General features: G+C 74.4%; 53 protein-coding genes (1 of these 53 cut by a window edge). 22 read left to right on the top strand and 31 right to left on the bottom strand.

The genetic code is table 11. The features are described 5' to 3' along the window. Positions 1-1,087: the 5' portion of a mannosyltransferase family protein gene (locus tag ACF053_RS11955; RefSeq protein ID WP_391953756.1), read on the bottom strand. The gene continues 50 nt to the left of window position 1, outside the view; only the first 1,087 of its 1,137 coding nucleotides appear in the window; it begins with the start codon at positions 1,085-1,087; the stop codon falls past the left edge of the window. A 344-nt stretch (positions 1,088-1,431) separates the two neighbouring features. On the opposite strand from ACF053_RS11955, the gene ACF053_RS11950 reads away from it, so the two are divergent. Beyond that, the gene (locus ACF053_RS11950) at positions 1,432-1,992 is read left to right on the top strand and encodes a hypothetical protein (protein WP_391953755.1); all 561 of its coding nucleotides are present in this window, start codon (positions 1,432-1,434) and stop codon (positions 1,990-1,992) included. Between the two features lie 32 nt (positions 1,993-2,024). Here ACF053_RS11950 and ACF053_RS11945 read toward each other — a convergent pair whose 3' ends face one another. From ACF053_RS11945 to ACF053_RS11890, 12 genes are all read right to left on the bottom strand, one after another. Continuing rightward, positions 2,025-2,660: an OmpA family protein gene (locus tag ACF053_RS11945; protein WP_391953754.1), complete on the bottom strand. Its 636-nt coding sequence runs from the start codon at positions 2,658-2,660 to the stop codon at positions 2,025-2,027. Beyond that, positions 2,660-3,211, bottom strand: coding sequence for a hypothetical protein (locus tag ACF053_RS11940; protein ID WP_391953753.1), 552 nt, complete (start codon positions 3,209-3,211; stop codon positions 2,660-2,662). The genes ACF053_RS11945 and ACF053_RS11940 overlap by 1 nt, the downstream gene beginning before the upstream one ends. 84 nt (positions 3,212-3,295) lie before the next feature. After that, positions 3,296-3,976, bottom strand: coding sequence for a pilus assembly protein TadG-related protein (locus ACF053_RS11935; protein ID WP_391954092.1), 681 nt, complete (start codon positions 3,974-3,976; stop codon positions 3,296-3,298). After that, positions 3,973-4,206 (bottom strand): hypothetical protein, encoded by a 234-nt coding sequence (locus ACF053_RS11930; RefSeq protein WP_391953752.1) that lies wholly within the window; start codon positions 4,204-4,206, stop codon positions 3,973-3,975. The genes ACF053_RS11935 and ACF053_RS11930 overlap by 4 nt, the downstream gene beginning before the upstream one ends. A 443-nt stretch (positions 4,207-4,649) precedes the next feature. Beyond that, on the bottom strand, positions 4,650-5,537 hold the full coding sequence (locus ACF053_RS11925; RefSeq protein WP_391953751.1) for a DUF5936 domain-containing protein: 888 nt from the start codon (positions 5,535-5,537) through the stop codon (positions 4,650-4,652). A gap of 27 nt (positions 5,538-5,564) precedes the next feature. Then, positions 5,565-6,503, bottom strand: coding sequence for a type II secretion system F family protein (locus tag ACF053_RS11920; protein WP_391953750.1), 939 nt, complete (start codon positions 6,501-6,503; stop codon positions 5,565-5,567). 192 nt (positions 6,504-6,695) lie between these two features. Then, a complete protein-coding gene (locus ACF053_RS11915; protein ID WP_391953749.1) occupies positions 6,696-8,039 on the bottom strand; it encodes a CpaF family protein in 1,344 nt (447 codons plus the stop codon). Continuing rightward, on the bottom strand, positions 8,036-8,368 hold the full coding sequence (locus ACF053_RS11910; protein WP_391953748.1) for a TadE/TadG family type IV pilus assembly protein: 333 nt from the start codon (positions 8,366-8,368) through the stop codon (positions 8,036-8,038). Before ACF053_RS11910 ends, ACF053_RS11915 begins: the two co-directional genes overlap by 4 nt. Positions 8,369-8,592: 224 nt before the next feature. Next, entirely contained in the window at positions 8,593-8,910 is a 318-nt protein-coding gene (locus tag ACF053_RS11905; protein WP_391953747.1) for a TadE/TadG family type IV pilus assembly protein, read from the bottom strand. 351 nt (positions 8,911-9,261) lie between these two features. Further along, positions 9,262-10,518, bottom strand: coding sequence for an AAA family ATPase (locus ACF053_RS11900; protein ID WP_391953746.1), 1,257 nt, complete (start codon positions 10,516-10,518; stop codon positions 9,262-9,264). A 16-nt stretch (positions 10,519-10,534) separates the two neighbouring features. Further along, on the bottom strand, positions 10,535-11,257 hold the full coding sequence (gene cpaB, locus ACF053_RS11895; RefSeq protein WP_391953745.1) for a Flp pilus assembly protein CpaB: 723 nt from the start codon (positions 11,255-11,257) through the stop codon (positions 10,535-10,537). Positions 11,258-11,327: 70 nt separating this feature from the next. Next, positions 11,328-12,227: a hypothetical protein gene (locus tag ACF053_RS11890; protein WP_391953744.1), complete on the bottom strand. Its 900-nt coding sequence runs from the start codon at positions 12,225-12,227 to the stop codon at positions 11,328-11,330. 443 nt (positions 12,228-12,670) lie between these two features. On the opposite strand from ACF053_RS11890, the gene ACF053_RS11885 reads away from it, so the two are divergent. Further along, entirely contained in the window at positions 12,671-14,359 is a 1,689-nt protein-coding gene (locus ACF053_RS11885) for a chitinase (protein ID WP_391953743.1), read from the top strand. A gap of 55 nt (positions 14,360-14,414) precedes the next feature. On the opposite strand, the gene ACF053_RS11880 is transcribed toward ACF053_RS11885, so the two are convergent. Beyond that, complete coding sequence (locus tag ACF053_RS11880) at positions 14,415-15,779, bottom strand: Nramp family divalent metal transporter (RefSeq protein ID WP_391953742.1); 1,365 nt, start codon at positions 15,777-15,779, stop codon at positions 14,415-14,417. Positions 15,780-15,979: 200 nt separating this feature from the next. On the opposite strand from ACF053_RS11880, the gene ACF053_RS11875 reads away from it, so the two are divergent. Further along, positions 15,980-17,329, top strand: coding sequence for a M14 family metallopeptidase (locus tag ACF053_RS11875; RefSeq protein WP_391953741.1), 1,350 nt, complete (start codon positions 15,980-15,982; stop codon positions 17,327-17,329). A gap of 164 nt (positions 17,330-17,493) precedes the next feature. Next, complete coding sequence (locus ACF053_RS11870) at positions 17,494-19,491, top strand: serine/threonine-protein kinase (RefSeq protein WP_391953740.1); 1,998 nt, start codon at positions 17,494-17,496, stop codon at positions 19,489-19,491. A 10-nt stretch (positions 19,492-19,501) separates the two neighbouring features. On the opposite strand, the gene ACF053_RS11865 is transcribed toward ACF053_RS11870, so the two are convergent. Genes ACF053_RS11865 through ACF053_RS11855 form a run of 3 tightly spaced genes read right to left on the bottom strand, consistent with a single transcriptional unit; the run spans position 19,502 to position 21,896 of the window. Beyond that, entirely contained in the window at positions 19,502-19,903 is a 402-nt protein-coding gene (locus ACF053_RS11865) for a RidA family protein (RefSeq protein ID WP_391953739.1), read from the bottom strand. Further along, entirely contained in the window at positions 19,900-20,661 is a 762-nt protein-coding gene (locus tag ACF053_RS11860; protein ID WP_391953738.1) for an IclR family transcriptional regulator, read from the bottom strand. Before ACF053_RS11860 ends, ACF053_RS11865 begins: the two co-directional genes overlap by 4 nt. After that, positions 20,658-21,896 (bottom strand): sugar kinase, encoded by a 1,239-nt coding sequence (locus ACF053_RS11855; RefSeq protein WP_391953737.1) that lies wholly within the window; start codon positions 21,894-21,896, stop codon positions 20,658-20,660. The genes ACF053_RS11860 and ACF053_RS11855 overlap by 4 nt, the downstream gene beginning before the upstream one ends. Positions 21,897-22,008: 112 nt before the next feature. Here ACF053_RS11855 and ACF053_RS11850 point away from each other — a divergent pair, with 112 nt between their 5' ends. Further along, positions 22,009-23,301, top strand: a complete 1,293-nt coding sequence (locus ACF053_RS11850; protein WP_391953736.1) for an alanine racemase — start codon at positions 22,009-22,011, stop codon at positions 23,299-23,301. Positions 23,302-23,433: 132 nt separating this feature from the next. Then, positions 23,434-25,014 (top strand): N-acyl-D-amino-acid deacylase family protein, encoded by a 1,581-nt coding sequence (locus ACF053_RS11845; RefSeq protein WP_391953735.1) that lies wholly within the window; start codon positions 23,434-23,436, stop codon positions 25,012-25,014. A 53-nt stretch (positions 25,015-25,067) separates the two neighbouring features. Here the strand turns inward: ACF053_RS11845 and mptB are convergent, their stop codons facing one another. Both mptB and ACF053_RS11835 read right to left on the bottom strand, forming a co-directional pair. Further along, complete coding sequence (gene mptB / locus ACF053_RS11840; protein WP_391953734.1) at positions 25,068-26,540, bottom strand: polyprenol phosphomannose-dependent alpha 1,6 mannosyltransferase MptB; 1,473 nt, start codon at positions 26,538-26,540, stop codon at positions 25,068-25,070. Positions 26,541-26,610: 70 nt separating this feature from the next. Beyond that, entirely contained in the window at positions 26,611-27,513 is a 903-nt protein-coding gene (locus tag ACF053_RS11835; protein ID WP_391953733.1) for a S1 family peptidase, read from the bottom strand. Positions 27,514-27,802: 289 nt separating this feature from the next. On the opposite strand from ACF053_RS11835, the gene ACF053_RS11830 reads away from it, so the two are divergent. Together ACF053_RS11830 and ACF053_RS11825 are read left to right on the top strand one after the other, a co-directional pair. Then, positions 27,803-29,014 (top strand): pyridoxal phosphate-dependent aminotransferase, encoded by a 1,212-nt coding sequence (locus ACF053_RS11830; RefSeq protein WP_058941505.1) that lies wholly within the window; start codon positions 27,803-27,805, stop codon positions 29,012-29,014. A 91-nt stretch (positions 29,015-29,105) separates the two neighbouring features. Beyond that, entirely contained in the window at positions 29,106-29,495 is a 390-nt protein-coding gene (locus ACF053_RS11825) for an SCO4983 family protein (RefSeq protein WP_391953732.1), read from the top strand. Between the two features lie 314 nt (positions 29,496-29,809). Here the strand turns inward: ACF053_RS11825 and ACF053_RS11820 are convergent, their stop codons facing one another. Further along, entirely contained in the window at positions 29,810-31,636 is a 1,827-nt protein-coding gene (locus ACF053_RS11820; RefSeq protein ID WP_391953731.1) for a phosphoenolpyruvate carboxykinase (GTP), read from the bottom strand. Between the two features lie 221 nt (positions 31,637-31,857). Between ACF053_RS11820 and trhA the strand changes: the two genes are divergently transcribed. Further along, positions 31,858-32,550, top strand: coding sequence for a PAQR family membrane homeostasis protein TrhA (gene trhA, locus ACF053_RS11815; RefSeq protein ID WP_391953730.1), 693 nt, complete (start codon positions 31,858-31,860; stop codon positions 32,548-32,550). 139 nt (positions 32,551-32,689) lie between these two features. On the opposite strand, the gene ACF053_RS11810 is transcribed toward trhA, so the two are convergent. After that, positions 32,690-34,714, bottom strand: coding sequence for a thioredoxin domain-containing protein (locus tag ACF053_RS11810; RefSeq protein WP_391953729.1), 2,025 nt, complete (start codon positions 34,712-34,714; stop codon positions 32,690-32,692). A gap of 200 nt (positions 34,715-34,914) precedes the next feature. On the opposite strand from ACF053_RS11810, the gene ACF053_RS11805 reads away from it, so the two are divergent. After that, a complete protein-coding gene (locus ACF053_RS11805; protein WP_391953728.1) occupies positions 34,915-35,481 on the top strand; it encodes a Uma2 family endonuclease in 567 nt (188 codons plus the stop codon). An 18-nt stretch (positions 35,482-35,499) separates the two neighbouring features. On the opposite strand, the gene ACF053_RS11800 is transcribed toward ACF053_RS11805, so the two are convergent. From ACF053_RS11800 to mca, 3 genes are all read right to left on the bottom strand, one after another. Further along, positions 35,500-35,622 carry a hypothetical protein gene (locus tag ACF053_RS11800; RefSeq protein WP_391953727.1) on the bottom strand — a complete coding sequence of 41 codons (123 nt, stop codon included), beginning with the start codon at positions 35,620-35,622 and terminating at the stop codon, positions 35,500-35,502. A gap of 195 nt (positions 35,623-35,817) precedes the next feature. Then, entirely contained in the window at positions 35,818-36,051 is a 234-nt protein-coding gene (locus ACF053_RS11795; RefSeq protein ID WP_228980464.1) for a hypothetical protein, read from the bottom strand. Further along, positions 36,044-36,925, bottom strand: coding sequence for a mycothiol conjugate amidase Mca (gene mca / locus ACF053_RS11790; RefSeq protein ID WP_391953726.1), 882 nt, complete (start codon positions 36,923-36,925; stop codon positions 36,044-36,046). The genes ACF053_RS11795 and mca overlap by 8 nt, the downstream gene beginning before the upstream one ends. Positions 36,926-37,008: 83 nt before the next feature. Here mca and ACF053_RS11785 point away from each other — a divergent pair, with 83 nt between their 5' ends. Both ACF053_RS11785 and greA read left to right on the top strand, forming a co-directional pair. Beyond that, positions 37,009-37,425, top strand: a complete 417-nt coding sequence (locus tag ACF053_RS11785; protein ID WP_391953725.1) for a DUF4307 domain-containing protein — start codon at positions 37,009-37,011, stop codon at positions 37,423-37,425. Between the two features lie 227 nt (positions 37,426-37,652). Next, the gene (gene greA, locus ACF053_RS11780) at positions 37,653-38,150 is read left to right on the top strand and encodes a transcription elongation factor GreA (protein WP_058941496.1); all 498 of its coding nucleotides are present in this window, start codon (positions 37,653-37,655) and stop codon (positions 38,148-38,150) included. A gap of 84 nt (positions 38,151-38,234) precedes the next feature. Here the strand turns inward: greA and ACF053_RS11775 are convergent, their stop codons facing one another. From ACF053_RS11775 to ilvA, 3 genes are all read right to left on the bottom strand, one after another. Continuing rightward, entirely contained in the window at positions 38,235-39,086 is an 852-nt protein-coding gene (locus ACF053_RS11775; RefSeq protein ID WP_391953724.1) for an ABC transporter permease, read from the bottom strand. After that, positions 39,083-40,159 (bottom strand): ATP-binding cassette domain-containing protein, encoded by a 1,077-nt coding sequence (locus ACF053_RS11770; protein ID WP_391953723.1) that lies wholly within the window; start codon positions 40,157-40,159, stop codon positions 39,083-39,085. Before ACF053_RS11770 ends, ACF053_RS11775 begins: the two co-directional genes overlap by 4 nt. A gap of 130 nt (positions 40,160-40,289) precedes the next feature. Beyond that, the gene (gene ilvA / locus ACF053_RS11765; protein ID WP_391953722.1) at positions 40,290-41,519 is read right to left on the bottom strand and encodes a threonine ammonia-lyase; all 1,230 of its coding nucleotides are present in this window, start codon (positions 41,517-41,519) and stop codon (positions 40,290-40,292) included. A 125-nt stretch (positions 41,520-41,644) separates the two neighbouring features. On the opposite strand from ilvA, the gene ACF053_RS11760 reads away from it, so the two are divergent. The 3 genes from ACF053_RS11760 to ACF053_RS11750 all read left to right on the top strand — a co-directional run bounded on the left by ACF053_RS11760 (position 41,645) and on the right by ACF053_RS11750 (position 43,215). Beyond that, the gene (locus ACF053_RS11760; RefSeq protein ID WP_198549302.1) at positions 41,645-42,157 is read left to right on the top strand and encodes a MarR family winged helix-turn-helix transcriptional regulator; all 513 of its coding nucleotides are present in this window, start codon (positions 41,645-41,647) and stop codon (positions 42,155-42,157) included. A 252-nt stretch (positions 42,158-42,409) separates the two neighbouring features. Continuing rightward, positions 42,410-42,850, top strand: coding sequence for a sigma factor-like helix-turn-helix DNA-binding protein (locus ACF053_RS11755; RefSeq protein ID WP_391953721.1), 441 nt, complete (start codon positions 42,410-42,412; stop codon positions 42,848-42,850). After that, positions 42,847-43,215 carry a hypothetical protein gene (locus tag ACF053_RS11750; protein ID WP_391953720.1) on the top strand — a complete coding sequence of 123 codons (369 nt, stop codon included), beginning with the start codon at positions 42,847-42,849 and terminating at the stop codon, positions 43,213-43,215. The genes ACF053_RS11755 and ACF053_RS11750 overlap by 4 nt, the downstream gene beginning before the upstream one ends. Before the next feature lie 184 nt (positions 43,216-43,399). Here ACF053_RS11750 and ACF053_RS11745 read toward each other — a convergent pair whose 3' ends face one another. Next, entirely contained in the window at positions 43,400-44,554 is a 1,155-nt protein-coding gene (locus ACF053_RS11745; protein WP_391953719.1) for a cystathionine gamma-synthase, read from the bottom strand. A gap of 67 nt (positions 44,555-44,621) precedes the next feature. On the opposite strand from ACF053_RS11745, the gene ACF053_RS11740 reads away from it, so the two are divergent. The 5 genes from ACF053_RS11740 (at position 44,622) to msrA (ending at position 50,742) form a co-directional block, all read left to right on the top strand. After that, positions 44,622-45,728, top strand: a complete 1,107-nt coding sequence (locus ACF053_RS11740; RefSeq protein ID WP_391954091.1) for a hypothetical protein — start codon at positions 44,622-44,624, stop codon at positions 45,726-45,728. A gap of 322 nt (positions 45,729-46,050) precedes the next feature. After that, positions 46,051-47,646 (top strand): M48 family metalloprotease, encoded by a 1,596-nt coding sequence (locus ACF053_RS11735; protein ID WP_391953718.1) that lies wholly within the window; start codon positions 46,051-46,053, stop codon positions 47,644-47,646. A 173-nt stretch (positions 47,647-47,819) separates the two neighbouring features. Next, positions 47,820-48,947 carry a hypothetical protein gene (locus tag ACF053_RS11730; RefSeq protein ID WP_391953717.1) on the top strand — a complete coding sequence of 376 codons (1,128 nt, stop codon included), beginning with the start codon at positions 47,820-47,822 and terminating at the stop codon, positions 48,945-48,947. After that, positions 48,944-50,020: a hypothetical protein gene (locus tag ACF053_RS11725; protein WP_391953716.1), complete on the top strand. Its 1,077-nt coding sequence runs from the start codon at positions 48,944-48,946 to the stop codon at positions 50,018-50,020. Before ACF053_RS11730 ends, ACF053_RS11725 begins: the two co-directional genes overlap by 4 nt. A 56-nt stretch (positions 50,021-50,076) precedes the next feature. After that, a complete protein-coding gene (msrA, locus tag ACF053_RS11720; RefSeq protein WP_391953715.1) occupies positions 50,077-50,742 on the top strand; it encodes a peptide-methionine (S)-S-oxide reductase MsrA in 666 nt (221 codons plus the stop codon). Positions 50,743-51,132: 390 nt separating this feature from the next. Here msrA and ACF053_RS11715 read toward each other — a convergent pair whose 3' ends face one another. Further along, on the bottom strand, positions 51,133-51,453 hold the full coding sequence (locus ACF053_RS11715; protein WP_391953714.1) for a hypothetical protein: 321 nt from the start codon (positions 51,451-51,453) through the stop codon (positions 51,133-51,135). Between the two features lie 584 nt (positions 51,454-52,037). Between ACF053_RS11715 and ACF053_RS11710 the strand changes: the two genes are divergently transcribed. Further along, positions 52,038-52,568, top strand: a complete 531-nt coding sequence (locus ACF053_RS11710) for a hypothetical protein (RefSeq protein WP_391953713.1) — start codon at positions 52,038-52,040, stop codon at positions 52,566-52,568. A 108-nt stretch (positions 52,569-52,676) separates the two neighbouring features. Here the strand turns inward: ACF053_RS11710 and ACF053_RS11705 are convergent, their stop codons facing one another. Further along, complete coding sequence (locus tag ACF053_RS11705) at positions 52,677-53,027, bottom strand: DUF1330 domain-containing protein (protein ID WP_391953712.1); 351 nt, start codon at positions 53,025-53,027, stop codon at positions 52,677-52,679. A gap of 358 nt (positions 53,028-53,385) precedes the next feature. Beyond that, the gene (locus ACF053_RS11700) at positions 53,386-54,429 is read right to left on the bottom strand and encodes an NAD(P)-dependent alcohol dehydrogenase (protein WP_391953711.1); all 1,044 of its coding nucleotides are present in this window, start codon (positions 54,427-54,429) and stop codon (positions 53,386-53,388) included. Between the two features lie 127 nt (positions 54,430-54,556). Here ACF053_RS11700 and ACF053_RS11695 point away from each other — a divergent pair, with 127 nt between their 5' ends. After that, positions 54,557-55,480, top strand: a complete 924-nt coding sequence (locus tag ACF053_RS11695; RefSeq protein ID WP_391953710.1) for a helix-turn-helix domain-containing protein — start codon at positions 54,557-54,559, stop codon at positions 55,478-55,480. Positions 55,481-55,849: the final 369 nt, after the last annotated feature.

Below are 55,849 nucleotides of genomic sequence, written 5' to 3'. Positions count from 1 at the left end.
CCGCCGCGAGGACGGCGAGGACGGCCGCCGCGTACCGGTCGCGGAGCCGGGCGAGCGCGACGGCGGCGGGGAGCAGCAGCGGGAACGCCGGCATGATCAGGCGGGGCCGGGAGCCGAAGTAGGCGGCGCCGACGAGCGACACCGCGACGACGGCCAGGGTGTAGACGAGGACGGGCAGCGGCTGCCGCTGCCGCACGCACCACCACACGGCCCAACCCAGGACCGCGAACGCCGCCAGGAGGCCCACGCCCGCGAGCGGCTGGGGACCGGTCAGCTGCGCCCACGTGAACCGGGCGAGGGCCGCGCCGCCGTCGATGCTGTTGCCCCAGGCGGCCTGGACGTCGAAGTACGCGGTGGGGCTGCCGACCCGCACGGCGACGTACACGACGTACGCCAGCCAGCCCAGCGGTGCGAGCAGCACGCCCGCGACGATCCCGGGGGTGACGCGCCGCTCGCGGACCACGGTGGCCAGCGCGGTCACGCCGACCGCGGCGACGACCGCGACGGCGGACGGCCGGGTAAGACCGGCCAGCGCGGCGAGGGCCCCGGCCGCGACCCAGCGGCCGCGCAGCACGGCGTACAGGGCCCAAGCGGCGAACGCCGTGAACAGCGTCTCCGTGTACGCCATGGACTGGACGAACGCGGTCGGGTACACGCCCCACAGCACGGCCAGCACGATCCCGGCGCGCCGCCCCGCGAGGTGGGAGCCCACCGCGTGGATGCCCCAGGCGGCGGCGAGCGACGCCACCCAGGCGACGACGAGCCCGGCGCCCGCGGCGGTCAGCGGCAGCACCTCGGACAGGGCCCGCTCCAGGGCGGGGAGGAGCGGGAAGAACGCCAGGTCGGAGTGGACGCTGCCGTCGGGGAGGACGGTCTCGTACCCGTATCCGTGCTCGGCGACGCGGACGTACCAGACGGCGTCCCAACGGCCCGACAGGCGGTGCCAGGGGTCCTCTCCGGCCGCTGCTGCGGCGACGAGGAGGACGGCGACGCCGGCCAGGCGCGCCGCCGCGTAGCCCAGCAGGGCGGGGGCGGCGGAGGCGAGGCGGTGCGGTCTTGCCGGCCGTTCGGGGGGGTCCAGGAGCACTGGCCGATTATGCCGCCGGGGGTGCGGGGGCGGGCGGGGTCGGCGGTGTGAGGTACGTCCCGGCGAGGCGGGGAGGGGGCCGCGGTGGGGTGGGGGCGAGGCGGGGCGGGGTGGGGTCGATGGGCCCGGGGCGAGGCGGGGCGGGGAGGCGGGGCCGGGTGGAGTCGCGGGCGGGGACGCCGGCCGGGGTGGGGCGGAGGGGCCCGCGGGCGGGGACGCGGGTGCGGGCGGGAGTGGGTGGCGAGCGGGAGGGTGGGGCGGAGGGCTGTCGTCCGGTGGGGGCGGCTGGTTGGGTCGGGGACGGGGCGCGCCGACGACCGGTCGGCGCCAGGAAGGGGGGACCGATGCGTACGCGGGCGATGACCGTGGTGGTGGCGATGGTGGTGACGGGGGCGGGCCTGTCGGCCGCCGGGTGCACGGCGGGCGGGGACGCGGGTGCGGGCGGGGGCGGGGTGTCCGCGGGGACGCGACCCTCGCCGGTGACGGAGTCGCCGCGCGGGCGGTCGGAGCCGCCCCGGCCAGAGGCGTCCCGGTCCGGGAAGCCCCTGCAGCAGGTGCCCCGGCCGGAGGTGCGGGAGGGGTACCGGCAGCTCGCGGCGGGCGGTCCGCGGCGGGGCCACGGTCACCTGGGGACGGTCCGGTTGCCCGCGGGCGTGACCTGGGTGGACGTGAACTGCCTGACGGATCCGGGTACACCCCCGTCGCCCCGGGTCCGGGTCACCGTCGGCACCGGCACGTCCTGGTCCTTCGCCTGCGACGGGAAGGGCGACGGGGACGGCGACGCGGTACACCGGGAGACCACACAGATGGAGGTCTCCACCACCGGTGGGGGCGCCGTGGAGGTCGAGGCGCCGGCGACCGTCCAGTGGAGCGCGAGCGTCCAGGTGGCGGTGCCGGGCGCCTGACGGGCTGACGGGCTGCTGCAGGGCTGAAGGGGTCAGCCGCCGGTCGGGAAGGAGACCTCCACGCGGCGGTTCTTCCTGCGCCCCTCCTCGGTGCTGTTGTCGGCGATGGCGTACTGCTCGCCGTAGCCGCGGATCTCGTACGTGACGTTCGAGGAGGCCAGCATCGGGGAGAGCACGCCGTGGACGGCGTCCGCGCGCTGCTTCGACAGGACGTCGCCGTGGGCGGACGAGCCGAGGTTGTCGGTGAAGCCGAAGATGCGGATCTTGGAGGCGTTCCGCTTCTTGATCTCCTCGGCGATGGCGGCGATGCGGGAGTTCGCCTCGGGCGTCAGCTTGGCGCTGTCCTTGCCGAAGAGGACCTCCGCCTGCAGCGCGAACTTGAGGTTGGTGCTCGTCTCCTCGCGCCGCTCCTCACCCCCCTGGGACTCCACGATGGAGACGATGGGCAGCACCTTGGCGCCGGCGAGCGTGGCGCCGTCGCGCATCTTGAGGCCGGGCGCGGTCGGGTCCACCTCGGGCGGCGGCACCGTCGACTCCGTACCGGGCGGCACGCTCGGCGTCTCGTCGGCGCGCGCGGCCGCGGGGACGGTGAGCTGGACGGCGGTGGCGAGGACGAGCGCGGCGAGGAGCGTCGCGACGGGGCGACGGGCTGGGCTCGGCGTACCCATCACGAGAGCTCGATCGTGGCGGGGGACATCTTCGGCAGTTGGAACTCCACCTGGGCGACGGTCGCCGGGGGGGCGGGGAACTGGGCGAAGATGACGATCGACTCGCCCGCCTTCATGGTGGTCACGCCCGTCGTCGTCAGAGGGAAGCCCTCGGTGTCCCGCAGCACGTAGTACCGCTTCTTCTCCGACTTGTCGATGAGCGTCGCGCCGGCGAAGGACGGTCCTGTCTTCTTGACGTGCAACTCCTCCCCGTTCCATTCGAGGGGAGCGTCCAGGGTGCCGGAAGTGGTGTTCTTCAGCGTGCCCGTGACGGTGAGGAAGCCGCCTTGCTCCCTGGCGGCGCTGTGGATGACGAGCTCGAAGCCACCGGCACCGTTGATTGTGGCCAAGGTCTTGTCGGTGATCGAGTCCTCGGCCTCGCTCCCACTCTTCGGTCCGTCGGGGGCGGCGGGTGCGGACGAGACGCTGCCCGACTTCCCCTGCTGCCCCTCTCCCCCGTCGCCACCCCCGGCGTCTCCACCGCAGGCCGTGAGCAGGAGGGACAGCGTCACCGCCGCCACGCCTGTCACGGCAGCACGCGTGGTCGCTCTGCATCGCTTACCCATGAGTGCCATTCCTTCTGCGTTCCTTCACGGTCAGTTCCCGGCCAGCCGGATCTCGAAGAGGTCCGCCATGTCCGGAAGGTCGTCGGGGTCCAGTTCCAGCTCTGTGCCGTCACAGTCCAACGAGCCGAGAGCCGGAGCGTCCGTGTCTTCGGTGCCCTCCGCCGGGTCGGCGGACTCGTCCGGATCGGCCGGATCGGGTTCGGAGGACTCGGCTGGCTCTGCTGGCTCTGGTGGCTCTGGCGGCTCGGCGGGTTCGAAGGCGCACAGGGGCGTGACGACTGCGGTAGCCGTAGCGACCGCATGCTGTCCTTCCGTACCCGGCAGGATGGTGTCCCCCACCGGCTTCGCCGACCGCACCGTCACCGTGAAGCCCCAGCGGCCGTCGCCGAGTGGTGCGCAGCCCTCCACCGTGGCACCGTTGCGGGCCGCATAGGCGTGGCTCGCCCCGCAGCCGTCCTCCCCGACCAGTACGCCGTCGAAGAGGTCGCCGAGGGCGTCACCGTCGAGACCACCCAGCCGGTACCGGTCCCTCGACTCCTTGGCCGCGGCCAGCGCGGCGGCGTCCGCCGCCGACTGCGCGCCGTTGCGCGTCGCGCCGGCCTGCCCCACCGCGAAGAACGCCAGCGCAAGGAAGAGCAGGCTCGCCACCATGAAGACGTACAGCGGCGAGGCCTGTCCGGTGTCCCGACGGAAAGGGTCCTCGGCGGTCAGCTGCCGATGATCTTGCTGACCTGGGTGCGCAGTCCGGTCGCGATGGTGTTGCCGATACCCGACCCCACTACCGCGGCGATGATCACCCCGACCAGGATGATGATGCCCACGTACTCCACGGCGCCCTGGCCTCGGTCCGCGCGGTGTTTCAGGTGGTCCGTCGTGGTCTTCGCCCAGGTGCCCACGTACACCTTGGCCTGAGTCAGGGCCTTCAGTGCGATGTTCGACATGGCGGTCCCCTCCGGGATCGGGATCGTGCGGGTCTTCTGTGACGGGTGTGCGTGGTGCGGGGGGCGTCCCGGTGGTCACGCGGGTGGTGGCGTGGCCGTACTCAGGGTGAGCCCCCTTCATCATGGGCCCCAACGCCCCTGCGTGGGACCGAATCGGGAACCGGGATGTGATTCGGTGGTCGGTCACGTTCCGTCCTGCCCCCCTTCGTCCCGACTGTGCCGGATCGCCCGGCGGGGTCGGGGTGCCCACGTCCGCCTGCCGTTGACTCGGCAACGAATGTCCCACATCCGCTTGCGTAAGCGAAGGGTCTTCGGGACATTCCGCTCGGTGATTTTCCGGCCGGATGGCAGTGCGCGGACGGGCTGTTGGCGTCGCGCGCTCCCGGGCGGGGCGGGGAGTGTGTGCGGTCGCAGACGGCGACCACGTGCCGGTGTGCGCCATGTCAGCCGCCCAGGAGGTCGCCGAGGTCGACGCCTGAGCCGTAGTAGAAGCTCAGCGCGATGAGGATCATCGTGGCCGGCAGCATCACCAGCGTCACCACGAGCGTGGTCTTCGGCACGGCCTTGGCGGCGGCGCGGCGGGCGTTCTGCGCGTCGGTCCTGCGCATGTCGTTGGCGATCTGTATCAACGTGTCGACGATCGGCGCGCCCAGTTCCTCGCCCTGCTGCAGGGCGGTCACGAACATCGACACCTGTTCGGAGGCGTTGCGCCGGCGCAGCTGGTCGAACGCCTCGCGGCGGCTGACGCCCATGTCCATCTGCCGCAGGGTGATGCGCAGTTCGTCGGCCCAGGGGCCGGAGTACTTCTCGGCGACCCGCTCCAGTGCCTGGCGGAAGCCGAGGCCGGCGGAGACGACGACGGCGAGGACGTCGAGGAAGTCCGGCAGGGTGCGTTCGATGTCGTCCCTGCGGCGGCGGATGGCGATGCGCAGCAGGACGTCGGTCCACGTGAGGCCGTACGCGAGGACGACGGCGGCGACGACCACCTGGCCGCGCAGCAGCATCGCCAGGGCGGCGGCCACGCCGAGGGAGCCGTAGACGGCGCGGCGGGCCGCGTACCGGTCGACGGTGAGGCCGCCCGGGTTGCCGGCCATGTCGAGGCGGCGGCGCAGGGCGTCGACCCGCCGGGGGCCCATCAGGCGCAGTACCGCCGGTGCGTGGCGCATGCCCAGCCGGTCGACGCCCGAGGCGACGGCGGTGGTGCGGGTGGCGCCCACCTCCAGGGCGACGGCGAGGTCGCCGGGGAGCCGGGCCTCGGCCCGGTAGAGGCGTACGCCGTGGAAGGCGCCGTACACCGCGAGGGCCGCCAGGGCGGCGAGCAGGAGGACCATGTCGGGTTCCGTTCCTTCCCCGGCGCCTCAGACCCGCACCCGGGAGAGGCGGCGGATCATCACGAAGCCGGCCGTGTACAGCGCGAAGGCGACGACCGAGCCGACCTGTCCGGCGACGGAGCCCGTCATCTTGTCGAGTGCGCCCGGGTTCATGCCGTTGATCATGAGGAGGAAGCCGAGGCCCAGCAGCGGCAGGGCGAAGGCGGTCACCTTGACCTGGGAGAGCAGGGTGGTCACCTCGCGCCGGGTCTCCTTGCGCTCGTCGAGCGTGCCGGTGAGGTTGCGCAGGGAGCCGACGACCTGGCCGCCGGCCCGGTTGGACAGGACGAGGGTGGTGACGAGGACGACCAGTTCGCGGGAGGGGAGCCGGTCGGCGAGGTCACCGAGCGCGTCGTCGAGGCTGTGGCCGACGGCGAGCTGGTCGGCGACCCTGCGGAGCTCCTCGCCCGCCGGGTCGTCGAGCTCGTCGGCGGCCATGGCGATGGCGGTGCGGAGCGCGAGCCCGGCCTGCGTGGCGTTGGCCAGGACGCGGGTCAGTTCGGGCAGCTGGTTGATGAACGCCTCGGTGCGGCGCTGGCGCTGCCAGCCGAGGAAGGCGTCGGCGCCCCACAGGCCGGCGAGGACGGCGAGGACGCCGAAGAACGGGGCGAAGACGGCCGACACGACGAGGTACGCGGCGAGGAGGACCGCGGCGGCGTAGACGGTGTACTCGCCGGGCGTGACGTCGAGACCGGTGACGGCGAGCTTCCGTTCGAGGCGGCGGCCCGCCCTGGTCGCGCGCAGCCGGCGGTCCAGGCGGGGGAACCGGCGGCCGCGGCCGGCGATCGGTACCGGGCCCGTGTGGGTCATCCGGTCCACGAGCGCCTTCTGCTGCGCCCGGCCCGCGGCGTGGCTGTGGACGCCCACGACGGCCAGGACGCCGGCGAGCAGCGTCACGCCGAGGGTGAGGAGCGGGAGGTTGTCCATCGTGTCGTCGTCTCGTCCGTCGTCTTGTCCGTCGTCGTTCGTCGTCGTTCGTCGTCGTCGCTCGTCGTCGTCTGCCGTCGTCCGTCGGACGGTCGGCCGCTCGTCGTCCGGTCGTCGGTCCTTCGCCGGTCGGTGGTCCGTCGGGGCGTGACGGGGCGGCGGGCGGCGGGGGACGGCCCCGGTCAGCCCCGGTCACGCGGCCGTGCCGCGCATCGCCAGTTGGGCGTCGTCCAGGGCGACGCCGAAGGCCGCCGGGGTGGGCTCGTTGTACATGTACAGCCGTTCGGCGACCCGACGGGGCAGCGGGTGGTGGGTGAACCTCCCGTACACGCGGCCGTCCGGGGCCATCGGCTGCGCCTCGAACCGGCAGACGGTCACGATGCGGTACTCCTCGCGGCCGTGGGAGTCGAGCACCGCGACCTCCGTGATCCGCCGGGAGCCGTCGGCGTGCCGGGTGAGCTGCACGAGGACGTCCACGGCGCTGTTGATCTGGTCCTTGATGGCGACGAACGGCACCTCGACCTCCGACATGGACGCCAGGGTCTGGAGCCGCATCAGCGCGTCCTCCGCGCTGTTGGCGTGGACGGTGGCGAGGGACCCGTCGTGACCGGTCGACATGGCCTGGAGCATGTCGAGCGTCTCACCGCCGCGCACCTCGCCGACGATGATGCGGTCGGGTCGCATGCGCAGCGAGTTGCGGACGAGGTCGCGGATGGTGATGCGGCCCTTGCCCTCGACGTTGGGGGGCCGGGACTCCAGGGTGATGACGTGGGACTGCTGGAGCCGGAGCTCCGCGGAGTCCTCGATGGTGACGATGCGTTCGCCGTCCGGGATGAGGCCGGAGAGGGCGTTGAGGAGGGTGGTCTTCCCGGTGCCGGTGGCCCCGGAGACGATGACGTTGAACTTGGCGCGGACCAGTCCGGCGAGGAGCATCACCATGTGCTCGTCCAGCGACCCGAGGGCGACCATCTCGTGCAGGGTGAAGGCGCGGGGGAAGCGGCGGATGGTGAGCACGGGGCCGGTGAGGGACAGCGGCGGGATGACGACGTTGACGCGTTCGCCGGAGGGGAGGCGGGCGTCGACCATGGGGTTCGACTCGTCCACGCGGCGGTTGACGGTGGAGACGATGCGCTCGATCGTCTGCATGAGCTGCTCGGTGGAGGAGAAGCGCATCGGGAGGCGTTCGAGCCGGCCGTGCCGCTCCACGTACACCTGCTCGGGGCCGTTGACCATGATCTCGCTGACGGAGGCGTCCTCCAGGAGCGGTTCGAGGATGCCGAGACCCAGCGCCTCGTCGACGACCCGGCGGATGAGCTGGGCGCGCTCGGTGGAGGACAGGACCGGGCCCTCGCGGCTGATGATGTGGCCGAGGACGCGTTCGAGGCGGGCCCGGCGGTCGGCGGCGGGGAGGGCCGACATCTCGGCGAGGTCGATCTCCTCCAGGAGCTTGCCGCGGTAGACGCCGACGAGGTGGTTCTCCTCGCCGTCCCTGCCGCCGGCCGGCTCCGGGGTGGTGATGCGGGCGCGCAGGCTCACGGGGTCCCTCCCTCGCTGCTGGTCACGGGCATGGTGGTGGTCCTGGTGACCGGGTCGAAGCTGAGGAGGGGCAGGACGGCCGGGATGGAGACGGTGACGGACGCCGTCACGGCCTCGCCGCCGGAGGGCGCGCTGACGGAGGCCCCGTCGGCGAGCCAGCCGCTCATGGCGGCCTGCCCCGCGGACGCGCCGTCGCCGCCCTGCGAGGCGACGCGCGCGGCGGCCCGGGAAGCCGTACCGGCCTGTTGGACGGCGTACGCGACGATGCCGAGCTGGACGGCGGCGAGCGCGGCGAGGATCAGGATGCCGACCCAGCCGGCGAACTCCACGGCCGCTTGGCCCCGGTCGCGGGGATCCCGGGGGCCGGCGGGGGCCGTGGCCGGGGTCGCGGTCGGGGCCGGGGCCGGCGTCGGGGCCGGGGCCGGGGCCGGCGTCGGCGTCGGCGTCGGCGTCGGCGTCGGGGCTGTGGTCGGGGCCGGCGTCGGCGTCGGTGTCGGGGCTGTGGTCGGGGCCGGCGTCGGGGCTGTGGTCGGGGTCGGGGGCCTCATCCGCCTCACTCCTCCCGCTCGTCGGCCGCGGCCGCGTGGCCCCGGACGGTGAAGGGCAGGTTCGCGCCGGGGAAGAGGGCGGGGACCTGGAGGGACACGTCGGCGGTCACCAGGCCGCCACCGCCCCCGCAGGAGGTACTGGCCGACCAGGCGCCGGAGAGCTTCGACTGCGCGGCGGCGGCGCAGTCGCCGCCGACCGCTCCGGCGCGGGCGGCCTCGTCGGCGGCGTTGCCGGCGAGGGCGTACGTGTAGCCGATGAGCGTCGCCTGCCACAGCAGGAGGAGCGTGCCGAGCACGACGGGGACGAGGCCGGTGAACTCCACGGCGACCTGGCCCCGGTCGCCGACCGGCCACCGCCGCCGTGACCACTGTGACCATCGTGACTGCGAGGGTCGGCCGAGCCTCCGGGGCTGCCGGGACTGCCGCGACCACCGGGACCGCACGAACCGCCGGCACCGCCCGACCACACCCGGCACGCCGGCCGCACCCGCCGCCCCAGCCCCACCGGTGACCACAGCCGTAGCGGCACGCGCGCCACTTCCGGCACACGCGCCACCCCCGGCGCGGCGTCGGTCGCCCCCGTCGCGGCGTCGGTCGCCCCCAGCGCGGCGTGCGCCGGGTGTCCGTGCGGGTACGGGTCCCATGGGCCGCCCCTCCCCTCTCCCCTGTCTCCGCTACTTCCGGCGGGCGCGGCGCAGGCCGGCCGCGCCGCGGTCCCCCCGGAGCCTGCCCGGCCGGTCGGCGGCCGACTCCGGGGTCTTCACGAGGTCCAGTTCCCCGGCGAGCGCCCACAGTGCCTGCTTCACCGCCGACTTGGCCTCCAGTTCGTGCATGCGGCCGGAGTCGACGTACGGCTGCAGTTCGCGGAAGGCTGCCGGTACGGCGGTGCGGGCGGTCCGGGTGCCGGTGATCTTCTCGACGAGCGACGGCTGGATCTCGGTGTTGCGGGTGTGGCGGTTGACGACGGTCGTGGTGTCCTCCGCCTTGCGGATGCGCAGCCGGTCCCAGAGCCTGACGAGCCGTTTGGCGGCCCGGACGGCGACCACGTCCGGGGTGACGACGAGGAGCGCCGTGTCGGCCATCTCCACGGCCGCGGCGTTGGCCGAGCCCATCTGGGTGCCGCAGTCCACGACGACGACCTCGTAGCGGTGGCGCAGGGCGCTGACGATCTGCCGGGCGGAACGGTCGGTGACCTCCTCGCCGCGTTCGCCGTCCGCCGGGGCGAGCAGCAGGGCGAGGCCGGTGGGGTGGGTGTACAGGGCGTCCTGGAGGACGCGGGGCGTGAGGTCCTGGATGGCGGCGAGGTCCACGGCGGACCGCCGGAACTGGACGTCGAGGTAGGAGGCGACGTCCCCGGCCTGGAGGTCCAGGTCGACGAGGGCGGTGCTGCGGCCCGACGCGCGGGCGGCGAGGGCCAGCTGCACGGCGGTGACGGTGGTGCCGACGCCGCCCTTGGCGCCGCTGACGGTGACGACGGTGCCGCCCGGCCCGGTCGGCCCGTCGCCGCCCTGGCCGAGGTGGCGGCGCACCCCGGCCGCCCAGGCGGCGGCGGAGTGAACGCGCTGGGCGAGTTCCTCGTACGACAGGGGGAGGCCGACGAGGCCGCGGGCGCCGGAGTCCATGGCGGCCGAGTACAGGCCGGGGCCGGTGTCGGCGGTGAGGAGGACGACGGCGACGGCGGGGAAGCGGAGGGCGACCTCGCGGATGAGGTCGAGGGCCGGGACGGGGCCGATGCGTTCGTGGACGAGGACGACCTCGGGCATCTCGTCGACGGAGACGGCGGCGGACCGGGCGAGGGTGTCGATGAGCGTGGTGGAGTCGCCGACGGGCGCGGGGAGCACCGCTTCGGTGTCGGGGAGCTGGCCGAGCAGCGTGCCGACGGCCCGGGCTGCGTCGGGGTCACCGACGGCGGGGAGGACGCGAGTGGTCATCCGGCTGCCTGTCCCCTCACTTGTTCTTGTCTTCGTCGAGCGTGTACGTCGATTCGCCGGGTTTCAGGGTGGCGGGGCCGTCGGAGGGGAGCAGGGCGAGGCGTACGTGCTCCGCGAACGACTCGGCGTACGCGACGCGCTGGGCGTCCGCGGTGGTGAGGGCGAAGGTGATCGGCACGGCCTCGCCGCCGGCGGGACCGGTGCGGTCGTTGCCCCGCTGGTCGATCGGGGTGAGCCGGCCGACGTCGAGGACGCGGGCCCCGGCGACGATGAGGCGGGACTCGGCGACGGCGTTCTTGCCGCGGCCCTCGTCGTCGAAGGTGGCGAAGATGTTCACCCGCGCCCCCGCGGTGATCTTGCCGGCGACGCCGGTGGAGGCGTCGATCATGATGGCGATCTCCTGCTGGCCGCTCTCCAGGGCGGGCCGGTCGGCGACCATGTCCTTCTGGAGGAGCGAGCCCTTCCGGAGCTCCGCGACGGCGATCTTGCCGCGGACGGCGGTGAGGTCCCGCACGGCGCCGGTGGAGAGCCACCGCTCGGGCATCGTGATCTTCTCGAACTGGTCGGGCCGGAGCGGCGCGTAGGCCGGTACGTCCGCCTTGACGCGGTACGCCGCGACCTCCGGTCCCACCTTCGCCTGGACGTCGCTGATCACGACGACGACGCCGGCGAAGGCGCCGAGGGCGCACAGGACGGACAGGACGAGCAGGATGACACCACGGCGCTGGCGTGCGTTCATCGGCGGGACGACCTCGTGGGGGTGCGGGCGGAGGAGGGGCGGGGACGCGGGGGCGCTGACCCGGGGGCGGTCACGACGCGTGCCGCATCGCGGGCCCCGGGGCGAGCGCGGCGGCCGGGCCGCCGGGCGCCCCGGTCGCGGGCCGGGGCGGTACGAGCGGGGCGGAGCAGAACCCGCAGCGGTCGCCGAGGAGTTCGCTGCGGCACCAGGGGCAGGTCTCGCGGCGGACCGACGAGACGAGTTGGTGGAGGACGGGCAGGTCGGGCAGGTACGCGGCGAACTCGACCAGCTTGGGCGTACCCCACCAGGCCGGTGATCCGGCCGGTGGCGGGACCTCGTCGACGCCCTGCACGCGCCAGGCGGGGGCGAGCGTTCCGGTGACCCAGTCGGTGGTGAGCGGGCCGCGTGCGACGACCATGCGGGTGGCGAAGTCGGGTCCGGGCAGGGGCCGGTCGTCCGGGGATCCGAGCCGGGTGAGGTGCGGCTCCGGGGTGGCGAGGACGGCGAACTGGGAGCCGGGCATCCAGGACTTCGCGTGCGCCTTGAGCGTCACGGGGACGCGGTCGAGGCGGGCGACGGAGTTGAGGACGGCGCCGGCGTGGACGTAGTGGGCGAGGAGCCGGGCGGCGGTCGCGAGGACGCCGGGGCCGAAGTCGCAGAGGGAGAGCTGCCGCAGCTGGCGGGCGAGGACGGCGACGCCGAGCGGGGGCAGGTCGAGCGGCAGCAGGGCCATGCGGTCGCTCTCCAGGAGCGCGCGGACGGTGTGCAGGCGGCGCACGTGGTCGGCGGGCGTGGAGGACGGGTAGAGCGCGATGAGGTGGCCGTGCTGGTCGAGGAGGGTGCGGACGTCGGCGAGCGCGGCGGCCAGGGGCTGTTCGCCGGGGGCCGGGAGGACGGCCGCGGCGGGGGTGTGGTGGTCGGTCGGCGGCAGCACCAGGTCGGGACTGGTGACGGCAATCGCGGTCGGCACGCTGGTTCCCCGTTCGGTCCGGCCACCGGTGTTCCCGGCGCGTCGCGGTCGCCCGCGACACCTGCTGCTCCGTGTGTGCTCCGACCCCGCACTTTATCGGCGGGGGCGGGGCGGGAGAACCGCTTTCGGACTCCTCGTGGCGGTTCCTGCGCACCGCGTGCGGCCGCAAATGGGGCGAAGACGGCGGAAGTTGACCGATCGCCGGCATCGACGGCCGATCGGCGGGGCCGCCCGACCGGACCCGACCGGACCCGACCGGACCGCGCGACCGCCGCCCCCTCGGACCGCGGCCGGAGTCCCGGGCGGGGGCGGGAACCTTGACAAGGAGATTGGTCTGGACCAACTTGTACGGGCACGCACCACGGTGGCCACCGTCCCGCTCGCCCCTGCCGACTCCCCACCCCGGCACCCCACTTCCCCACTCCCCCACCGGAGGCAGCACAGTGGACCGCACCAGAACGCTCACCGGCGGCGCGCTCGCGCTCGCCGTGGCGTCCGGCCTCGTCCTGACCGGCGGCACCGCCCCCGCCGCCGCCGAGGACCGCAACGTCGCCAGGAACGCCGGCTTCGAGTCCGGCCTCACCGGCTGGACGTGCTCCGCCGGCAGCGGCGCCGTCGTCACCTCGCCCGTGCACGCGGGCACCGGCGCGCTGAAGGCGACGCCCGGCGGGCTGGACAACGCCCGCTGCTCCCAGACCGTCACCGTCAAGCCGGGCTCCACGTACCGGCTGAGCGCCTGGGTGCAGGGCGGGTACGCCTACCTCGGCGCGTCCGGCACCGGCACGACCGACGTGTCGACCTGGACGCCCGGCGCGGCCGGGTGGCAGCAGCTGACCACCTCCTTCACCACGGGTCCCGCCACCACCTCGGTCACCGTCTACACGCACGGCTGGTACGGGCAGGCCGCCTACCACGTCGACGACGTCTCGGTCTTCGGGCCGGACGGCGGCGGCAGCGGCGACCCCGACCCGGTCGTGCCCGCGCCCCCGGCCGGGCTCGCGGCCGGAGCGGTGACCCCGTCGTCCGTCTCGCTGAGCTGGGGCCCCGTCAGCGGCGCGACCGGCTACCACGTCTACCGGGACGGCGCCAGGGTCCAGTCCGTCTCCGGCACCTCGGCCACCGTGACGGGGCTCGCCGCCGACACCTCCTACGGCTTCCAGGTCTCCGCGGCCAACGCGGCCGGCGAGTCGGCCCGGTCGGCCACCGTCACCGCCCGCACCGCCCCCGGCGGCACGAACCCCCAGCCCACCGTGCCCAAGCACGCGCTGACCGGCTACTGGCAGAACTTCGACAACGGCGCCAAGGTCCAGAAGCTGCGCGACGTGCAGGCGCAGTACGACATCATCGCCGTGTCGTTCGCGGACTCGACGAACACGCCCGGCCAGATCGTCTTCAACCTCGACCCGGCCGTCGGCTACGCCTCGGTCGCCGACTTCAAGGCGGACGTCGCGGCGAAGAAGGCCGCCGGCAAGTCGGTGGTCATCTCGGTGGGCGGCGAGAAGGGCAACGTCACCATCAACAGCGACGCGTCGGCGACGGCCTTCGCGAACAGCGCGTACGCGCTGATGCAGGAGTACGGCTTCAGCGGCGTCGACATCGACCTGGAGCACGGCATCAACTCCACCTACCTGACGAAGGCGCTGCGCCAGCTGTCGGCGAAGGCCGGCCCGGGGATGGTGCTGACGATGGCCCCACAGACCATCGACATGCAGAACACCGGCACCGAGTACTTCAAGACGGCGCTCGCCGTGAAGGACATCCTCACGGTCGTCAACATGCAGTACTACAACAGCGGGTCGATGCTCGGCTGCGACGGCAAGGTGTACGCGCAGGGCTCGGTGGACTTCCTCACCGCGCTCGCCTGCATCCAGCTGGAGGGCGGCCTCGACCCCTCGCAGGTCGGCCTCGGCGTGCCCGCCTCGCCGCGCGGCGCCGGCAGCGGCTACGTCGACCCGTCGATCGTGAAGAACGCCCTGGACTGCCTGACCCGCGGCACCGGCTGCGGCTCGTTCAAGCCGTCGAAGACCTGGCCGTCGCTGCGCGGCGCGATGACCTGGTCCACCAACTGGGACGCGACCGCCTCGAACGCCTGGTCCAACGCGGTCGGCCCGCACGTCCACAACCTGCCGTGACGCGGTGGCCCGCCCGCCGGCGCACCGCGTCGCCGGCGGGCGGGCCGTACCGCGCCTACCAGGGCAGCTCGCGCACCTGCTGCACGCACAGCACCACGAACAGCAGTCCGGCCGCGCCGAGGACGCCGTTGCTCAGCGGGCCGTTGCGCCACTCGGCGGGCGTGCGGGAGGAGTTCAGCAGCCACACCAGCGTGAGGGCGAGGAACGGCATGAAGAACGCGCCGATCACGCCGTAGACGATGACCAGGCCGAACGGCTGGTCCAGGAAGAGCAGCGCCATCGGCGGGAACGTCAGCCACAGCAGGTACGCCCGGAAGGGCAGCGACCGCTCGCGGGCGCCGACCGCGGCCGCCTCGCCCGGGGTGGCCGCGCCGCGCGAGCGGAAGTGGGCGACGAAGTCCGCGAACATCAGGCTCACGCCGTGCCACACGCCGATGAGGGACGTGATGGAGGTGGCGAAGAAGCCGACGAGGAACAGCTTGGACGTGACCGTGCCGTACCGGTCCTCCAGGACCCCGCCGAGGTCGAGGAGGCCCTTGTCCCCCTTGGCGAGGGCGATGCCGGAGGAGTGGAGCAGCTCGGCGCCCACGAAGAGCATGGCGACGACGAAGATCCCGGTGGTGAGGTAGGCGACGCGGTTGTCCAGCCGCATCACCTTCATCCAGGAGGTGTCCGTCCACCCCTTGGCGTTGACCCAGTAGCCGTACGCGGCGAGCGTGATCGTGCCGCCGACGCCGCCGATCAGGCCGAGGGTGTAGATCAGCGAGCCGTCGGGGAGGACGGGCGCGAGGCCGGCGAGGGCCCGCCCGAGGTTCGGGGTGACGCGCACGGCGAGGTAGAGGGTGACGACGAACATGACGCCGACGAGGAGCGTCATGACCTTCTCGAACACGGCGTACCGGTTGAACCAGACGAACGCCAGCCCGGCCAGGCCGCACAGGACGGCCCACCACTTCAGTTCCATGACGCCCGGGAACAGCGCCTGGAGGGGCAGCGCGCTGGAGGACATGGCGGCGGCGCCGTAGACGAAGCCCCAGATGGCGACGTACACGGCGAAGTAGCCGGTCGTCCAGGCACCGAGGCTGCGCCAGCCGTCGAAGAGGGTGCGTCCGGTCGCCAGGTGCCAGCGTCCCGCGGCCTCGGCGAGCGAGATCTTGACGAGGCAGCCGATGACGGCCGCCCACAGCAGGGTGTAGCCGAACCTGCCGCCCGCGATGAGCGTGGCGACGAGGTCGCCTGCGCCGACGCCGGTGGCCGCCACGACGATGCCGGGCCCGATGTACCGCCAGCTCGCCTTCCGCGGCGCGGGTGCCCGTCCGCCGTCGGGGCCGGGGCCGTCCGGGGCCGGGCCGCCGTGGTGCGGTCCCCCGCCGTCGCGGTCCGGCCGCCGGCCGGGCGTGGTGTCCGCGGTGTCCGCCATGCGCTGTCCGCCTTCCCCTCGTCCACTCGTGCCACGTCACGAAAGCGGGTGCGCGGTGATCGCGCAAGAGGGGTAGGCCTTCTGGCCGTGGCCGAAGGGACGATCCGACGGTGACCGAAGGGCCGTCTTGACGCGCTCATGCCATACGCGCATCCTGCGTCCCACGGGGACCCCACCCCGACCCCCACCCAGGAGACAGCATGCGACTACGCATCAGAGGCGGACGGTCCGTCACCCTCGCGGCCGCCCTCGCCCTCGCCGTCGTGGCACCGCTCACCGCCGCCACGACCTCCGGCGCGGCCCCCACCCCGCCCGCCGCCCCGGCCGCCGCGGCGGAGGAGGTCGTCCGCCAGTACGAGATCCACGGCCCCTCCACCCCCGCCGAGCGGTCCGCCGTCGCCGCCACCGGCGTCTCCGTCGACGAGGTCGACGACCACGCGGTCGTGGTGAGCGCCAACGCCGCCCAGGCCAAGCGCCTCCGCGCGCTCGGCCACACCCTGGAGCCGCTGCCCGGACCCCCGAACCGCACCGGCGGCGCCCCCGTCTCCCCCATGGACTTCCCCTCGGCGGACTCCCGCTACCACACCTACGCCGAGATGAACGCGGAGATCGCCCAGCGGCTCCAGCAGTACCCGAACATCATGAGCCGCCGCGTCATCGGCAAGTCGTACCAGGGCCGCGACATCGTCGCGATCAAGATCAGCGACAACGTGGCGACGGACGAGAACGAGCCGGAGGTCCTCTTCACGCACCACCAGCACGCCCGCGAGCACCTGACCGTCGAGATGGCGCTGTACCTGCTGCGCGAACTCGGGGCCGGCTACGGCTCCGACGCCCGCGTCACCAACGCCGTCAACAGCCGTGAGCTCTGGATCATCCCCGACCTCAACCCGGACGGCGGCGAGTACGACATCGCCACCGGCTCCTACCGCAGCTGGCGCAAGAACCGGCAGCCCAACACGGGCTCGTCGTACGTCGGCACCGACATGAACCGCAACTGGGACTTCAAGTGGGGCTGCTGCGGCGGCTCCTCCGGCTCGCCGAGCTCGGACACCTACCGGGGCCGCGCCCCCGAGTCCGCGCCCGAGGTGAAGGTCGTCGCCGACTTCGTCCGCTCGCGGACCGTCGGCGGGAAGCAGCAGATCCGGGCCGCCATCGACTTCCACACGTACAGCGAGCTGGTCCTGTGGCCGTTCGGCTACACCTACGACGACACCGCCCCCGGCCTCACCCAGGACGACCGCGACGCCTTCGCCACCGTGGGCCGCAAGATGGCCGCGAGCAACGGCTACACCCCCCAGCAGTCGAGCGACCTGTACGTGACGGACGGGTCCATCGACGACTACCTGTGGGGCGCGCACAAGATCTTCGGCTACACCTTCGAGATGTACCCGCGTTCCGCCTCCGGCGGCGGCTTCTACCCGCCCGACGAGGTCATCGAGCGTGAGACCAGCCGCAACCGCGACGCGGTCCTCCAGCTCGTGGAGAACGCCGACTGCATGTACCGGTCGATCGGCAAGGAGCAGCAGTACTGCGCTGCCGCCTCCTGAGCACCGGCGCACCTCTCGCGCCTCCCGCACCGGCCGTTTCATGCTGAATCGTTCCTGCGGTGACATGGGGAACCGTGTCACCGCAGGGGCGGTCATGGACCGGTGTGCGGACCCGAGTTGCGGGCTACCCTGCTGCCGGGGGGACCGCGGGAGGGGACGGCGGTATGACGGGGGCAGGGGCACGACTGTCGCCGCTCGGCGGCGACGACCCGGGCGCGCTCGGCCCGTACCGGCTGCTGGGACGGCTCGGTTCGGGCGGGATGGGCCGCATCTACCTGGCGCGGGCCCGGCCGGGCGGGCCGCTCGTCGCGGTCAAGACGCTCCTCGCCGACGGCCCGGTCAGCGGCGACGACCGGCGCAGGTTCGCCCGCGAGGTGACGCTCGCCCAGCGCGTCGACGACCGCTACACGGCCCGCGTCGTGGACGCCGACCCCGAGGCGCCGACGCCCTGGATGGCCATCGAGTACATCGCCGCCCCGTCCCTGGCCGAGCTGGTCGGCACCGCGGGGCGCCTCCCCGCGTCCGCCATCCGCTGGATCGCGGCCGGCACCGCGCAGGCCCTGGTCGCCCTGCACGGGCAGGGCATCGTCCACCGGGACGTCAAACCGCAGAACGTCCTGCTGCCGCTGGACGGGCCCCGGCTGATCGACTTCGGCATCTCGCACGCCCAGGACATCACCCGCACCACCCTCACCCTCGGCACCATCGCCTTCACCTCCCCCGAGCAGGCGCGGGGCGAGCCGTCCACGGCCCGGTCCGACGTGTACTCGCTGGGTGCGACCCTCTTCCACCTCGCGGTGGGCCGGCCGCCGTACCCGCGGGGCGAGGACACCCTGCGGCTGCTCGCCCGCGTCTCGCGCGGCGACCTGGACCTGACGGGGCTGCCGAAGGAGCTCGTGCCGCTGGTGCGCCCCTGCCTCGCCGTGGAGCCCTCCGACCGGCCGCGCCCGGCGGACGTGCTGGACCGGTTCCTGGCGGAGCTGCGCCGCCTGCCGACCTCGCACAGCGGGAGCCGCTGGCTGCCGCCGCGCTGGACGGAGCTGATCGTCACGTACGAGCGGCGCGGCGAGGAGTGGCGGCGCGCCCTGCCCGCCGGTCCCGGGACGCCGGCGGCGGACGACCGCACGGCCCCCGTCCCGCCACCCGGCCCGACGCGCGCGGACACCGGGCAACGGGAACGGGAACGCGAGCGCGAACGACAGCGGCAGCGGGCCGAGGCGCGGCAGCGGGAGCGGGAGCGGGAGCGCGAACGGGAGCGGCAACGCGCGGAGGCCCGGCAGCGGGAGGCGGAGCAGGAGCGGGCCCGGCAGCGGGAGGCGCAGCGCGAGCGGGGCTCCGCCGGTACGGCGGGTGGCCGGGCAGGGGGCGGGCCGGTGCCGACGACGACCCCTCAACCGTCTCCCGCGCGCAGATCGGCCGGTGGCTGGTTCCTCGCCCTCCTCGCCCTGACCGCCTTCCTCCTCTTCCTCTTCCGCGACGGGATCGACCCGTCGGGGAGCACCTCGGCCACCACGGGCGGGACCGGCGGCTTCGCCACCCGCCCGCCGACCGCGTACACCGACACCACCGGCCCCGGCACCGAGACCGCCCCCACGGACACCGGTCCGGAGTCGGCTGCGGCGCCGGAGCCGGAGACGGACGCCGACCCGGAGACGGACGCCCCGCGCCGGCCGACGCCCGACGCGACGGATTTGGCCTTCCGTGCCGTCCGGGCCGGGGACTGCCTCGACGTCCACGACGACGGCCACGGCTCGTGGAACCGGACCGTCCCGCTGCGGGTGCGGTGCGACACGGCCGGCGCGTACGTCCGGGTCACCGCCACCGGCCCCGCCGCGAGGTGCGCCACGGGAAGGGGCCGCGGCCGGTGGACGCACCACGCCGACGACGGAGTGACCACCGTGCTGTGCCTGTCCCGCCGCTTCCGCGCCGGCCAGTGCTTCACCGCCGAGGTGGACGCCGGGTCGAGGGCGTCGGCCGACCTGATGGAGGTGTGGGACTGCGCCTCCGACAAGGTGCCCCGCGGGCAGACGCACATCCTGCGGATCACCGGCTACTACCGCATGCCGCCGGACGGCCGCGTGAACTGCGGGAACGACGGCGCCCGGTACTGGTACTGGGCGGTGGACGACGGCCGCGCCGTGGTCTGCGCGCGGGCCCGGTGAGGCCCCGGCGTCAGCCGAGGACCGCGAGCGCGTCGATCTCCACGAGGAGCCCGGCGGGCAGGCCGACGTAGACGGTGGTGCGGGCGGGCGGGACGGCGACGCCCGCGAGGTACTCGTCGTAGAGGGCGTTCAGCTCGGCGAAGTGGTCGGTGTGCGTGAGGTGGACGCGCGTCATCACCACGTCGTCCCAGGTGGCGCCGCCCTCCCGGAGGACGGCCTCGACGTTGGCCAGGGTCTGGAGGGTCTGTTCGCGCAGGGTCGGCCCGGCGACGGCGGGCGGCTCGCCGGGGGCGGCCGGGAGGAAGCCGACCTGGCCGGCGACCTGGAGCAGGCCCCCCTTGCGCACGCCGTGGGAGAAGCGGGCCGGAGGGGTGGTGTGGGTGGGCGGGGTCACGGCGGTCTTCTCGCTCATGCGGTGTCCTTCGGTGGGGTGGTGCCGGAGTGGTCGTGGCCGGCGGCCTCGGCGGTGCGGCGCACCAGGGGCAGGAGCGCGAGGAGTCCGTCGGCCGTGACGACCACGTTGGGCGCGGAGATCGACAGGGCGGCGGCGACACGCCCGTCGGGTCCCCGGACCGGGGCGGCGACGCAGTTGACGGACTCCTCGTGGCCGCCGAGGTCCGCCGCCCAGCCCTGCTCGCGGACGGTGGCCAGCTCGGTCCGGAGGGCGGCGGCGTTCGGCGTGGAACGCGGCGTGTACGGCGGGTAGTCGAGCCGGTCGGCGAGCGCGTGGCGCTCCGGCTCGGGCAGGTCGGCGAGGAGGACCTTCGCGACGGCGGCGACGGTGATCGCGACGGGGCGGCCGATCCGCGAGTACATGCGCACGGGGTACCGGCTGTCGATCTTGTCGACGTAGACGACCTCGTCGCCCTCGCGCACCGCGAGGTGCACGGTGTGGCCGGTCTCCTCGTTGAGGCGTACGAGGTGCGGGCGGGCGCTCTCCCGGACGTCCAGGCTCTCCGCGGCCTCCTGGGCGAGCGCGAAGAGGCGGGCGCCGAGCCGGTACCGCTGGTCCTGCCGGCGGTGGACGAGCCCGTGCTCGTGGAGCGTGCGCAGCAGCCGCAGGGCGGTCGACTTGTGGACGCCGAGCCGGTCGGCGACCTGCCCGAGGTCGGCGGGGCCCCGGGCGAGCAGCGGCAGGATGCTCAACGCCCGGTCGACGCTCTGGCTCATCGCGTGCGTACCTCCTCGTCGTCCGGTCCCGCCTCCGTCCAGCCGGGACCGAGACGCAGTCTCCCCCACGCGGCCCCGTCCAGCCCGGCCAACCGGTCGACGAGGGCGCCGTCCGGGACGGGGGCGAGGTCGCCGGGGGCGGTGAGCGCGGCGGCGGCGGCCAGGTGGCCGTGGCGCAGCCGGGCGGCGAGCGGCAGCCCCCGCAGCGTCGCCGCCAGGAACCCGGCGGCGAACGCGTCGCCGGCGCCGGCGTACGAGACGACGTCGACACGGGGCGCGGGGACGGAGATCCGCACGTCGGGGGTGCGGAGGAGGGCGGCCGCCGGGGTGGCCCGGCGCGTGGCCGCCTCACCCGCAGCGGCTCCGGACGCGGCGGTCCCGGACGGGGCGGCGCCGGACGGGGCGGCCCCGGACGGGGCGGCCCCGGGCGCGGGGGCGCCGGGCGCGGGGGCGCCGGGCGGGGCGGCCGTCACCGCCCGGGTGGGTGGGGGGCCGGTGGGCGGGGTGCGGGCGAAGAGGGTCGCGCCGCGGGCGCCCTCCTTGACGACCAGCACGTCCGGTTCGGGGAGCGCCGCGCGCAACGCGTCCGCGCCGCGCGGTCCGAGGGCTTCGGCGGCCTCGTCCGCCCCGGCGAAGACCAGGTCGGCGCCGCGGGCCGCCCCGCCCAGTGCGCGGCGGGCGGTCGCCGGGTCCGGCCACAGGGCCGGGCGGTGGTTGAGGTCGAAGGAGACCAGGGGACGGGACCGGCCGGGGCGGCGCGCGGTGAGGGCGGCCACCAGGGCGCGGCAGCCCGGAGAGAGCGCCGCGGTGACGCCGGACAGGTGCAGGACGCGACCCGCGGCGGCCTCCTCGTACGGGACCGTGTGCGGGGACATCGCCGACGCGGCCGAGCCGGCCCGGTGGTAGACGACCTCGTACGCGGGGTCGGCCCGGTCCGCGGCGGTGCGGAAGTAGACGCCGGTCGGGCGGTGGGGGTCCCGGCGGACGGCCGAGACGTCCACGCCGTGCGCGGCGACCGCGGCGAGCAGGTGGTCACCGAAGCCGTCGGCGCCCACGCGGCTGATCCAGCGGACCCGGTGCCCGGCGGCGGCCAGGGCGCAGGCGACGTTGGACTCGGCGCCGCCGGCGGACCGGGTGAAGGAGGGGGCGTCGGCGAGGCGGCCGGGGCGGGAGGGCCGGAGGACCACCATGGACTCGCCCAGGCACACCACGTCGACCTCGGGTGCTGCCGTCACGGTCGCCTCCTCGGGGCCGGGGCCGTTGACCCCGCGCTGGCCGGGATGTTAGACACCGGTCAGCGACCGACGCAATGACCGTTGCGCACCACGCAACGGGGAGGGAGGCCGGATGGCCGCCGGACAGCCGGGCCCGGACGTGCTCGCCGCACGCTTGGCGGACGAGCGGGTGGACCACCGCTTCAAGGGGCTCCCGCCGGACGCCGACGGCCTCACGGTCGGCGAACTGGCCGCCCAGCGGCGCGACGTCTTCACCGGCGGCTTCACCACGCCGGTCCTGACCCTCTCCGCCGGGGCGCTGGAGCACAACCTGGCCCTGCTCGGGGCGTACTCCGCCCGTCACGGCCTGGCCTTCGCGCCGCACGGCAAGACGACGATGGCGCCTGGGCTGTTCGCCCGTCAGCTGGCCCACGGGGCCTGGGGCATCACGGTGGCCGTCCCGCACCAGGTGCGGGTGTGCCGGGCGTTCGGGGTGCGGCGGGTGTTCCTCGCCAACGAGCTGGTCGACGCGGCCGCCCTGCGCTGGGTCGCCGGGCAGCTGGCGGCCGACCCGGAGTTCCGGTTCGTCTGTTACGTCGACTCGGTGCGCGGCGTCGAGCTGATGGACCGCGCGCTGGCCGGGTCGCCGCGGCCGGTGGACGTCGTGGTGGAGCTGGCGGCGGGCGAGGGCGCGCGGACCGGGGTGCGCACGGAGGCGGAGGCCGTCGAGGTCGCCGGGGCGGTGGCGGGCGCGGCGGCGCTGCGGCTGGTCGGCGTCGCCGGGTACGAGGCGCAGGTGCCGGGGGCGTCCCCGGAGACGGTGCGGGTGTGGTTGCGGCGGCTGACCGGGCTCGCGGTCCGGCTGGACGGCGCGGGGCTGTTCGCGGACGCGGGCGAGATCGTGGTGAGCGCGGGCGGCAGCGAGTGGTTCGACGCCGTCGCCGACGTCCTCGCCGAGCTGCCGCCGCTGTCGGCGCCCGTGCTGAAGCTGCTGCGCTCGGGCGCGTACGTCTCGCACGACCACGGGCACTACGAGCGGCTGACGCCGTTCAACCGGGTCCCGGAGGAGGGGGCGCTGGAACCGGCGTTCCTGCTGTGGGCGCAGGTGGTGTCCCGGCCGACGCCCCACGAGGCGTTCCTCAACGCCGGCAAGCGGGACGTGTCGTACGACCTGGCGCTGCCCGTGCCGCGCCGGGTGCGCTCCGGCCGGGACGGCACCGAGCGCGCGGCGGACGGGCTGACGGTGACCGCGCTGTCGGACCAGCACGCGTGGGTGCGCGCCGAGCCGGGGGGCACGCTGCCGGAGGTCGGCGACTGGGTGGCCCTCGGGCTGGCCCACCCGTGCACGGTGTTCGAGAAGTGGCCGCTCATCCCCCTGGTGGAGGGCGACGGCACGGTCGTCGACTACGTCCGCACCTTCTTCTGACCCCCACGGCGGGCGACGCGGGACGCACGGCGGAGGCGGGACGCACGGCGCGGGGGCACGACGCAGGCGGGACGCACGGCCGGGGCACGACGCACGGCGGAGGCGCGCGGGGCGGCGGGAGGGGCGGCGGCGGTGGAGCTGGTCATCAGGGACGCACGGGTGGTCGACGGCACCGGCGGCCCGGCGTACCGCGCGGACGTCGGCGTCGACCGGGGCCGGATCGCCGCGGTGCGCCGCGAGGGCGAGCCGGCGCTGCCCGGCGCGCGCGTCCTGGACGCGGCGGGGCTCGTCCTCTCCCCCGGCTTCGTCGACATGCACGCCCACAGCGACCTGGCCCTGCTGCGCGACCCGGCGCACGAGGCGAAGGTCGCGCAGGGCGTGACGCTGGAGGTCCTGGGCCAGGACGGCCTGTCGTACGCGCCGGTGGACGACCGCACGCTCGACGAGGTCCGCGCGGCGATCGGCGGCTGGAACGGCGACGGCGCCGACGTCGACGTGGACTGGCGGACCGTCGGCGGGTACCTGGACCGGCTGGACCGGGGCTTCGGCGGCGAGGGCGTCGCCGTGAACGCCGCCTACCTGGTGCCGCAGGGCACGGTCCGCGCGTACGCCGTCGGCTGGACGGACCGCCCGGCGACCGGCGCCGAGCTGGACCGGATGCGGCGGCTGGTCGCCGAGGGGCTGGCACAGGGCGCGGTCGGCATGTCGTCGGGGCTGACGTACCCGCCCGGCATGTACGCGGACGGCGCCGAACTGGCCGCGCTGTGCCGGGTCGTGGCCCGGCACGGCGGCTACCACTGCCCGCACCACCGCTCGTACGGGGCGGGCGCCCTGGCGGCGTACGCCGAGATGCTGGACCTGGCGCGGGCGACGGGCTGCCCGCTGCACCTGGCGCACGCGACGCTGAACTTCGGCGTCAACGAGGGTCGGGCGCCCGAGCTGCTGGCGCTGCTGGACGCGGCGCTCGCGGACGGCGTCGACGTCTCGCTCGACACCTACCCGTACACGCCGGGCTGCACGACGCTCGCCGCGCTCCTGCCCGGCTGGGCCCACGAGGGCGGCCCGCGGGCGCTGCTGGCCCGGCTGCGGGACGACGCGACGGCCGAGCGGATCCGGTACGCACTGGAGGTGACCGGCTCGGACGGCTGCCACGGCGTGCCGGTCGACTGGGCGTCCGTCGAGGTGTCGGGCGTGTCCGATCCGGCGCTGGCGGCGTACGTCGGCACGCGGCTGCCCGGCTGGGCGGCGGCCCGGCGGCTGCTGGTCGCCGACCGGCTCGGCACGGCGGTCCTCCAGCACGTCGGCCACGAGGGGAACGTACGGGCGATCATGCGCCACCGGGTGCACACCGGCGGCTCGGACGGCATCCTGCACGGCGCGAAGCCCCACCCGCGCGCCTACGGCACGTTCCCGCACTACCTGGGGCGGTACGTGCGGGAGCTGGGCGTGCTGTCGCTGGAGGAGGCCGTCGCCCACCTGACGTCCCGCCCGGCGGCGCGGCTGCGGTTGCCGGACCGGGGGCTCGTACGGGTCGGGTACCGCGCGGACCTGGTGCTGTTCGACCCGGACACGGTGGCGGCGGGCGCCACGTTCGCCGCGCCGCGCACCCTGCCGGTGGGAATCCCGCACGTCCTGGTCGACGGGCGGTTCGCGGTGCGCGACGGGCGGCGCACCGACGTGCTGGCGGGACGCTCGGTCCGCCGCACGCCGTGACCGGGCCGCCGGCGACCCGGGCGGGGGGGGGACGGGACGGTTACGGGCCGGGGTCAGGCGCGGGAGGGCTCGCGGTCCTCCGGGCGGCGCGGGGACGGCAGCCACACGCCGGCGGCGAAGTCGGAGCGGCGCAGCAACAGCTGCCCGCCGATCACGCACGCCACGACGGCCAGGGCGAACCCGTAGGCGGGGGTGCGGCCGTCGGGCGCCGTCACGTACACGAGGCCCGCCGACAGGATGGCGAGCGCGCGGCCCGCGCGGCCGTTCCAGGCGGTCGCGGCGAGCAGCGGCACGGCCCACAGGACGTACCAGGGCTGCACCATCGGGGAGAGCGCGACCAGGGCGAGGAGGGCGAGGCCGAGCGCGTGCAGCGGGTCGAGCATGCGGCGGGCCGTGCACGAGGCGAGGTAGGCGATCAGGGCGAGGGCGAGCGTGAGGCCCATGGCCTGGACGGCGCGCTTGACGGGGTCCACCTCGGCGCCGGACAGGAAGTACATCGTCTCGCCGAGGGCGACGCCGAGGTCGCTGGTGAGGGAGAGCGCGGTGTGGATGCTCCCGGCGACGCTCTGGGTGCGCAGCCAGCCGAAGCCGGTGCCGGCGCACAGGGTGGCGCCGACGGCGACGGCCGCGGCCACGGCGCCCGGCCCGAGGACGCCCTTGGCGGCCCTCCGTATGAGGGGGCCGGTCGTCTCCCGGCCGACGACGACGCCGATGAAGAGCAGCGCCAGCGCCGCCGGCGACTTGATCATCACGGCGAGGGCGACCAGGGCGCTTCCCGCGACCCAGCGGCCGCGGCGCACGGCGAGGGCGGTGCCGGCGAGGAGCAGGCCCACCATCAGGCCGTCGTTGTGCAGTCCGCCGACGACGTGGAGGAGGAGCAGCGGGTTGAGGACGCCGAGCCAGAGGGCCCCCGCGGTGGAGGCGCGCGGCGCGAGCCGCAGCACGGCCCAGAAGAGCAGGGCGAGCGCGGCGACGGACAGCAGCCGCAGGGCGAGCACGGCGGGCAGGACGTGCCCGGCGGTCGCCGCGGTGACGGCCTTGGCGAGGAGGAGGAAGACCGGCCCGTACGGCGCGGGGGTGTCGGTCCAGTGACCGCCGACGCTCGCGGCCGCGGCCCCGCCGATGCCGTCGGGGGCGAGGACGGACGGGCCGTGGCGGTACACGTCGTGCCCCTCCAGGACCATGGCGCCCTGGGCGACGTAGCTGTACACGTCGGCGCTGTAGAGCGGCGGGGCGAGGAGGAGCGGGGCGGTCCACCACACGAGCGTGACGGCGGTGGACCGGACCCGGACGTCGGCGCCGTCGGCGACCAGCCGGCCGTACCGCCACCAGGCCACGACGAGGAGCGTCAGCCCGGCCAGGGCCAGCAGGACGCCGGGGCGGGCCGTGTCGGCGGCGCGCGGGAACCACAGGCCGAAGGGGTCGCGGGCCGGCATGGTGCCGGCCGCCCACCCGCCGAGGGCGACGGCCAGCGAGCCGACCGCGCCCAGGTGCCTGCAACCGGCGACGCTCCTCAAGGACCACATGACGTGTCAACCTACCCGGGCGCCGCCGGTCCCCTCCTGCCGTGTCCGGATCCGGCCGGCGTGACGCCGCTTACGGCTTGGGCAGGGCGCAACCGGGGCGGCCGAGGTCGACGGCGTTGCCGGTGCCGACGCAGGCGGCGACGGTGTACGTCTGCTGCGCGTAGTTGATGCCGCGGCGCACGGTCACCGTGCCGTTCGCGTCGACCTCGCAGGGGTTGTTGACGGTGCAGCGGCCGCCGGACTCGTTTCCGGTGTTGTTGACGGCGACGACCTTGCCCGTCGCGGTGTCGATCACCGGGGAGCCGGAGGTGCCGCCGACGGTGTCGCACGCGGCGGTGTACCGGACGGAGTCCTTCCAGGTCCAGTCGCCCTCCTGGAGGCGGTGGGCGAAGCCGTCGACGGCACAGGTGTAGACGCGCTTCCAGTAGCCCGAGACGACCGCGATGCCGGCGCCCTGGGCGGGCCGGACGGTGTCGAGTTCGAGGGCGCGGACGCGGTGGCGGTCCTCTATCTGCCGGTAGGTGCTGGTCAGCTCGTACAGGGCGAGGTCGGTGTCGGTCATCGTGGCGTACGCGATCTTGCCGGCCCGGAGGGTGGCGACGCGGGTGCCGGCGGCGTTCAGGAGGCTGAAGCTGCGGGTCGAGGGCCGGTTGACGACGACGACGCCGGGGCCGGGCATGCCGGACTCCAGGCAGTGGCCGTTGGAGAGCACCAGCGCGCGGTCGTCGGGGCGCGACTGGGGCAGCCGCACGACGGAGCCGGAGCAGTTGCTGAGCGCCACGGTGCCGGCGAAGTCGACGGCGGCGGCCGGGGCCGGGGCCGGGGCGGTGGACGCCGCCGGGGCGGCGGGGGTGGTGGACGCGGTGGGGGCCGCGGGCGGTGCGGGGGGCCGCGGGCCCGCCGCCTCCGCCGGTGCGGAGCCGAGGCCGAGCAGTGCCAGGGCGAGCAGCGCACCGGCGAGGGGCTTCTTCATGTGGGGGGTCCCTCCTGCGACGGATGGTCACGCGCATTCTGAGGAATGGTCATGTCCGCGACAAGAGGGGGTTTTCGGCCGCACCCCCGGCCCGCCGTCCGTTCGGGCGAGCGGAGGGGCCCGCGCCCCGACGCCCCCGCCCGAGCCGGACACCCACCGGACACCCGCCCGGGGCCCGGGCCGGACGCCCGCCGGGGCACGGCCGGACGCCCGCCGACCACGTCCGCCGGGGAGGGACGTGGCACAAAACACGAGGCGCGCCCACCGCCGCGACCGTAAGCTCGCGAGCATGCAGGTCATCCAGTCCACGAAGCTCGCCAACGTCTGTTACGAAATCCGCGGCCCCGTGCTGGACGAGGCGATGCGGCTGGAGGCGGCGGGCCACCGCGTCCTGAAGCTGAACACCGGCAACCCCGCCGCCTTCGGCTTCGAGTGCCCGCCCGCCATCCTCGAGGACATGCTCCGCAACCTCGGCGACGCGCACGGCTACGGGGACGCGAAGGGCCTGCTCGCGGCGCGCCGCGCGGTCATGAGCCACTACGAGACGCGGGGCATCCCGCTCTCCGTCGAGGACGTCTACATCGGCAACGGCGTCTCCGAGCTCATCCAGATGGCGATGCAGGCGCTGCTCGACGACGGCGACGAGGTCCTCGTCCCGGCGCCGGACTACCCGCTGTGGACGGCGTCCGTGGCCCTGTCGGGCGGCACTCCGGTGCACTACCGGTGCGACGAGCAGTCGGACTGGATGCCGGACCTCGCCGACATCGAGCGCAAGATCACCGACCGCACCAAGGCGCTCGTCATCATCAACCCGAACAATCCGACGGGCGCCGTCTACGACGACGAGATGCTGCGCGACCTCACGGAGATCGCCCGCCGCCACAACCTCGTGGTCTGCTCGGACGAGATCTACGACAAGATCCTCTACGACGGCACGACCCACACGCCGACCGCCGCCATCGCCCCCGACCTGCTGTGCCTGACCTTCAACGGCATGTCGAAGAACTACCGGGTGGCGGGGTACCGCAGCGGCTGGCTGGCGGTCTGCGGCCCGAAGGGGCACGCCTCCTCGTACATCGAGGGGCTGACGATCCTCGCCAACATGCGGCTGTGCGCCAACATGCCGGCGCAGCACGCCATCGCCGCCGCCCTCCAGGGCCGCCAGTCGATCGAGGCGCTGGTGGCGCCGGGCGGCCGCCTCCTGGAGCAGCGCGACGCGGCGTACGAGCGGCTGATCGACATCCCGGGCGTGAGCTGTGTGAAGCCCAAGGGCGCGCTGTACCTCTTCCCGCGCCTCGACCCGGCCGTCTACAAGATCAAGGACGATCGCCAGATGGTCCTGGACCTGCTGCGGGCCGAGAAGATCATGGTGGTCCACGGCACCGGCTTCAACTGGCGCGAGCCGGACCACTTCCGCATCGTGACGCTCCCCAACACCAAGGACCTCACGGACGCCGTGACCCGCATCGGCACCTTCCTGGACGGCTACGGCCAGCACTGACCGACAGCGGGGCCCCACCTTGGGGTCGACTCAACTTTAGACTGGATCCAATGTAGGATGGTCTCCTGTCAGTCAGCAGGAGGCCGTCCCCATGTACGAACCGATCCGCACCAAGTCGGTCCACCGGATGGCCGACGACGACCACGACACCTTCCCGCACCGCTCGCGCGAGGAGGAGCTGGACATCCAGCTCGCCGGGCACCTGTCGGCGCTGCTGGCCGTCACCGACGAGCTCGGTGACCCGGCCGCCGAGCGCATCGCCCGGCAGGTGGCCCGGCTGCGCGGCGCCCCGCCGGCCCGGCACGCCGGGCTGACCGGCGCCGACGCGTCCTCGCTGCACCGCCGCGCCCACGCGCTGGCCGGACGGGCGCTGGTCGTCGCGGCCTCCCGTGCCGACACCGCCGCCGCGATCCTCGCCGCCGAACGGATGGACGCGCACGCCGCCGCGTCCGGCGAGGGCAGCTTCGTCGGCGCCCCCTGACGGCCCCGGTCCGCGACCGACGAGGCACGCGGACCGGGTGCCACCCTCCCCGCCGCGCCCACCGGACACCCGGCGGGCCCGCACGCCGCCCCGCCCGCGGCCCGGCGCGGACGGCGCCCCACGCCCCCCGTCACCCCGGACCCCGCACCCCGTCACCGCCGGCACCGCCGTCACCGCCGGCACCCCGCGCGACGAAAAGACCCCCGGAACGACGCCGATGTCGTTCCGGGGGTCGTCAACCGCGGCCGGCCGGGATGACTCCACAGGTCAGGGCGTTGTCGTACGGCCCGGCCGCGGGTCCGGGGTGGGCCGCGTCAGCCCAGGCGCGCGACGAGCGCGCGGTACTCGTCCCACAGCTCCTTCGGGGTGTGGTCGCCGAAGGTCTCCAGGTGCCCGGGGATCAGGGCGGCCTCCTCGCGCCAGACCTCGGGGTCGACCGTGAGCAGGAAGTCGAGGTCCTCCTCGGGCAGGTCGAGACCGGCGGTGTCCAGGGCCTCGCGGGTCGGCAGGACGCCGATCGGCGTCTCGACGCCCTCGGCGCGGCCGTCGAGGCGCTCGACGATCCACTTCAGGACGCGGCTGTTCTCGCCGAAGCCGGGCCAGACGAACCGGCCCGCGTCGTCCTTGCGGAACCAGTTCACGTAGTAGATCTTCGGCAGCTTCGACGCGTCCGCGCCCTTGCCGACCTTGATCCAGTGAGCCATGTAGTCGCCCATGTTGTACCCGCAGAACGGCAGCATCGCGAAGGGGTCGCGGCGCAGCTCGCCGACCTTGCCCTCGGCGGCGGCGGTCTTCTCGGAGGCGACGTTCGCGCCGAGGAAGACGCCGTGCTGCCAGTCGAACGACTCGGTGACCAGCGGGACCGCGGAGGCGCGGCGGCCGCCGAAGAGGATCGCCGAGATCGGCACGCCCTTGGGGTCCTCCCACTCCGGCGCGATGATCGGGCACTGGGCGGCGGGCACGGTGAAGCGGGCGTTGGGGTGGGCGGCCGGCGTCCCGGACTCGGGCGTCCAGTCGTTGCCCTTCCAGTCCGTGAGGTGCTTCGGCGCCTCCTCGGTCATGCCCTCCCACCACACGTCGCCGTCGTCGGTGAGCGCGACGTTGGTGAAGACGGCGTTGCCCCACAGGGTCTTCATGGCGTTGGCGTTGGTGTGCTCGCCGGTGCCGGGCGCGACGCCGAAGAAGCCGGCCTCGGGGTTGATGGCGTAGAGGCGGCCGTCCTCACCGAAGCGCATCCAGGCGATGTCGTCGCCGATCGTCTCGACGGTCCAGCCGGAGATCGTGGGCTCCAGCATCGCGAGGTTCGTCTTGCCGCACGCGGACGGGAAGGCGGCGGCGACGTACTTCGACTCGCCCTGCGGCGGGGTCAGCTTCAGGATGAGCATGTGCTCGGCGAGCCAGCCCTCGTCGCGGGCCATGACGGACGCGATGCGCAGGGCGTAGCACTTCTTGCCGAGCAGGGCGTTGCCGCCGTAGCCGGAGCCGTAGGACCAGATCTCGCGGGTCTCGGGGAAGTGGGAGATGTACTTCGTGCTGTTGCACGGCCACGGCACGTCGGCCTGGCCGGGCTCCAGCGGGGCGCCGAGGGTGTGCACGGCCTTGACGAAGAAGCCGTCGTCGCCCAGCTCGTCCAGGACGTCCCGGCCCATGCGGGTCATGGTGCGCATCGAGACGGCGACGTACGCGGAGTCGGTGATCTCGACGCCGATCGCGGAGAGCGGCGAGCCGACGGGGCCCATGCAGAACGGCACCACGTACATCGTGCGGCCGCGCATCGCGCCGCGGAAGATGCCCTTCTCGCCGGCGAAGAGCTCCTTCATCTCCGCCGGGGCCTTCCAGTGGTTGGTCGGGCCGGCGTCCTCCTCCTTCTCGGAGCAGATGAAGGTGCGGTCCTCGACGCGCGCGACGTCGGTCGGGTCGGACGCGGCGTAGTACGAGTTCGGGCGCAGCGTGGGGTCCAGCTTCCGGAAGGTGCCCTTGGCGACGAGCTCCTCGCACAGGCGCTCGTACTCGGCCTCGGACCCGTCGCACCACACGACTGCGTCGGGCTGGGTGATCGCTGCGATCTCGTCGACCCAGGCGACGAGCGCCTGGTGCTGGGTGGGGGCCGGGGTGCTGGGAGCCGCGTTGTCGCGCGCCACGGTTGCTCCTTGTTGAGGGGTTTGTGGTTGTTGCCCCGTGGGGGCTGCGACCCGGACGCTGCGCTGTTCTCGCTACCCCTGGCGCTCATCCGGTGCCGACCGCACTCATTTGATCATCCGACGTGAATGCGCATATGTCCAGAGGGCCTCTCACGTGAGCATCGCCACTTGTGTCCGCTGCCCCGTGCGGGCGGCTACGGGACCGTAGGTAGCATTCCGGCATGACCGCCGCCGCCGTGACCGACGAGACCGCCTCCGACAGCGCGACGACCGCGTCCCTGCTGAAACCGCTGCTCCGCGGCTGGCTGCACGCCGCGATGTTCCCGGCCGTGCTGGTCGCCGGCCTCGCCCTCACGGCGCTCGCCGACTCCGCGCGGGGCCGGCTCGCCTGTGCCGTCTACACGCTCACCGCCTGCCTCCTCTTCGGTATCAGCGCGCTGTACCACCGGGGTGACTGGGGGCCGCGCGCCACGGCGGTGCTGCGCCGGCTGGACCACGCCAACATCTTCCTGATCATCGCGGGCACGTATACCCCGCTGACGCTGCTCCTGCTCCCCGGGTCCACCGGCCGGGTGCTGCTGTGGGCCGTCTGGGCGGCGGCGGTGGCGGGAATAGCCTTCCGCGTCTTCTGGGTCGGGGCGCCCCGCTGGCTGTACACGCCGTGCTACATCGCGATGGGGTGGGCGGCCGTCTTCTTCCTGCCGGACTTCCTGCGGACGGGCGGCGTCGCCGTCCTCGTCCTGGTCGTGGTCGGCGGGCTCCTCTACAGCGCCGGCGGCGTGGTGTACGGGATCAAGCGGCCGAACCCCTCGCCCCGCTGGTTCGGCTTCCACGAGGTGTTCCACCTGCTCACGCTGGCCGCGTTCGTCGTCCACTACGTGGGCATCTCGCTCGTGGCCTACCGCCACGCGTGACCCCGCGCGGCGGCGACCACGGCCCGCCAGCGCACGGCCCGCCACCGCGCACGGCACGGGCGACACGCCACGTACGACAGGGCACACGCGACGGCCCCCGGGGCATCCCGGGGGCCGTCGCCGTGCGGTGCCGCGTCGGTCAGCGGGAGAGCAGCTCCGCCAGCCGGGCCGGGTCGGTCGTCGGGGCGTCGCAGGTGAAGTGGCGGCACACGTACGCCGCGGGCCTGCCGTCGACCAGGGGCCGGTCGCGCAGCAGCGGGAACTCCTCACCGTCCGGCTCTCCCACGGCGACCACCGCGCCCGGAGCCGTGCCCAGCAGCGCGGCCCGGTGCAGCGCGCGCGTGGCGTCCTCGCCGCGCGGACCGGCGACCGCGACCTCGCGCGGGCCGTCCAGCAGCGCCTCCGCCACCGCCAGCCCCCAGCCGACGAACCGGGGCGCGCGCGGCCCCAGCGCCTGCACCACGCCGAGCGCCTGCTCCGCGGCGGTGCGGTGGGGCTCCGACCCGGTCTGCGCCGCGTACGACAGCAGCGCCCCGGCCGCGGCGGTCCACCCGGACGGCGTGGCGTTGTCGGTGGGGTCCTGCGGGCGGCGGATCAGCGCCTCGGCGTCGTGGGCGGTGTCGTACAGCTGCCCGCCCTCACCGGTGAAGCGGTCCAGCACGTGGTCCAGGAGGAAGCCCGCGAAGTCCAGCCAGACGCCTTCCCCGGTGACGGCGGCCAGCGCGAGGAAGCCCTCGGCGACGTCCCCGTAGTCCTCCAGCACCCCGGCGTTCGCGCCCCGCCGCCCGTCCTTCGACGTGCGCGCCAACCGCCCCGCCTCGTCGAGGTGCAGCCGTACCAGCAGGTCGGCGGCCTCGGTGGCCCGCTCGACGAGGTCGGGCCGATCGAAGTACGCGCCGGTCTCGGCGAGCGCGGCGACGGCCAGGCCGTTCCACGCGGCGACGACCTTGTCGTCCCGCCCGGGCCGGGCCCGCTCCGCCCGCGCCGCGAGCAGCCGCTCCCGGATCCGGCCGAGCCGCTCGGCGTCCGCCACCCCGGCGTCCTGCGGCAGCCGCAGCACGGAGGCGCCCTCCTCGAAGGTGCCCTCCTCGGTGACGCCGTAGTGGTGCGCGGCGTACGCGGCGTCGTCCTCGCCCAGCACCTCGCGCAACCGGTCGGGGGTCCACACGTAGAAGGCGCCCTCGACGTGCCGGCCCGTGCCGTCGTCGGAGTCGGCGTCCAGCGCGGACGCGAAGCCGCCCTCGGCGGTGCGCAGCTCGCGCACCATGAAGTCGGCCGTCTCCAGGGCGACCCGCCGGGCGAGGTCGCTCCCGGTGGCCCGCCACAGGTGGGCGTAGACCCGGCACAGCAGGGCGTTGTCGTAGAGCATCTTCTCGAAGTGCGGCACCACCCACTCGCGGTCCACGGAGTACCGGGCGAAGCCCCCGCCCAGCTGGTCGTAGATGCCGCCGCGCGCCATCGCCTCGCAGGTGTCGGCGGCCATCTGCAGGGCGCCCTCGGCGCCCGTGCGGGCGTGGTGGCGCAGCAGGAACTCCACGGTCATCGACGGCGGGAACTTCGGCGCCCCGCCGAAGCCGCCGTGCCGCTCGTCGTACTCGCGGGTGAGGCCGAGGAGCGCCTGCGCCAGCTCCTGCTCGCCGGGCACGCCCTTTCCGGCGACCGCGAGCGACCGGCCGGACAGCTCGCGCACGATGTTCCCCGCGACCTCGCCCACCTCGTCGCGCCGGTCCCGCCAGGCCACCGCGACGCCCTCCAGCACCTGCGGGAAGGACGGGGAGCCGTGGCGGGGCTCGGGCGGGAAGTAGGTACCGAAGTAGAAGGGCTCGGCGTCCGGGGTCATGAAGACCGTCATCGGCCAGCCGCCGTGCCCGGTGGCGGCCTGCACGGCCTCCATGTACACGGCGTCCACGTCGGGCCGCTCCTCGCGGTCGACCTTGACGGGGACGAAGTGCTCGTTGAGGTAGGCCGCGGTCTTCTCGTCCTCGAAGGACTCGTGCGCCATGACGTGGCACCAGTGGCACGCCGAGTACCCGACCGACAGCAGAACGGGCACGTCCCGCCGTCGCGCCTCCTCGAACGCTTCCGGCGTCCAGGGCCACCAGTCGACGGGATTGTCGGCATGCTGAAGCAGATACGGCGAGGTCACACCAGCCAACCGGTTCATGTGATCCAGCCTCTCACAACGCCCTACAGAGCCGGTGGGACCCGCACGGGCCCTTACCGGATCGTCGGTACGCCGGGACGGGGGACGCCACGCAGAGGGGAGACGGGCGCTCTCCTGCGGTCTCGCGCGGCTCGGCGTCGCAGGCCGTTAGGCTGAAGCCCGGCAGCGCGGAACTGTCGAGGCTCCTCGAAGGAGGCACCATGACCGCCGAGATGGTGGCGCCCGCGTGGATGCACGCCCAGATCAGCGCGGAGCAGTACGACTCCTGGTCCGAGGAGCAGTGCGCCGGTGTCGAGATCGTGGACGGGATGGTCGTCGTGAGCCCGAGCGCCTCCAAGCGGCACAACCGGCTGGCCCGCATCCTGGCCAATGCCCTGGACGCCGCCGCAGGCCCGGACTGGAACGCCGACACGGACTTCGACGTCCGGCTGCAGGACGTCCCACTCAACAACCGCCGTCCGGACGTCATCGTCTACCGGGCGGAGACCATCGACCTCACCCCCACCCGCCCGGAACACGTGCTCCTGGTCGTCGAGGTCGTGTCGCCCGGCTCGGAGACGACGGACCGGATCGTGAAGGTCGACCAGTACGCCAAGGCCGGCATCCCCTTCTACTGGCGGGTCGAGCAGGCCGCCACCGGGATTCCGATCGTCTACACGTACGTCCTCGACCCTGCCACCCGGGCCTACAGGGACGGCGAGATGTTCACCGGCGTGATCAAGGCGGCCGCGCCCTTCTCCCTCACCGTCGACCTGGGAACCGTCTGACCGCGCCGGAAACCCCGCTCAGTGCCACCCGGCCGGCCGACGCCACCACTCGGTGAAGGCGAAGCACCCCCGCTCCAGCAGTGCGCGCACCTCGTTCACGGCCATGCGTCCGACCCGTCGGCTCTCCGGCACCTTCGGCATCCCGCCCCCTCGCTCGGCGGGACGAGGCTGAGACGACCGCTGACGCCCGCCTGCCGTCGTGGGCGGGAGGAGCCGGATCGGAGGCCGCGCGGGTGCACCGCCGGGCGCCCGCGGACGGGGTCTCGCGGGTCGGCCGCGGCCGGGCGTGCCGGGGCCGGCGCCGGGGCGGGCGGGCCCCGGCGCCGGCTGCGGCGGTCACTCCTGCGCGGCGGGCGCCTTGCCGGTGGTGGTGGCGCCCCGCTCGGGGGCCTCCTCGAAGTCGACCCGGTTCATGTGCCGGTTCATCGACTTCATCAGGGCCCACACCGCCACGGCCATGACGGCGAAGACGACGAAGCCGAGGACGCCGGGGGTCACCTTGTTCTTGTCCAGCTCGGCGGCGAGCGGGACGAGCTGGGTCAGTGCCTGGTGTGCGCTCATGTCAGGCATTGTCCCGGATGCCCGCGAAGAGGTCGCTCTCGGGGAGGGACGTACCGACGAGCGACTTCGCGAGCTCGTACTCCTCGGTCGGCCAGACCTCCTGCTGGAGGTCCATCGGGACGCGGAACCAGCCGCCGTCCGGGTCGATCTGCGTGCGGTGGGCGATCAGCGCCTTGTCGCGGGTCTCGAAGAAGTCCGCGCACGGCACGTAGGTGGTGAGGGTGCGCTCGGAGCGCTGGAACTCGTCCCAGCGCTTGAGCCACTCCCCGTACGGCGACTCCAGGCCGCGCGCCTCCATCGCCTCGTGCAGGGCGACGGTGCGCGGGCGGTTGAAGCCCTGGTTGTAGTAGAGCTTCAGGGGCTGCCAGACCGGGCCGAACTCCTCCTCGGGGTACGCCTCCGCGTCGGCCGCGCCGTCGAACGCCACCATCGAGATCTTGTGGGTCATGATGTGGTCCGGGTGCGGGTAGCCGCCGTTCTCGTCGTAGGTGGTGATCACCTGCGGGCGGAACGCGCGGATGGAGCGGACGAGGCGCCCGGCCGCCTCGTCGACGTCCTCCAGCGCGAAGCACCCCTGCGGCAGCGGGGGCAGCGGGTCGCCCTCGGGCAGACCGGAGTCGACGAAGCCGAGCCACTCCTGTGCCACGCCCAGGATCGCCCGCGCCTCGTCCATCTCCTTGCGGCGCACCTCGTGGATGTTCTCCTCGATGTACGGGTCGCCCTGGAGCTTGGGGTTGAGGACGGAGCCGCGCTCGCCGCCCGTGCACGTGACCACGAGCACGTCCACCCCCTCGGACACGTACTTGGCCATGGTGGCCGCGCCCTTGCTCGACTCGTCGTCGGGGTGCGCGTGCACTGCCATCAGTCGCAGCTGCTCAGTCAAGACGGGATCCTCAATGATTGGTCAGGGTCGCTCGGCTTCTATAGTGACGGAATCGACGCAGCGGATATTCCGTCGTTCGGCGTATGAGAGGAACGATCATGGGCGGGACCGGCGAGCGGCCCCCGGAAGGCCGGTACGGCCGCGAGGCGGACGCGCGCGCGGACCGCGGACTCAAGATCGTCGGCGCGGTGCTGGGCGTGCTGTTCGTCGCCATGGTCGCCTGGTTCGGCTACGACTACGTGGCCGGTGAGAAGGTCAGCGCCGAGATGATCAAGTTCGACGTCGTCGACGCGGGCCGTGTGGACGTGCACCTGGAGGTGCGCAAGGACGACGGCGCGAAGGGCTTCTGCACGGTCCGGGCCCTCGCGGAGAGCGGTGCCGAGGTGGGGCGCAAGGAGGTCCGCTTCGACCAGCCGGCGCCCCGCGTCGACGAGGTGATCACCGTGCGCACCACGGAGCACGCCACCGCCGCCGAGCTGCTCGGCTGCACCTCGGACTGACCCGCCGCCCCGCCCCGCGCCCGCGCCGCCACCCCGCGCCGCCGGGCGCACACGCCGGCGCCCGGCCCCCGGCCGTCGGGGGTGACCTGCGGAGTCCTCGGTTCCATGACATTCGTCCTCCCCCTTTGGGCAGGTAATTGTTAGGCTCGTGGTTTCGCCCTCCGGTTCAGGCCGCATGCTTCTGGTAGGGCGATGCTTTGTATTCCCAGCACCGACGAGGAGCACCTGTGACCCAGACCAGCGACAACGTCACCTGGCTCACCCAGGAGGCGTACAACCAGCTCAGGGCCGAGCTGGAGTACCTGTCTGGTCCCGCGCGAACCGAGATCGCTGCCAAGATCGCGGCGGCGCGCGAGGAGGGCGACCTGCGGGAGAACGGCGGGTACCACGCGGCCAAGGAGGAGCAGGGCAAGCAGGAGCTGCGCGTCCGCCAGCTCACCCAGCTCCTGGAGCACGCGAAGGTGGGCGAGGCCCCTGCGGCGAGCGGCGTGGTCGCCCCCGGCATGGTCGTGACCATCGCCTTCGACGGCGACGAGGACGACACGCTGGTGTTCCTGCTCGCCTCCCGCGAGTACGCGAGCTCCGACATCGAGACGTACTCCCCGCAGTCCCCGCTGGGGTCGGGCGTGAACGGCAAGAAGGTCGGCGAGGACGCCGAGTACGAGCTGCCGAACGGCAAGAAGGCCTCGGTCCGGATCCTGGACGCGAAGCCGTACTCGGCCTGACGCCCACGGCGGGTACGGACACCGGAGGGCCGGGTCGCGCGAGGTGCGCGGCCCGGCCCTCCGTCGTGTCCGGCCTCCCGGGGGTCAGGAGGCGGAGCGGTACTTGCGCACGGCCAGGGTGCGGAAGACCGCGATGATGAGCAGCGACCAGATGATCGACGCCCACACCGGGTGCTGCATGGGCCAGGCCGTCGACTCCGAGACGCCCGGGTTGCCGAACAGTTCGCGGCACGCCTGGACGGTGGCGCTGAACGGGTTCCACTCCGCGACGTGCCGCAGCCACGGCGTCATCCGGGACGAGTCCACGAACGCGTTGGACAGGAACGTCACGGGGAAGAGCCAGATCAGCCCACCGGACGTGGCCGCCTCCGGCGTGCGCACGGAGAGACCGATCAGCGCGCCGATCCAGGAGAAGGCGTAGCCGAGCAGGAGCAGCAGCAGGAAGGCGCCGAGCGCCTTGGGCACGCCCTCGTGGATGCGCCAGCCGACGAGCAGGGCCACGACCGCGAGCACGACGACGGTGAGCGCGGTCTGCACGAGGTCCGCGAGGGTACGGCCGGTGAGGACCGCGCCGCGGGCCATGGGCAGCGACCGGAACCGGTCGATGAGGCCCTTGTGCATGTCGTCGGCGATGCCCGCGCCCGCGCCGGCCGTGGCGAAGGTGACGGTCTGGGCGAAGATGCCGGCCATCAGGAAGTTGCGGTAGACGTCGGGGTCCGTCGTGCCGCCGATGTTCATCGAGCCGCCGAAGACGTAGCTGAACAGCACCACGAACATGATCGGCTGGATGAGCCCGAAGATGATCATCTCGGGGATCCGGGACATGCGGATGAGGTTGCGCCGGGCGATGACGAGGGAGTCGGCGACCGACTGGGCGAGGCCGCCGCGCGGGGTGGGCGCGGCGCGGCGGGGGCCGGTCTCGGACACGGTGCTCACGCGACACCCTCCTTGCGGTCGTCGCCGCGGTCGGCGTCGTGGTCGTCTGCGGGGCCGCCCCTGCCACCGCCCCGCCGGCCGTCCCGCCGGTCGCGGTCGGGGACGCCGCCCTCGGGGTCGCCCTCGTCGTCCCGCTCGGCGGCGTGGCCGGTGAGGGAGATGAACACGTCGTCGAGGGTGGGCCGGCGCAGGCCGATGTCGTCGATCCCGACGCCGCGCGAGTCCAGCTCGCGGATGACCTCGGCGAGCAGCTTGGCGCCGCCGGTCACCGGGACGGTGAGCTTGCGGGTGTGCGTCTCGACGGCGACCTCGCCCTTGCCGAAGCCGGTGAGGACGGCGCGGGCCGGCTCGATCTGCTCGGGCCGGTGGACGACGACCTCGACGCGCTCGCCGCCGGTGCGGACCTTCAGCTGGTCGGCGGTGCCGCGGGCGATGACCTTGCCGTGGTCGACGACGCAGATGTCGTGGGCGAGGTGGTCGGCCTCCTCCAGGTACTGCGTGGTGAGCAGCACGGTCGTGCCGCCCGCGACCAGTTCCTGGATGACGTCCCACAGCTGCTGCCGGTTGCGCGGGTCGAGGCCGGTGGTCGGCTCGTCCATGAACATCACGGGGGGCGACACCACGAGCGCGGCGGCGAGGTCGAGGCGGCGGCGCATGCCGCCGGAGTAGGTCTTGGCGGGGCGGTCGGCGGCGTCGGCGAGGTGGAAGCGGTCCAGCAGCTCCACCGCGCGGGCCTTCGCGGCCCGGCCGGACATCTGGTAGAGCCGGCCGACCATGTGGAGGTTCTCGCGGCCGGTGAGGTACTCGTCGACGGCGGCGAACTGGCCGGACAGGCCGATCGCCCGGCGGACCTCGTTGGGGTGCTTGAGGACGTCGATCCCCGCGACGACCGCCCTGCCGCTGTCCGGCCTGAGCAGCGTGGTGAGGACGCGCACGGTGGTGGTCTTCCCCGCGCCGTTGGGGCCGAGCAGCCCCAGGACGGTCCCTTCGGGGACGTCGAGGTCCACGCCGTCCAGAGCCCGTACGTCGCCGAAGGTCTTCACCAGACCTTCGGCGTGGATTGCGCCTGGCATGTGGGTTCTCCCGTTGATGGGGTGAATCGCTACCCGAAGCCTAGGGACGGGGGCCACCACGCGCGCGCGAATATGTGAGCGCGGCCACAGGCGCTGCGGGGCCGTGCGGGCCTCGCGCCTCCCGGGGTCGTCAGGACATCACCGTGTGGCCCGCCTCCCGCAGGGCCGCGGCGACCTCGTCGCAGTGTTCGGGGCCCTTGGTCTCCAGGTGGAGCTCCACCTCGACCTCCGTCAGACCCAGCCGCGGGTCCGTACGGACGTGGCCGACGTCCAGGACGTTCGCGTCGACCCCGGTCAGCACGCCCAGCAGGTTCGCCAGGGCGCCCGGCCGGTCCGGCAGGCGCAGCCGCAGGCTCAGGTAGCGGCCCGCGGCGGCCATGCCGTGGCGCAGGGTCCGCTGGAGCACCAGCGGGTCGATGTTGCCGCCCGACAACACGGCCACGACCGGGCCGTCGAAAGCCCCCGGGTCGGCGAGGAGCGCGGCGACGGGGCTCGCTCCCGCCGGCTCGACGACCAGCTTGGCCCGCTCCAGGCAGAGCAGCAGCGCGGCGGACAGGGCGTCCTCGGAGACCGTGCGCACCTCGTCCACCACGTCCTGGACCAGCGCGAACGGCACGTCGCCCGGCCGCCCCACCATGATCCCGTCCGCCATGGTCGGCCCGCAGTCCACGGCGACCGGGCGGCCCGCCGCGAGCGACCCGGGGTAGGCGGCCGCGGCCCGCGCCTGCACGCCGACCACGCGGACGTCGGGCCGCAGCGCCTTCACCGCGACGCCGATCCCCGCCGCGAGCCCGCCGCCGCCCATGCCGACGACGATCGTCCGCACCTCCGGGCACTGCTCCAGGATCTCCAGGCCGACCGTGCCCTGCCCGGCGATGACGTCGGGGTGGTCGAAGGGGTGGATGAAGACGGCGCCCGTGTCGCGCGCGTACGCCTGGGCCGCGGCCAGCGTCTCGTCCACGACCTGCCCGCGCAGCCGCACCTCGGCGCCGTACTCGCGGGTGGCGGCGACCTTCGGCAGCGGGGCGCCGACCGGCATGAAGACCGTCGAGCGCACCCCGAGGAGGGAGGAGGCCAGTGCCACGCCCTGGGCGTGGTTGCCGGCGGACGCCGCGACCACCCCGGCCGCCCGCTCCTCCGGCCGCAGCCCGGAGATCCGCACGTACGCGCCGCGGAGCTTGAACGAGCCGGTCCGCTGGAGGTTCTCGCACTTGAGGTGCACCGGGGCGCCGACCAGCGCCGACAGGTGCCGGCTGCCTTCCAGCGCGGTGGTCCGCGCGACCCCGGAGAGCATCTTCTGCGCACCCCTGACGTCATCGAGCAGGACGGTGTGCAAGGGGCGAGTGGTGCGGAAGCTCATGACAGCAAGTCTCGCAGCTCGGGAAGTGCTCCATATCGTTTCCGCAGCGCCGGTACGGAGGCGCGGCGGGCCGCGTACTCTGTCCCCCACCACCACACCGACCGCCGCACGAGAGAGCCCCAGCCATGCCCACTTCACAGGACATGACGACTGATCTTGACTCCGGTCTCCTCGATGCCCTCCAGCACCAGGTGGCCGTCTTCGCCCGGCGGGCCGAGCAGACCCGCCTCGGTGGGACCGGTCAGCTCCGCAACTCGATGGACCGGGCCGCGTACCTGCTGCTCAACCGCCTCGACCAGGAAGGCCCGATGGGCGTCAAGGCGCTCGCGGCCGGGATGGGCATCGACTCCTCGACGGTCACCCGCCAGGTCGCGCCGCTGGTCGACACCGGCCTGGTCAAGCGGACCTCGCACCCGGAGGACGGGCGTGCCGTCGTGCTCCAGCTGTCGCCGCGCGGCCAGGCCCGCCTGGAGGAGGTGCGCAGTTCCCGCCGCGACCTGATGGCCCGGGTGACGGAGGGCTGGACCCCCGACGAGCGGGAGTCGTTCTGCACCCTGCTCACCCGCTTCAACTCCGCGCTCTCCGCCCGCCAGCTGGGGCTGCCCCCGGCCGACCCGGAGACGGATCAGCCCTCCTGACGGGGGCGCACGCCTCCTGACGGGCGCACGCCCCGGGACCGACGGGGCCCACGGCCCCGCCGAAGGGCGCGCGGCCTTGCGGGACGGGGCCCACGCCCCTGGTGCAGGCCCTTCCACCTCCCTGGTGGGCGGGAGTTCCACGCCCCTGGGGCACGGCGGGACCGTCCTCCTCGGGGGACGGGTGCGCGCCCTCGGTGCAGGGGTGCGCGCAGGAGTCTTGACCGGGCCGGACCGCTGGACTCTGATGAGGACGTGGTCGCACAGGACTTCGGGTTCGGGGCGTTCGTGGCCGGGACGGCGGGCCGGCTGCTGCACGTCGCCACGCTCCTGACGAGCGAGCCCGCCCGGCCGTCCGGCGCCAACCCGCACGCCCAGCGGCTCGTGGCGGCCGCGTTCGGGGCGACGTACGCCCACTGGGACCGGCTGCGCGACGAGGACCCGTACGTGTACGCCCGGCGCGAGCTGGCGGTGCGGTTCGCACGCGCGGCCCGGCGGTTCCGGCGCGGGCGGGGCGGCCCGCTCTCGGCGCTCACGCCGCGCGAGCGGCTCGCCGTGGTGCTGCGGCTGTACGAGGGCCTCTACGAGGAACAGGTCGCCGCGCTGCTCGGGCTGTCCGTGGAACGGGTGCGCGCCCTGTGCGAGCACGCCGTCGGGACGCTGCGCAGCACCCCGCGCCGGGCGGTGGCCCCGTGAGCCCGCCGGAGGGGACCGGTACGGGCGCCGCCGCGGGGACGCCCGGCGGGGGCGCGGGCGGTGAGGAAGCGGCCGGCGCGGGCGTGGGCGGAGCCGGGGGCGGGGCGGTGGTCGGCGGCGGGGACCGCAAGGAGCAGGAGGTGCGCCGCCTGCTCGCCGCGGCGGCCCGCCCGCGCGTACCGCCCGACCTGTTCGCCCGGGCGCTCGCCCACGGCGGCCGCGCCCGCCGCCACGAGCGGTGGCGGCGCCTGCTGCTGTGGCTGGTGCTGACCACCGCGGCCGTGGCGTTCACGGTGTGGGCCTGGACCGTGGAGCCCTGGGAGGCGCCCCCCATGCGGACGACGCCGCCCCTGGAGCCCTGGTGATCCCCGACCGGTGAGCCGCGGGACGGGACCGGGCCGGCGGGATCCGCCCGCCGAGCCGCGGGACGGGACCGGACCGGCGGGATCCGCCCGCCGAGCCGCGGGGTGGGACCCGGCCGGCGGCCCGTGGCCGGCAGGACCCGGCCGGGGGGACCGGCCGGCGGCCCGTGGCCGGCCGGCGCGTGGCTCAGCCCAGCGCCTGGCGCAGGTCGGCGAGGAGGTCGTCGACGTTCTCGATGCCGACGGAGAGGCGCACGAGGTCCGCCGGGACCTCCAGCAGCGACCCGGCGACGCTCGCGTGCGTCATCCGGCCCGGGTGCTCGATCAGCGACTCCACGCCGCCCAGCGACTCGCCGAGCGTGAAGAGCCGCGCGCGGTTGCAGACCTCGACGGCCGCCTCCTCGCCGCCCTCCACCCGGAAGGAGACCATGCCGCCGAAGGACCGCATCTGCTTGGCGGCCACCTCGTGGCCCGGGTGCTCGGGCAGGCCCGGGTAGAGGACCTGCGTGACCTTCGGGTGCGAGGTCAGCATCTCGGCCACGCGCGAGGCGTTCTCGCCGTGCCGGTCCATGCGCACGGCGAGGGTCTTGATGCCGCGCAGCACGATCCACGAGTCGAACGGGCCGGCGACCGCGCCCATGGCGTTCTGGTGGTACGCGAGCTGCTCGCCGAGCGTCTCGTCAGCGGTGACCAGCGCGCCGCCCACCACGTCCGAGTGGCCGCCCATGTACTTGGTCAGCGAGTGCACCACGACGTCCGCGCCCAGCGCCAGCGGCTGCTGGAGGTACGGCGACGCGAAGGTGTTGTCGACGACCAGCTTGACGCCCGCCGTGCGGGCCACCTCCGCGAGGGCGGCGATGTCGGTGATGCCGAGCAGCGGGTTCGAGGGGGTCTCGACCCAGATCAGCTTCGTGCGGTCGGTGAGCGCGTCCCGCACCGCCGCCGGGTCGGAGGTGTCGGCGACCGACCACTCCACGCCCCAGCGGGAGACGACCTGCGCGAAGAGGCGGAAGGTGCCGCCGTAGGCGTCGTTGGGGATCACGACGTGGTCGCCGGGGACCAGCAGCGCGCGCAGCAGGCAGTCCTCGGCGGCGAGCCCCGACGCGAAGGCCAGACCGCGACGACCGCCCTCCAGCGCCGCGAGGTTCTCCTCCAGCGCCGTACGGGTCGGGTTCGCGCTGCGGCTGTACTCGTAACCGCCGCGCAGCCCGCCCACGCCGTCCTGCTTGTAGGTGGACACCTGGTAGATCGGCGGGACGACCGCGCCGGTCAGCGGGTCGGCGGTGTTGCCCGCGTGGATGGCGCGGGTCTCGAAGTTCTGGTGGGTGTGCTCGTCGCTCATGGTGCGAGCGTAGTGCGAGCGGTCCGCCCGGCGCCTTCCGGCGGGCGTCCGGGACAATGGGCGCATGGTGGAGATTCTCTGGTTCCTGTTCGCCGTCGGCCTGATCGCCGCGGTCGTCGCGCCGTGGCTGCTGCGCCGCCGCTCCGGCGGCATCCGCCTGGCGGAGCCCGGCGCGCCCGACGCGGCCGACCCGCTCGCGTACGGCTTCGTGCGGCAGGAACTGCTCGACGTCCGCATGCCCGGTCCGGACGAGGACCTGGTGGAGGTGCTGGACGTCGTCCAGCGCACCCAGGACTGGCGGGCCGCCTCGCAGCTGCTGGCGGGCACGCCCAAGGAGGGCGAGGCGCGCTGGCAGCGGGTGCAGGCGTTCGCCGGGGCGGCGTCGCTGGAGCTCCGACAGCGGCCTGGCGTCGGCGGCGCGTGGCTGCGGGCGTGGCGGGCGGAGGCCCCGAAGGACGCGGGGGGCGCGGCGGTGCACGCCGAGTTCCTGGTGCAGCAGGCGTGGCGGACGGCGACGGTCGGGACGGACGAGTTCCGGATCATCCTGGAGGAGGCGCGGACGGTGTGCGGCGAGGCCGCGCTGCTGGCGCCCGGCGATCCCGTGCCGTACATCGTCGAACTGGCCGTCGCCCGCGGCCTCGGCTACCCGCACGAGCGGTTCGACCAGGTGTGGGCGAAGGTGATGGACCGCGACCCCGGGCACATGGGCGCGCACATCGCGGCGCTGCACTACTGGTGCGAGAAGTGGCACGGTACGCGGCAGGACGCCGACCGGTTCGCCACGTCCGCCGCGGCGCGCGCCCCGCAGGGCTCGCTGCTGGCGGCGCTGCCGCTGTTCGCCGTGTGGGAGCACCTGCCCGACCTGGCGCTGGTGCGCGACTTCTACGGGACGCGCGTGGTGTCGCAGGCGGTGGAGGGCGCGCTGTACGCCGTGCACTCGGCGCGGCCCGACGACCCGATGCTGGCCCACGTGCGGCACCTGCTGATCCACTTCCTGGTGGGCGCACAGCGCTGGAGCGAGGCGATGCACCAGATCGTGCAGGTCGACGGGCACGTCGGGGCCCTGCCGTGGACGATGAGCGAGGACCCGGCGGCCGAGTACGCGGTGTACCGGGCGCTCGCGGTCGCCGGGTACGAGGCGAACGGCGGCAGCCCGGCGACGCTGCCCCGCTGAGGCGCGGCCCACGACGCACGGCGCCCCTGGTCCGGCCGAGGCGCGGCCCGCGCGCGGCGCCCCGGTCCGGCCGAGGCGCGGCCCGCATGCGACCGGGGGGCGGCCTGCGGCGCCGGTCCCCCTGAGGCGCGGCCCGCATGCGACCGGGGGGGCGGCCCGCGGCGCGGTCCCACCCATACCGGGGCCCGCGAGCCGGACCCACGGGCGGGAACACGTTTGCGAAGTGACCCTCCGGCAGGTGATACTCCGCTTCCCCCCACGTCGCTTCGCCATGCCGTTTTCGGCTCCGCACCTTTCTCATCCCGTGGGGGGACCCTGCCCGATGGGCGCTTTCCTGCGCGCGCTGCGCGCCTCCGTGCTGCTCGCCGGCTTCTACCTGCTCGGCCTCGGCCTGCTCGCCGCGCTGGCCGTCGCCGACTGGGCCGCGTACACCTGGACCCCCAGCAGCCTCGCCCTGAAGCTGTACGTCGTCAGCGCGCTGCTGGCCGTGCCGATCGTCCGCGGCATGTTCATGCTCCGCACGCCGAAGGACGACGAGGCGCACGGCGTCCTCGTCACCGAGGAGCGGGAGCCCCGGCTGTGGCGGGCCGTGCGCGACCTCGCCGACCGGGTCGGCACGCGCGCTCCCGACGAGATCCGGCTGACCGCGGACATGAACGCCGCCGTCAGCGAGGACGCCCGCTTCCTCGGCCTCCTCGGCGGCACCCGCCGCCTCTACCTGGGCCTGCCGCTGATGGCGGGCCTCACCGAGGCGCAGCTGCGGGCCGTCCTCGCCCACGAGATGGGCCACTACGGCAACGCCGACACCCGGCTGTCCGCCATCACCGTCCGCGGCCGCGTCCAGGTCGCCCGCACCATCGCCCACTTCGAGGAGCGGGCCGGTGGCAAGGTCGCCAAGGAGCGGGCCAAGCAGGAGAAGAAGAACGCCAAGAAGCTCGCCCGGGGCAAGGAGGCCAAGGAGGTCGACACCACCGGCGTCGGCCTCACCTACCGGGCCATGGCCCGGATCTACCGCGCGTACGGCCACTTCTACCTGCGCGCCACCCTGGCCGCCTCCCGCCGCCAGGAGCTGGCCGCCGACCTGGCCGCCGCCCGGATCGCCGGCCGGGACGCCACCGCGGCGGCCCTGCGCGGGCTCCCCGCCCTGGACGCCGCGCACGGTTTCTACATGAGCTCGTACGCGACACTGGGTGTGGGCGCCGGGCTGCTGCCGCCGCGCGGCGAGGTCTTCGGCGGCGTCCGCCACCTGCTGGCCGCCCGCGCGGACGAACTGGCGGCGATGCGCCGCGACCTGCCGACCGAGCCGGCGTCCCCGTACGACTCGCACCCGCCGGTCGCCGAACGGGTCGCCCGCCTGGAGTCCCTGCCCGACGACGGCCGCGCCTCCGAGCCGGCGCTGCCCGCGCTGGACCTGCTCGCCGACGCGCACGCGGCGCTGGCCGCCGTGGAGGACGTCTCGCTCACCCCGGAGGCGCTGCGGATGCGCCGCGTCGGATGGCCCGAGCTGGTCCACGAGTCGATGACCGCGCACTTCGCGCGGGAGGCCGAGCCGCTGCGGCGGGCGACCGCCGAGGTGGCCGGCGGCGAGGGCTCGCTGGCCTCGCTGCTGAACGCGCTCGATCTGGGCGTCGGCTGGGAGATCGCCGACCAGCTGCCGAAGTCGGAGCAGGCCGGTGCGGCGAAGGGGCGCGCGGCCCGCGAGTTCGCCCGTCCCGTGCTGCGCCGGGGTCTGGCCCGCCTCGTCGCGGGCGAGCTGATCGCCCGGGGGGTCGCCCGCTGGGAGCTGTCCTGGTCCGAGCCCGCAGCGCTGGTCATGCCGGACGCGTACGAGGAGCGGCTGCCGGACGCCCTGGACGCGGCGGTCGCCGACCGCCCCGACACGGCGCCGCTGCGCGCCCTGCTGGCCACCCCCGCCTGACCGATGGGCGCCGGGGCCACCGGCTCCCCGGCGTCACGACAGGCACGCCAGGCACCGCAGACACCGCAGACACCGCAGACACCGCAGACACCGCAGACACCAGTAACAGCACCACAGGCACCACCGACACCACTCGCACCGCTCACCTCCCACACCCCCCGAGGCCACCCACCGTGAAGATCCTGCTCTGGGTCGTCCTGACCCCCGTCGTCCTCCTGGTCCTGGGGGTCGGCGTCTACTTCCTCAAGGCGATCGTGCAGGGCGCGATCGAGGGGTGGCGCTCCGACCCCGACGCCGAGGAGGCGACCGCGCGGGCCGCCGAACGCGTCGCCGCGCTCGGCCTGCTGCCGCCCGAGCGGCAGCACACCGAGCTCGCCGCGCCGCAGCCGCAGGCCCTGACCGTCGCCGTCGCCGCCGCCCGCGCCGGCGACTGGAAGCCCGCCGCCGCCCTCTTCGAGGAGACGGCCGCCGCCCGTGACTGGGAGCGCCGCACCGCGTACTGCGAGAAGCTCGCCGACGTCGCCGCCGAGGACGACACCTGGCTGCTCGCCTGGGAGGCGGCCCACCCCGACGACCCGGGGGCGGCGCTCGTACGGGCCCGCAGCTCGGTCTTCCTGGCGTGGCGGATCCGCGGCGCGAAGCGCGCCCGGTACACGACGTCCGAGCAGTTCGAGGGCTTCCACCGCACCCTGGCGCGCACCCGCGGCGAGCACGCGCGCGCGGCGGAGCTGGCCCCGCACGACGACCCCTCCCCGTACGTGGGCGAGATCTGGACGGCGATCGGTCTCGGCTACCCGCACGAGGAGATGCACCGCATCTGGCGGGACATCACCAGCCGCGCCCCGCACCACTACGAGGCGCACTTCTCCGCGCTCCAGTACTGGTGCGGCAAGTGGCACGGCTCGGAGGAGCTGGCGCGGGCGTTCGCCGTGCGCGCGGCGGCGGAGGCGCCCCCCGGCACGCTGATGCGGGCGTTCCCGCTGATCGCGCACTTCGAGCACGACGAGTCGGACTCCGCCGACGTGGACCGCACCCCGGAGATGTACGCGGCCGTGGACGCCGCCCTCGCCGACGCGGCCGCCGCCGACCCCGACCACCCCCGCCTGGCGGAGGTCCGCCACCTCCTCGCGTACTACCTGTACCTCCAGGACCGGTGGGAGCCGGCCCTGGAGCAGTTCCGCCTGGTCGACGGGTACGTCGACGCCCTCCCGTGGCGGTACAAGGGCGACCCGGCGGGCGAGTTCTGCCGGATGCGCGACGAGTCCGCGGTGAACGCCGCCGACGGGCGGGCCGACGCGTGACCGTGGAGATCGTCCGCGTCCTCGTCCTCGGCCTCGCGGTCGCGGTGGGCGTCGTGGTGTACCGGCGGGTCGTCGGCGCGCCCGAGCGCCCGGCGTCGACCGGCGTGGCGGAGGAGCTGGGCCTGCTGCCCCGCTCCCGGCAGAACACGCTCCTGTCGACCCCCGCGCCCGCCCTGGAGCGCGCCCTGGCCGCCGCCGCCCACGGTGGCTGGGAACCGGCCGCCCGTCTGATGGCGGCGACCCGGGAGGACCGCGACTGGTCGCTGCGCTGCGGCTACGCCCGCGCGCTCGGCGACGCGGCCGCCGAGGGCGACGGGGCGTGGCTGGAGACCTGGACGCACGTCGCCGGGCCCGACGACCCGGACGTCGCCGTGGTCCGCGCCCACGCGACGGTCTCCGTGGCGTGGCGCCTGCGGGGCGCGGCGTACGCGAAGGACACCAGCCGGGAGCAGTTCGCCGGCTTCCACCGCACGCTCGCCCAGGCCCCGGCCGAGATCGAGTGCGCCGCCGAGCTGAACCCGGCGGACCCCACCCCGTACGTCGCGGAGCTCCACACCGCCCGCGGCCTGGGCTACCCGCACGGGCGGGTGCACCGGATCTGGGCGGAGGTCACGGCCCGGGACCCGTACCACTTCGACGCCCACACCTCGGCGCTGCAGTACTGGTGCGCCAAGTGGCACGGCTCCGCCGAGCTGGCGGAGTCCTTCGCGCGCTCGGCGGCCGCGGCGGCCCCGGCCGGCAGCCTCCTGGCGGTACTGCCGCTGGTGGCGTGGTGGGAGCACCACGACGACGGCGCGAAGGCCGCCGACTACCGGACCCCGCAGCTCGTCGCGCTGGTCGACGCGGCGCTGGCGGACGTCGCTGCCGCCCCGCCCGGCCACCCGCGGGCGGCGACCGTGCGGCACGTCCTGGCGTACTTCCTGACGCGGCAGGGCCGCCACGAGGCCGCGCTCGAACAGTTCCGCCTGGTCGACGGCCACGTCGGGGCCTTCCCGTGGGCGTACTACGACGACCCGGCGGCGGCGTACTGCCGGTGGCGGGAGGAGGCGGCCAAGGGGGCGCGCCGGCGCTGAGGAATCCCCGGCCGGGTGCGGGCGTTCCCCCCACGAGCCCCTCTGGAGGAGACGCGATGTTCCCGTACCGCCGTACGCCCGAGATGCCCACGCCCGAGCAGGCGCCGAAGGGCCGCCCCGAGCCGGAGTTCACCCTCCCCGACCGCCACACCGTCCTGGGCAACCCCCTGCGGGGCCCCTACCCGGACGGCCTGGAGGTCGCGGACTTCGCCCTGGGCTGCTTCTGGGGCGCGGAGCGCGTCTTCTGGCGGACGCCCGGCGTGTGGACCACCCTCGTCGGCTACCAGGGCGGCATCACGCCGAACCCGTCGTACGAGGAGGTCTGCTCGGGTCTGACCGGCCACACGGAGGCCGTCCGGGTGGTCTTCGACCCGTCCGTCGTGCCGTACGAGCGGCTCCTCAAGGTCTTCTGGGAGGCCCACGACCCCACGCAGGGCCACCGCCAGGGCAACGACGTGGGCACCCAGTACCGCTCGGCCGTCTTCACCCACACCCCGGCGCAGGCCGAGGCCGCCGCGGCGTCCCGCGACGCGTACCAGGACGTCCTGACGTCCGCCGGCCACGGGGCGATCACCACGGACCTGCAGCCGGCGGCCGCCCACCCCTTCCACCCGGCCGAGCCGTACCACCAGCAGTACCTGGACAAGAACCCGGCAGGCTACTGCGGCATCGGCGGCACGGGCGTCTCCTGCCCGATCGGCGTCGCGAAGGCGGACGGCTGACCCGCTCCCGCCGGACGCGGCACTGACGCCGGGCGCGCTGCTCGCCGGCCCCGCCCCGGTGAGCAGCGCCCTGCGCGCGCCCGGATCCCGCACACGCGGGTGACGGGCCGGTGCGGTGGCGGTTGCGGTGGCGGCTGTGGTGGCGGCTGCGGCTGCGGCTGCGTGACGGTCGACCCGGCCGTGGACCGCGCGGCGGCACCACCGGCCCGCCGTCGCAAGGGCATCGACTGCCGGCACGAACGAAGCCGCGCCCACTGCCGGATTGCCCGCCTCCAGCGATTCCCCCGGCACTCGACCGACCGGATCAGGACGCCGAAGCGCCGGATGTTCGGTCGCGCCGGCTTCGGACTCCTCCGCGATCGCGTCGCGCCCTCCTCCCGGCAAGGCTGCTCACGACGCGTCATCGATCAGCCCGAAGCCCTCCGGGAACTCCTCCAGGAACGCGCGGCGAGCCGAGTCGGTCTCGGCGGCTGCCATCTCCCCCACCAGTTCGGTCAGCTCCTGCCGCTGTTCACTCGGCAGCGTGCTGACCACGTGGCCGACACCTTCCATGACCTTGACCGCGTCGTCCTGGTCCAGCTGCTCGTCGTCGGTGCCATCGATGAAGCACAGGACATCGACCAAAGCCTCGGCCAACGCGCGAGTCAGGGACGGGTACGAGGACGTCACGAGGGCCTCCCAGGGGATCAGCGGCAGAGTCGGCCATCCCACCACACACCGCTGACATCGCTGTCCGTGAGCCTCCGCGGGAGGAGGACCAGAGCCTCGGATCCGGCGTCAGTCCGGTCCCGCACCTGGAACGGAAGAAGTCGGTCACGCCTGTCGTCGCAGCCGCCACCCGCTTGTCGGCGCGTCCTCGTTTCTGGTGGAACAGCGGCCTTCCCGCGCCGGGAAGGAGCAGCGCCGACCCTGCCGCAAGCCGGTTCGGGACCGTCGCACCCGGCAGGAGTACGCCGACGTGCGGGGGGGGGCGGATGCCGGGGCAGCCGACGGGTGGTGCGGAGCGCGAGAAGGCACGTGCCCGACCGGGTGCGGCCCGCACGGCCGGAAACCGTCGCTCGACGGGCCTCGGGCCGCCCGGTCGGCGTGGCGCCGGCGTCCGGCGGCGAGTGACGCCGGTCCGGGACGGTCCTTCCGTCTGTCCCAAGTGGCCGGGGCGGCCCCATTCCTCCCCCCGGACGGGATCCCTCCGCCTCAAGTGATCCTCAATTGGCTGGTGCGAGCCGCGTGTTGGCTGGAAGGCTTCCGCTCGACCGGTCAGCCGAACACGGCTGATCCGAAACGAGGGGAACAACATGAGACGCGCTCTCAGTGCCGCGCTCGCCACTGTCGTGGTCAGTGGCGGAATCGTCGTGGGCACGGCGGCGCCGGCGTTCGCCGCCTGCGACCAGTCGGGGACGTTCTACTCGATCATCAACAAGAAGACGGTCTGGAAGAACACCAACGTCCACAGCGACTGGGCCAAGCCGGGCGTCACCATCAGCTACGCGAAGAACAAGACCGGCACCTGGACCGCCACCGGCACCGCCACCGTGGGTGCCGACGCCGGGGTGATCTTCGCCAAGGCGTCCACCTCGTTCAGCGTCGCGGTCGGCAAGAGCTGGTCGCAGTCCGACACCTGGACCTACGCGGCCACCGTGCAGAAGAAGCCGGGCAAGACCCGCGGCCGGCTGATGATGCAGCACGAGGCCAAGGGCTTCACGGCGCACAAGTACCGCGTGTACACCGGCAGTGGCGGCGCCTGCAAGAGCGAGACGATCTACAAGGCCAACATCGTCGCCCCGGTCAAGAAGAGCAGCAACCTGTGGGGCATCGAGTACAAGTGACCCGCTCAGGCGTGGTGAAGCCGCCGGCTCCCGGGTGACGTCCACCCGGGGGCCGGCGGCTTTCCCGGCCACTGTCCCGACGCGTCGGCGCCGGGTGGTCCCGTGTGGTCAGGGGAGTCGGGCCGTGCGGAGCGCCGCGGCTGTCGTCGCCGGGTCGTAGTTCGGCGGGAGGCCGTCGATGAGGATCAGGTCGCCGTCCATGTGGCGGGTGCGCAGGGGCAGGAGCTCCTGGTAGGCGGGCGAGTCGTACCAGGCGCGGGCATGGGACATGGACGGGAAGGCGACGATCACCACGGCGTCCGGCCAGTCGCCTTCACGGACCTCGCGCTCGGGTGCGCCGTGGATGAGGAAGCGGCCGTCGTACGGGTCCAGGGTGCCCTGGATCCGCTCCATGTAGGTGAGCACCTCGTCATGGAGGGTGTCGGTCGGGCGCAGCCGGGCTATCGCGTACGCGGGCATGGGGTCCCCTCTCCTCAACCCGCCTGCCGGCAGGTGGCGTTGATCTCCCAGGGTGCCCGACGGCGGGGGCGGGGGGAAGGGGTGTCGATCATCCGGCGGCACGGCGCCCCGGCGCACCGCGGGGGTGCTCCGGGGCGCCGGGGACCGTCCGGGTCAGCGGCGGGCGTGAACGCGCACCACGCCGTCCACTGGCGAGGCGGCGCCCCCGTCCGTCACGCGGAGATCGACACGGGCCGCCCCGCCCCGGGACCCGAGCGGGACGGGGGCGGGGCGGACGAGTGGCGGGGGCGAGGGCGGGGCGCGGGGCGGCCGGGGGGCGAGGGCGGGGCCGGATGGCGGCGCCGCGGCGCCCGTGCGGTCAGATCGTCGCGGTGTCGATGACGAAGCGGTAGCGGACGTCGCTCGCGAGGACGCGCTCGTACGCCTCGTTGATCCGGTCGGCGCTGATCACCTCGATCTCGGCGCCCAGCCCGTGCTCGGCGCAGAAGTCCAGCATCTCCTGGGTCTCCGCGATGCCGCCGATCATGGAGCCGGCGAGCGTCCTGCGGCCGTTGATGAGGGAGAAGAGGTTGAGGGAGACGGGCTCCTCCGGGGCGCCGACGTTCACGAGCGCGCCGTCCGTCTTCAGCAGTCCGAGGTAGGCGCCGAAGTCCAGCGGGGCGGAGACCGTGGAGACGATCAGGTCGAAGGTGCCGGCCAGCCGCTCGAAGGTGGCGGGGTCGCTCGTCGCGTGGAAGTGGTCGGCGCCGAGCTTGCGGCCGTCCGCCTCCTTGCGGAGGGTCTGGCTGAGGACGGTCACCTCGGCGCCCATGGCGTGGGCGATCTTCACGCCCATGTGCCCCAGGCCGCCCAGGCCGACGATGGCGACCTTCTTGCCGGGGCCCGCCTGCCAGCGCGCGAGCGGCGAGTACAGGGTGATGCCGGCGCACAGCAGGGGCGCGGCCTCGTCGAGGGGGAGCGCGTCGGGGATGCGGACGGTGTAGTTCTCGTCGACGACGATGTGCGTCGAGTAGCCGCCGTAGGTGGGCTCGCCGTTCTTGTCGAGGGCGTTGTAGGTGCCGGTCATGCCGCGCACGCAGTACTGCTCCAGGCCCTGGCGGCAGTACGCGCACTCGCGGCAGGAGTCGACGAAGCAGCCGACGCCGACGCGGTCGCCGACGCGGAACCGCGTCACGGACGGGCCGACCCCGGTCACCACGCCGGCTATCTCGTGGCCGGGCACCATCGGGTAGATGCCCTGGCCCCACCCGTCGCGGGCCTGGTGGATGTCGGAGTGGCAGATGCCCGCGTACCGGATCTCGATGAGGACGTCGTGCTCCCCCACCGCGCGGCGCGGCACGGTGGTGCGCTCCAGCGGGGCCTTGGGGGCGGGGGCGGCGTATGCGGGTACGTTCGTGGTCATACCGTCGATCCTGCCTCCCACCTGCGGATCCACCCAGCCCTCTGCTGTTCGTACCACCAACGTTCCTACCACTGGTGGGGTCAGGGACAGGGAGCCGGCCGGGCCGGGCGGCCGGGATACTGGGGGTATGGACCAGCGTGCCGAGCTCAGCGAGTTCCTCCGCTCCCGGCGTGCCCGGTTGAAGCCCGAGGACGTGGGACTGCCCGCCGTGGGGCGGCTGCGGCGCGTGCCGGGGCTGCGCCGGGAGGAGCTGGCGCTGCTGGCCGGGGTGTCCGTCGCGTACTACACGCGGCTGGAGCAGGGGAACGGGCAGAACGTCTCCACCGAGGTGCTGGACGCCATCGCCCGCGCGCTGCGCCTGACGGACGCCGAACGGGACCACCTGCTGCACCTGGCGAAGCCCGCGCACAAGAAGCGGAAGCGGTCGCGCAGCTTCCGACAGCAGACCGTACGGCCCGCCGTGCGCCACCTGCTGGACTCGATGGACTCGGTGCCCGCCCTCGTCCTGGGGCAGCGGCTGGACGTGCTGGCGTGGAACCGGCTCGCCCAGGCCCTGTTCGGCGACTTCGCCGTGCTGGAACCGCAGGAGCGGAACATGGCCCGGCACGTCTTCCTCTCCCCCGTCGCACGCGACCTGTACATGGACTGGGAGGCGAAGGCGACCGAGGTGGTGAGCGTCCTGCGGATGTACGCCGGCTGCTCCGCCGACGACCCGCAGCTCGCGACGCTGGTCGGGGACCTGTCCGTGCGGAGCCCCGAGTTCCGGTCGCTGTGGGCAGCGCACACGGTGCAGGAGAAGGGACACGGGGTGAAGCGACTGCGCCACCCGTTGGTCGGGGAGCTGACCCTGTCGTACGAGACGCTGCGGATCCCCGGCGACCACGACCAGAGCCTGCTGGCGTACACGGCCGAGCCGGGCTCCCCCGCCGCGGAGTCGCTGCGGCTGCTGGCGAACTGGGGCGTGGACGCCTCCGCCGCCGCGGACACCTCGACCACCACGCACGTCACGACCACCTCCGTGGCCCCGGCCGACCCGCGTCGCGAACCCTGACCCCCCTGCCCCGCCCTGGCCCCACCCGGTCCGGACGGTCGGACGGACGGACGGTCGTCGGTCGGTCAGGCCGGACAGGGCAGGGAAAGGCGTGACGGCGATGCGCCGAGGGCGCAACGGCGGGAGGGCGGACCCACCGGGTGTGCCGAGCGGTGCGGGCGGTACCGGCGGCGCGCCACGGGCGGTCCGGCCGGTCGGGCCGGCGCGTGTACGACGGAGGCGGGGGGGGGCCCCCCCCCCGGGGGCCCCCCCCCCCCCCCCCGCCCAGGCCCCCCCCCCCCCCCCCCCCCCCCCCCCCGCCCCCCCCCGCCGGGGGGGGCCCCCCCCCCCCCCCCCCCCCCCCCCCCCCCCCCCCCCCCCCCCCCCCCC

The sequence above is a fragment of the Streptomyces kanasensis genome (genome assembly GCF_043077165.1).
Taxonomy (GTDB): Bacteria; Actinomycetota; Actinomycetes; order Streptomycetales; family Streptomycetaceae; genus Streptomyces; species Streptomyces changanensis.
Note: the sequence above shows the minus strand (reverse complement) of the source record. Positions and strands in the feature narration are given on the sequence as shown.

Excerpts from the sequence above, each read along its gene's own strand:
- ACF053_RS11950 (WP_391953755.1), top strand. The coding sequence starts at position 1,432 with ATGCGTACGCGGGCGATGACCGTGGTGGTGGCGATGGTGGTGACGGGG.
- ACF053_RS11945 (WP_391953754.1), bottom strand. The coding sequence starts at position 2,660 with ATGGGTACGCCGAGCCCAGCCCGTCGCCCCGTCGCGACGCTCCTCGCC.
- ACF053_RS11930 (WP_391953752.1), bottom strand. The coding sequence starts at position 4,206 with ATGTCGAACATCGCACTGAAGGCCCTGACTCAGGCCAAGGTGTACGTG.
- ACF053_RS11925 (WP_391953751.1), bottom strand. The coding sequence starts at position 5,537 with ATGGTCCTCCTGCTCGCCGCCCTGGCGGCCCTCGCGGTGTACGGCGCC.
- ACF053_RS11920 (WP_391953750.1), bottom strand. The coding sequence starts at position 6,503 with ATGGACAACCTCCCGCTCCTCACCCTCGGCGTGACGCTGCTCGCCGGC.
- ACF053_RS11900 (WP_391953746.1), bottom strand. The coding sequence starts at position 10,518 with ATGACCACTCGCGTCCTCCCCGCCGTCGGTGACCCCGACGCAGCCCGG.
- cpaB (WP_391953745.1), bottom strand. The coding sequence starts at position 11,257 with ATGAACGCACGCCAGCGCCGTGGTGTCATCCTGCTCGTCCTGTCCGTC.
- ACF053_RS11880 (WP_391953742.1), bottom strand. The coding sequence starts at position 15,779 with ATGGCGGACACCGCGGACACCACGCCCGGCCGGCGGCCGGACCGCGAC.
- ACF053_RS11875 (WP_391953741.1), top strand. The coding sequence starts at position 15,980 with ATGCGACTACGCATCAGAGGCGGACGGTCCGTCACCCTCGCGGCCGCC.
- ACF053_RS11870 (WP_391953740.1), top strand. The coding sequence starts at position 17,494 with ATGACGGGGGCAGGGGCACGACTGTCGCCGCTCGGCGGCGACGACCCG.
- ACF053_RS11865 (WP_391953739.1), bottom strand. The coding sequence starts at position 19,903 with ATGAGCGAGAAGACCGCCGTGACCCCGCCCACCCACACCACCCCTCCG.
- ACF053_RS11860 (WP_391953738.1), bottom strand. The coding sequence starts at position 20,661 with ATGAGCCAGAGCGTCGACCGGGCGTTGAGCATCCTGCCGCTGCTCGCC.
- ACF053_RS11850 (WP_391953736.1), top strand. The coding sequence starts at position 22,009 with ATGGCCGCCGGACAGCCGGGCCCGGACGTGCTCGCCGCACGCTTGGCG.
- mptB (WP_391953734.1), bottom strand. The coding sequence starts at position 26,540 with ATGTGGTCCTTGAGGAGCGTCGCCGGTTGCAGGCACCTGGGCGCGGTC.
- ACF053_RS11835 (WP_391953733.1), bottom strand. The coding sequence starts at position 27,513 with ATGAAGAAGCCCCTCGCCGGTGCGCTGCTCGCCCTGGCACTGCTCGGC.
- ACF053_RS11830 (WP_058941505.1), top strand. The coding sequence starts at position 27,803 with ATGCAGGTCATCCAGTCCACGAAGCTCGCCAACGTCTGTTACGAAATC.
- ACF053_RS11825 (WP_391953732.1), top strand. The coding sequence starts at position 29,106 with ATGTACGAACCGATCCGCACCAAGTCGGTCCACCGGATGGCCGACGAC.
- trhA (WP_391953730.1), top strand. The coding sequence starts at position 31,858 with ATGACCGCCGCCGCCGTGACCGACGAGACCGCCTCCGACAGCGCGACG.
- ACF053_RS11810 (WP_391953729.1), bottom strand. The coding sequence starts at position 34,714 with ATGAACCGGTTGGCTGGTGTGACCTCGCCGTATCTGCTTCAGCATGCC.
- ACF053_RS11805 (WP_391953728.1), top strand. The coding sequence starts at position 34,915 with ATGACCGCCGAGATGGTGGCGCCCGCGTGGATGCACGCCCAGATCAGC.
- ACF053_RS11800 (WP_391953727.1), bottom strand. The coding sequence starts at position 35,622 with ATGCCGAAGGTGCCGGAGAGCCGACGGGTCGGACGCATGGCCGTGAAC.
- ACF053_RS11795 (WP_228980464.1), bottom strand. The coding sequence starts at position 36,051 with ATGCCTGACATGAGCGCACACCAGGCACTGACCCAGCTCGTCCCGCTC.
- ACF053_RS11785 (WP_391953725.1), top strand. The coding sequence starts at position 37,009 with ATGAGAGGAACGATCATGGGCGGGACCGGCGAGCGGCCCCCGGAAGGC.
- ACF053_RS11770 (WP_391953723.1), bottom strand. The coding sequence starts at position 40,159 with ATGCCAGGCGCAATCCACGCCGAAGGTCTGGTGAAGACCTTCGGCGAC.
- ilvA (WP_391953722.1), bottom strand. The coding sequence starts at position 41,519 with ATGAGCTTCCGCACCACTCGCCCCTTGCACACCGTCCTGCTCGATGAC.
- ACF053_RS11760 (WP_198549302.1), top strand. The coding sequence starts at position 41,645 with ATGCCCACTTCACAGGACATGACGACTGATCTTGACTCCGGTCTCCTC.
- ACF053_RS11745 (WP_391953719.1), bottom strand. The coding sequence starts at position 44,554 with ATGAGCGACGAGCACACCCACCAGAACTTCGAGACCCGCGCCATCCAC.
- ACF053_RS11735 (WP_391953718.1), top strand. The coding sequence starts at position 46,051 with ATGGGCGCTTTCCTGCGCGCGCTGCGCGCCTCCGTGCTGCTCGCCGGC.
- msrA (WP_391953715.1), top strand. The coding sequence starts at position 50,077 with ATGTTCCCGTACCGCCGTACGCCCGAGATGCCCACGCCCGAGCAGGCG.
- ACF053_RS11710 (WP_391953713.1), top strand. The coding sequence starts at position 52,038 with ATGAGACGCGCTCTCAGTGCCGCGCTCGCCACTGTCGTGGTCAGTGGC.
- ACF053_RS11705 (WP_391953712.1), bottom strand. The coding sequence starts at position 53,027 with ATGCCCGCGTACGCGATAGCCCGGCTGCGCCCGACCGACACCCTCCAT.
- ACF053_RS11700 (WP_391953711.1), bottom strand. The coding sequence starts at position 54,429 with ATGACCACGAACGTACCCGCATACGCCGCCCCCGCCCCCAAGGCCCCG.
- ACF053_RS11695 (WP_391953710.1), top strand. The coding sequence starts at position 54,557 with ATGGACCAGCGTGCCGAGCTCAGCGAGTTCCTCCGCTCCCGGCGTGCC.